The organism is Actinophytocola sp. (genome assembly GCF_049647105.1).
GTDB lineage: Bacteria > Actinomycetota > Actinomycetes > Mycobacteriales > Pseudonocardiaceae > Actinophytocola.
Genome location: NZ_JBARWZ010000286.1, coordinates 1 through 57,671, shown reverse-complemented (window position 1 = coordinate 57,671; position 57,671 = coordinate 1). Strand labels below are relative to the sequence as shown.

Here is a 57,671-nt window from a genome sequence, read left to right as displayed (position 1 = left end):
GGAGACGTTCCTGAGCAACGTGCGCAGGCTCAGGACCGAGGTGGAGCTGTGGCTCCAGGTGTCGCCGCAGCGGGACAACCTGTGGGACCTGCGAAACCTGCTCGAGTTCGCGCGTACCGAGGAACTGGACATCGACCTCGCCAACGTCGTGCAGTGGCCCGCGGAGATGTCGGTGGCCAACCTCCCGGAGGAGGAGAAGGTTCGCGGCACCGAGGAGCTGACCGAGCTCATCGCCTGGTGTGCCGAGCTGGGCTGGGACAAACCCGCGGCACACCTCACTTCCCTGCGTTCGTTCATGACCTCGCTGGACCCGCTCAACCTGGTCGAAGAAAGCACGTGATGAACGGCGGGGTCCGCCGGAACGCGGGCCAGGCGCCTGCGTGATCAGCGGTTCGACGGAGCGCGGTGCCCGCGGCCGTCCGGTGGTCTTCCCCGTGCCGGCACGCCGGACCAGAGGGGGACCGTTACAGAGGAGCGTCGATGCGCGAGTGCCCTGCCGCGGTCATCGGAGCCACCGGCTTCATCGGTTCCCGGCTCATGCCAGCACTCACCGGGGCAGGCCATCCGGTGGCGTGGTTCAACAGCGCACGTCCGCCCGTGGCGCACGGCCGGGCCGCACCTGGCCTGTGCGAGGCCGAAACCGTCTTCTTCCTCGCCGCGCGGCTGAACCCGCTGCTCGCCGAACGTCAGCCGGATCAGGTCGTCGCCGAGCGGCGGTTGCTCAACACGGTGCTGGCGGAGCTGGCCCGTTGCGGCCGCCGCCCGGTGTTCGTCCTGGCCAGTTCCGGCGGCACCGTTTACGGGCTCGACGCCGCGCCGCCGTTCGCCGAGTCGGCGCCCACCGGGCCGACGTCGGCCTACGGGCGCGCGAAGCTCCAGCTCGAGCGTGACCTCCTCGGCCACGCCGACGCCGTGCAGCCCGTCGTCATGCGGTTGAGCAACGTCTACGGCCCCAGCCAGCAACCGGAACCCGGCTACGGCGTACTGGCCCACTGGCTGACGGCCGCGGTCAGGAACGAGCCCATCCAGCTCTTCGGAGATCCCCGGGTGGTGCGGGACTACGTCTACGTGGACGATGTCGCCTCGGTTCTCGAAGCGGTGCACCGCAGGGTCGCGGCAGGAACCGCCGACGGGATTCCCGACGTCGCGAACGTCGGCTCCGGGGTGCCAACGTCCCTGGCCGAGCTGCTGGACACCGTCGCCGCCGTGGTCGGCCGCGAACTGGTGGTCACCCGGGAGGGTGGCAGGCAGTTCGACCAGCGGGGGAACTACCTGGACTCCTCATTGGCCCACGCGACGCTGGACTGGCGGGCGACGACCACGCTGACCGACGGGGTCCGCCAGTGCTGGGACCACATACTGGCCAGGCACGTGAACCCGACCCGGGTGTGACCGCGTGGACGCGGGCGCCGGACCGGCGCCTCAGCGCGAGGTGGACGCCTTCTCCTTTGCGGTCCGTGCCCGCCTGCGCCCGCGCAGCAGCAATTCGTGGATGACACCCGCGGCGGTGGCGCCGCCGTAGAGACAGGCCAGGACCGGCGCGAAGCGTGACTCCGGCGCGGTGCGATGGCGGTTCCACTCCTTGCGGAACCCGGCGACCGGCTGGCGGCGACGGGCTTCCGACCGCCCCTGCCAGTAGGCCCTGCGCAGCAGGTAACGCGCCGTCAGGCGGTCCGGGTCCACGTCATGGATCACCGAGCGGTCGGTCAGGAACACCTCCTGTGCGCCGCTCTCCCGCATCAGCCTGACGAAGGTGGTGTCCTCTCCGGACTGGAGGTTCTTGCCGGTGCGGCTGAGCTTCAGGTCGAAGCGCACCCCGTGCGCGTGGGCGTAGGCGGTGTCCACGCCCATGCAGCCTCCCCAGATCCTGGCCTCGCCCCGTTCGCGGTGCCAGCCGATCAGGTGGAACTGACCCGAGGTGACGTACCAGGGCGGCCCGCCAGGCAGCGGCGGCGGCCGGAGCCGCGCACCGACGACGTGCGCGCCGCCTCGGAAACTGTCCCGGACCGCCGTGACCGTGGCCGCCGTCAGCCGCACGTCGTCGTCGACGAACAGGACGTGATGGCCAGGCCAACGTTCGAGCACAGCGTTCCTGGACGCCGAAAGTCCGTTGGTGGCACCGAGAATGTGCATCGTCCCGCCCGCAGCGCGCACCTCGGCGGCCACGTCCTCTGCCTCGGCGCTCGTTGGCTTGTCCAACAGGACGAAGTAGACCTCGTCCGCCAGCTGCGCCAGGTTGTGTCTCAGGTGCTTGCGCACGTTCTCGACGCGGAAGGCGCAGATCGCCAGGACCATCGGATGGTCGCAAGGACGACTTCCCACGTCGGGTGTCGAGCGGTTCGCCACGATGAGCTGGGCTCCTTTCGTTGCCCTCGGGGAGCAGGGCACCCCCACCCACTGGTTATATCCCGAACCCGCCCGGAGGCACCCCACCCCGCACGAAAGACTAGCGATCCCACCAACCGTGCGGCCGCGAAGAACTAGCGGAATGCCATATATATCCGCGAATCAGCCAGTCGTGGTGGTGCGCGAAGTACCATGACCTGGTGCCGAAACACGGGAGGCGACGGTAAAGCATGAAGATCGAGGTGTTCCAACCTTCCTGCAATCTCGACACGGTTCGTGACGGGCGGGGTGGCATCTTCACCTGGGTGCCACCGGATCCACTGCTCGAGTTCAACCTGATCTACATGGACCCCGGCAAGGTCCGCGGGCTGCACTACCACCCGCATTTCGTGGAGTACCTGCTCTTCGTCGACGGCCAGGGGGTGCTGGTCACCAAGGACGACCCGGACGATCCCAACTGTCCCGAGGAGTTCGTGCACGTCTCGAAGGGGATCTGCACCCGTACCCCGATCGGCGTGATGCACGCGGTCTACTCCATCACCCCGCTGTCCTTCGTCGCCATGCTGACCAAGCCTTGGGACGAATGCGATCCTCCGATCGTGCAGGTCGAACCGCTGCCGCACACGCTGAAGACCTGAGCGGTTTCCCGGCCGTCCAACGTGATCGGCCCCGGCACGACTCGTGCCGGGGCCGATCACGTTGTTCATGACCAGGTGCGGCCCGCGATCACCTCGTGGTACAGCGCCTCCACCTGCTTGGCCACGACGACGTGGTCCCACCGTTCGAGCGCCGCGGCCCGGACCTGGCCCGGTGACGGCAGCTCGGCCACCGCGGCACGCGCCTGCTCTGGGGTGAACGACGAGCCCTCCGGCACGACCACCCCGACCGGCGGCACGATCTCCGCAAGGCAGCCGTTGGGCGTGCCGATGATCGGCGTGCCGCACGCGGCGGCCTCGGACACGACGGTCGAGCCCGGCTCGCACCACACGACACCCCATGGCCCCATCGTGCTCTGCGACAGCACCATGATCGCGGTCGCGCCGGCGAGCAGGTCGAGCCTGCGCTCGCCGCCCACCTCGCCGACGAGCTCGATGGCGTCGCCGAAGTCGCGCTCGATCCGCGCCAGGTAGTCCGGCTCCCAGGAGGGACCGGCCACCACGAGGCGGCGTCCTGCGGCGTGCGCGAAGGCGGCGGCCTCGTACGCGCCCTTGAACTCGGAGATGCGGGCCAGGTAGAGGAGATAGTCGTCCTTGTCGGCCCGGAACTCATAGCGCGCCTCGTTGACCGAGATGCGCACCACCGGCGCGGAGTCGTTCCCGGCCTGGGTGCGCTGGGCGTACGAGGCGTATGTGCAGTTGTACGGGTACTTCGGCCTGCCGGTCAGGTGGTGGGTCGACACGTACGCCATCCCGGCAGGCAGCCGGTCCGGATCGATCTGCCCGCAGGAGAAGTCGTGCACGATGTCCACAGTGGACGCGCCAGGCCCGTTCAGCCAGGCGTGCATGTCCTCGATCTCACCGGCGTCCACCACGGTGACCGAGGGCGAGGCAGGCGTGGTGCCCGGCGCGCCGAGCACGAACACCTCGTGGCCGAGCGCCAGCAGGCCGTCCATGTGGTTGGCCACGATCCAGTGGATCCCGGCGTAACCCTGCGGCGGTACGGTGATCCACTGGCTCGGGTCGGTCGGCACCCGCAGTGCCATGGTCACCAGTGCGACGCGCATCTGTCTTCACTCTCCATTAACCCGTTGTGGTGCCGGCATGTCACGCATCGGGTCGTACCTCGGCCGCCACGCGGCGTTCGCCTGCTCGGCGTTGAGGCCCTTCTCGACCAGCGCGAGATTGTGGTACAGGTGGATACCGGTGACATTCTGGTCCGTGTAGGACGGGCCGGGGGAGCCGGCGTGGCCTCGGTCGCGGTGGTGCAACCCGTCGGCGAGCGTCTTCAGGAAACCGACCGATGTCGTCGGGTCCGCCAGGTCGGTTCCGTTGCCACCCCACTCGGGCCAGTACGAGGTGTGCAGGTCCTCGACCACGTACGTGCCGCCGGGGCGCACGTGCGGGAAGAGTGCGGTGAACGCGGTGATGACATGGCTGCTGACATGGCTGCCGTCGTCGATCACGATGTCGAACGGGCCGTACCGCGCCGCGAGGTCGGCGAGGAACGCCGGATCGGCCTGGTCTCCCCGGATCGTGGTGAGCCGAGGCTCGTCCAGCGGCGACTTGTCGTACACGTCGAGCCCGTACACCATGCCGCGGTGGAAGTAGTGCTTCCACATGCGCAGCGAGGCGCCACCGGCGGCCGGGTCGTGGTAGCCGCCGATGCCGATCTCCAGCACGGTCACCGGCTGGTCGCGGTACCTGCCGAGATGCCGTTCGTAGTGGGGGGTGTACCAGTGCCCGCCCCACTTGTCCGAGCCGAAGTGCATGGCCAGCGTGGTCAGGTCCCCCTGGTACGGCCCGCACGCCCGCAGGACCTGGTACGCCGCCCTGGTCGCCTCGTCGCGCTGGACCAGCCACGGGTCGTCGGGGCGGTACTCGGCGGGCCCCGGCTCGTCCTTCATCACCACCTCGCGGTCGGCCCCCGTGCGCGGGCTCGCGGGCCCGAACACGTCACGGACCAGTGCGGGCAGGTCGGTCCTGACGCACACCCACGGGTCGTCGACCCGGCCGGGACGCGCCTGCTGTCCGTCTGGGCCGACGGTCAGCAGGTACCCGATCCGCCCCGCGCCCGGCACGTCCACGTCGAACTGGACGGTCACCGGCGAGCAGGGTCCCGGGTACAGGGCCGCGCGACCGGCCACCTCGGCGATGGTCACGGCGACGACCGACTCCGGGTCCTCCCGCGCGAGCCGGGCGCAGGCGTCCATCGTGTCCACTGTGGACAGAAGGCGCTGGATGAGTGTCGTCTGTGGCTGGTCGTTCATGAAGGTCCGCAACTCCCGGTTGGTGGTCGGCTCGCGGGGGAGCCGGTGACTGCCGTCAGCCGGGGATGCGCGAGTCCCCGGTGACCGCCCCGGCGCCCTCGGCGTCCCGCTCTCGCCTGGCGAACCAGGCGACGGTGGTCCGCAGGCCCTGCTCGGCGTCGATCGCAGGCTGCCAGCCGAGCAGCTTCTCGGCGAGCGCGGTGTCGGGCCTGCGGACCTTCGGGTCGTCGACGGGCAGGTCGACGAACTCGATGGGTGAGCCGGACCCGGTGATGTCGCGGATCCGTTCCGCCAGCCGCAGCATGCTGGTCTCGTCCGGGTTGCCGATGTTGACCGGGCCCGCGTGGTCGCTGAAGGCGAAGTCGAGGATGCCGCGCACCGTGTCGTCGATGTAGCAGATCGACCGGGTCTGACTGCCGTCCCCTGCGACGGTGATCGGCGACCCCTCGAGCGCCTGGCGGATGAAGGTCGGGATGGCCCGGCCGTCGTCCGCCCGCATCCGGGGGCCGTAGGTGTTGAAGAGCCGGACGATGCCGGTGTCGGTGGCCCTGCTCGTCCGGTACGCGGTGGTCAGCGCCTCGCTGAACCGCTTGGCCTCGTCGTAGACCCCGCGCGGGCCCACCGGGTTCACGTTGCCCCAGTAGTCCTCGCGCTGCGGGTGTTCCAGCGGGTCGCCGTAGACCTCAGAGGTCGAGGCGAGGACGTACCTGGCCACCTTGTCCCTCGCCAGGTTGAGCGTGTTGAACGTGCCGAGGCTGCCGACCCGCATGGTCTCGATCGGCATCCGGAGGTAGTCGACGGGAGAGGCGGGCGACGCGAAGTGCAGCACCAGGTCGACCGGGCCCGTGACGTGCACGAAGTCGCTGACATCGCACCGCACCAGGGAGAAGCCGGGATGGTCCATGAGGTGGTGGATGTTGTCCGGCAACCCCGTCAGGAAGTTGTCCATGCAGATGACTTCGACGGACTGGGCGAGCAGTTGCTCACAGAGGTGCGAGCCGAGAAAACCCCCGCCTCCGGTGACCACGGCTCGCCGGACCGACCGGCTCCTTGGCATAGTGATCCCTTCGTTGCGGAGTAGTCATCGGGGCGACCCGGGTTTCCTGGCGACGAGCAGGATGTCCAGGTAGAACGGCACGTCCGGCCTCGTGGTGTGGCCGAGATCGCGGAACGCGCGGTCGAGGTAGGTGTCCATCGCCGGGGGCAGGAGCCGGTCCACCAGCCACAGCGCCCGCAGCACCAGTCCGATCAGGCCACCGCCCGGCCAGCCGTGATCGCGCCCGTACCAGCGGAGCAGGAGCAGCAGCCCGCGCGGACCGCAGGTCAGCTTCACCGTCCGGTCGACGTCGAACCCGGCCCGCTCGGCCTGGAGGGCGAGGCCGTCGGCCGTCCAGCGCCACAGGTCCTGGCCGCCGTGTTCCTCCCACACGCCGTGGGTGGACAACACCAGCCGCCCGCCGGGCCGCACCAGCCGGTACGCCTCGCGCAGGTAGGCGTCCGCGTCGGTGACGTGCTCGAGGACCTGTGTGGACAGCACGCCGTCGAACGTGCCGTCTGGCACCGGGCAGCGGCCGTCGCGGTCGAGCGCGTGATCGGCGGGGTAGGACTCACCGCCGGGGATGTCGGCCGTCTGCAGTTCGGCGGTCGTGAACAGCTCCCGGTACGGCGACGTGCCCGCTCCATAGTCGAGCCAGACGCCGGACGCGTCGTGCAGCGCCTCGGCGAGCGCGTCGCGGAGGTCCACGAAGTGGGCGTAGGCCCAGTCTCCCCGGCGCGGGTCCGTTCGCTCGCGGAAGCGCTCTGCCATGACCTCGTCGAGGGGCGGTGGCGCGGTCGCGGCCCGCCCGCTCCCGGACACCATGCCCATCCAACCCAGCAGGCTCACCACTGGCAGCGCTCCTCGTCCGGTCGTGTGGCACTCGACTTCATGCGGTCCGGCCTTTCTTCCTCTGCGGTGAACGGGGCGCCTCGACGTCAGGGCTCGAGTGACACGGCGGGATCGGCGAACTCGATGACGATGGTCCTTCGCCACCGGTCGCTCGGGTTCGGCCCGGACCCGTGCACGAGCCGGACGTCGTGCACCACGAGATCCCCCTCCTCGGAGGGCACCGGTACTCGCGGACCCGCGTCCCGCACGGCATCGACGTCCGCGTCGACGGGCAGCAGGTGGGAGCCGGGCACCGCCTCAAGGCACCCGTTCGCCGGGCCCGCCTCGTCAAGGCAGATGCTGATGTTGCACACGAGGTGCGGCGGGAGGTGGGGGCGGTCGCGGTGCCACGGCACGCCGGCCGCGCGCAGGGGTTCCTTGAGCACGAGGGCGAACGCCGTCGGCACGACCGGTTCGCCGACGAACTCGGCGGCGAGCCGGGCGAGTTCCGGCCGGTGCAGCAACTCGGCCTCCGGCCAGTCCTGCTTCTCGAGGTTGTGGATCCGGTACAGCACCGGCGCGGCCCCGTCGACGTCGAAGTGCCAGTAGTCTTCGGAGACCCGGTCCTCCTCGCCGAAACGGGAGATCAATCTCGTGGCGCCCTCTTTGAGCCTGCGCACCACGTCCTCGTCGAGCACCGGTCCGACCCGGACGAAGCCGTCCGTGCGGAAACGGTCGATCCGCGTGGCGGGCTCCCGTACCACTGGGGTCATGGCGACGCCTGTCCTTTCGGTTCGTTCACCGGCACGCGCGGAGACGGACTCATCAATAAAAGAATGCGGAATGTGTGGGCGCGAGTGGTCCACAGGATTCGACCTTATCGAGCCACCCGCGATAATGAACTAGTGTTTTCACCACAGGCGGGCGGTGCTCGCCGCTGTTCGTTAGGGAAATCACGAAAGCATTCTCGGTAGTGTCGCTGAGAGCTCAGTCATCGACACCATTGGAGTCGGTCGTGAACCAGCCGGTCTACCCGGGTCTGCCCGGGAACTGCCCGTGAAGGCCCTCGTGCTGGCGGGCGGAGTCGGCTCACGTCTACGGCCCCTCACGCACACCTCGCCGAAACAGCTTCTTCCCATCGCCAACAAGCCGGTGCTGTTCTACGGCCTGGAGTCGGTCCGGGACGCGGGTATCCGCGAGGTCGGCATCGTGATCGGTGGCGCGAGCGCGCCCGCCATCCGGGCCGAGGTTGGTGACGGCTCGGCGTTCGGGCTCGCGGTGACCTACCTGCACCAGCACGAGCCGCGCGGGCTGGCCCACGCGGTCGGCATCGCGCGGGACTACCTCGGCGCCGACGACTTCCTCATGTACCTGGGCGACAACTTCCTCTTCGGTGGTATCGGCGAGCTCATCGAACGGTTCCGCACGGACCGCCCCTCGGCACAGGTCATGCTCACCAAGGTGCCCGACCCCCGGGCGTTCGGGGTCGCGGAGCTGGATGGGGACGGCCACATCGTCGGCGTGGTCGAGAAGCCCCGTGAGCCCAGGAGCGACCTGGCCGTGATCGGTGTCTACGTCTTCAGCCAGGCCGTGCACGGGGCGATCGCGCGGCTCACGCCGTCATGGCGCGGCGAGCTGGAGATCACCGACGCCATCGCGCGCCTGATCGCGGACGGGCAACCCGTCGGGGCGACCGTGACCTCGGAGTACTGGCGCGACACCGGCACCGTCGGCGACATCCTCGAGCTGAACCAGTTCGTGCTCGACAGCATCAGCACCTCGGTGGCGGGTGAGGTCGACGCGGCGAGTGACCTGTCCGGCGCGGTGATCGTGGCGCCCGGCGCGGTGGTCACCGGCTCCCAGATCATCGGCCCGGTCAGCCTCGGCCCCGGAGCGGTCGTCCGGAACTCCCGCCTGGGGCCGTACACCTCGGTCGGAGCGGGCTGCACGGTGATCGACAGCGAGATCGAGCGTTCGATCATGCTGCCCGGCGCCCAGATCGAGGGCGTCGTCCGCATCGACCACTCGCTGATCGGCAGGGACACCCGGGTCACCGCAGCAGACACCCCGAGGTTCCACCGGCTTGTCCTCGGCGACCACAGCACAGTCCAAGTGGGCTGAGCGCCATTCCCCTGTGCAGCACTGAGAAGGAGCTTGGATGACGCACTGTCTGGTGACCGGTGGAGCGGGTTTCATCGGATCGCACCTGGCCGAACGGCTTGTCGCGGACGGGCATACGGTCGTGGTTCTCGACGACCTCAGCGGAGGAGCGGCCAGCCGCGTGCCCGACGGCGCCGAACTGGTCGTCGGCTCGGTCACCGATGGCGCGCTGGTCGAGTCGCTGTTCGCCGAGCACCGGTTCGACCGGGTCTTCCACTTCGCCGCGTTCGCGGCGGAGGTGATCAGCCACTCGGTCAAGCAGCTGAACTACGACACGAACCTGATGGGCAGCGTCAACCTGATCAACGCCGCGCTGCGCACCGGGGTGTCGTTCTTCTGCTTCGCGTCGTCGGTGGCGGTCTACGGGCACGGCGAGACGCCCATGCGCGAGTCGTCGATCCCCGTGCCGTCCGACAGCTACGGCAACGCCAAGCTCGCGGTGGAGCGTGAGCTCGAGGTGACCATGCGCCTGCAGCACATGCCGTTCACCGCGTTCCGGATGCACAACGTGTACGGCGAATGGCAGAACATGCAGGACCCGTACCGCAACGCGGTGGCCATCTTCTTCAACCAGATCATGCGCGGCGAGCCCATCTCGGTCTACGGGGACGGCGGCCAGGTCCGGGCGTTCAGCTACGTCAAGGACGTCGTGGACGTGGTGTGCCAGGCCCCGGAGAACGAGGCGGCATGGGGCCGGGCGTTCAACGTCGGCTCCGCGACCACCAACACCGTGCTGGAACTGGCGGAAGCGGTGCGCGCGGCGGCCGGGGTGCCGGAGCACCCCATCGCCCACCTGCCCGCGCGGGACGAGGTGAAGGTGGTCTACACCGCCACCGACGAGGCGCGGTCGGTCTTCGGCGACTGGGTCGACACACCGCTGTCGGTCGGCATCGACAGGACCGCGAAGTGGGCGGCGCAGGCCGGTCCCACGGAGCTGAAGGCCTCGTTCGACATCGAGATCGGTGGTGCCCACATCCCGGAGTGGGCGCGGCACGTGGAGAAACGACTCGCCCCGGTCCGGCGCTGAATCCTCTTTCGCCTCAAGGGAGATCCGATGCGGATTCTGTTCACGGTGTCCAACTGGGCCGGGCACTACATGTGCATGGTCCCGCTGGCCTGGGCATTGCGTGCGGCTGGACACGAGGTCCGGGTCGCCTGCCCGCCCCAGCAGGTGCAGGGGGTGATGTCCGCCGGGCTGATGCCGGTGTCGGTGCTCGACTCGGCGGACATGATGGAGAGCGCCAGGCTGGCCTACTACGTCCAGGCGCTCAACACCCCGCCGCAGAGCGGCGAGATGCCGCTGCCGCTGCACCCGTTCACCGGTGACGCGCTGAGCTCCGTGCGTGACTTCGACACCGGCACGCTTCGCGACTTCTGGAAGAACACCATCGACGCGGTCCAGCGCAGCTACGACAACGCCGTCGACTTCGCCGCCGCGTGGCGCCCCGACCTCGTGGTGCACGACATCATGGCGTCCGAGGGCGCGCTGGTCGCGGAGCTGAACGAGGTGCCGGCGGTGTTCTACTCGCCAGGCTTCATCGGCACCGTGGAGACCGAGCCGGGCCTCGACCTGGTGGCCAGCGACCCGTTGACCTGCTTCGCGAAGTACGGGGTGAGCTGGACCCGTCACAAGATCAAGTACGTGGTCGACCCGTCGCCGGACGTCGCCGTTCCTCCGATGGGTGACGCGCTGCGCATCCCCATCAGGTACCAGCCCTACAACGGCGCCCAGGACGTCGACCCGTGGTTGCTCGGGCCGATCAAGGGCAGGCGCGTCTGCGTGGTGTGGGGCAACTCCGCGACCGGGGTGTTCGGCGAGCGGCTGCCCGCGCTGCGCCACGCCGTCGAGTCCGCCGCCCAGCACGCCACGGAGGTGGTGCTCACCGCCGCGGTGTCGGAAGTGGACGGTCTGGACTCGCTGCCGCCGAACGTCCGGGTACTGCGCAACTGCCCGCTGGAGCTGATCCTGCCCGGCTGCGACCTGCTCATCCACCACGGCAGCGCCAACTGCCTGATGAACGGCATCGCGATGGGCATCCCGCAGCTCTCCCTCGCACTGAACCACGACGGGCAGATCTACGGCAGGCGGCTCGACCCGCAGGGGGCGACCAGGACCCTGCCCGGCCTCACGGTCACCGACGAGGCGATCGACAAGGCCATCACCGAGATGCTGTTCGGCCACCAGTACCGGCGTCGCGCGATGGAGCTGAGCAAGTCCGTGGCCGCCGCGCCGACCGCCGCGCAGGTCGCGGACCTGCTCACCACCCTGGCCCGCACCGGCGAGCTCACCGCCGACGACGTCGCCGGACTGGTGGCCGGCCGTTGACCGTCATCGCCCGGTCGGGGCACCCCGGCCAGTCACACCGTCAGGACACCATGAGCGAGGTCGTATGAACAACACGCAAGGGACGCCGACCACTGCGGCGAAGCCGCTGATGCGGAAGATGGGCGAGCTCAACGCGGTGTGGGAATGGAACTCCGCGGCCGAGATGCAGATGGCGCTCGCCGGTGTCCAGCCCCGCGACGAGTACCTGCGCGACCGCGTGGACCGGGCGGACTGGATCGCGGGACGACTGCGGCTGAACCCGGACTCGGAGGTCTTCGAGATCGGCAGCGGCGAAGGGATCATGGCCGACGTCATCGCACCCCGGGTGCGGCGGCTGCTGTGCACCGACGTGAGCCAGTCCTTCCTGTCCAAGGCGGAACACACCTGCCGGGCACACGACAACGTCGACTACCACCACATCGAGAACGACTTCCTTGCGGCACTCCCGTCGGCGAGCTTCGACGCCGGGTACTCCCTCAACGTCTTCATCCACCTCAACGTCTTCGAGTTCTACCTCTACTTCCGGCAGATCGCCAGGATCCTGCGTGCCGGCGGCCACTTCGCGGTCAACTTCCTCGACCTCGGGGCATCGACCCGCGGCTTCTTCCACTTCTACGCGTCCCGCTATAAGGACGCGAACCCGTTCGAGTTCAAGGGTTTCCTGGCCTGGCACGGCGTCGACGTGATCGCCAAGATCGCGGTCGAGGCCGGGCTGACCCCGTTGCTCGACGAGTTCGTCGACGAGGACGGGGTCTGTTTCCTGATCCTGCGCCGCGACGAGGACCCCTCGGCATGAGCGGCTGGCCGCTCGGTGCGCAGGACCGCCCGGTCTCCAGGCTGTGCCTGGGCACCTGGGCACTCAGCGGCCTGTGGGGCGGACAGACCGAGCCCGGGGTGCGCGCGGTGCGCAGGGCGTTCGACCTCGGGGTGAACTTCTTCGACACCGCACGCGCCTACGGCAACGGCGCCGCAGAGGCCGGGCTCGCCAGAGGGCTCGGCGACCTGCTGCGCACCCACCGCTCGGAGCTGGTCATCGCCACCAAGGGCGGCCTGCAGGCGCGGAGGGACACCGTGGTCCGCAACAGTGACCCGGAGTTCCTCCGCGCCAGCCTCGTGTCCAGCCTCCGCTCGCTGCGGACGGACCACGTCGACCTCTACCTCCTGCACTATCCGGATCCGACGATCCCGCTCGCCGAGACCGCGGGAGTGCTCGCGGGCTTCGTGGCGGAAGGACTCGTCCGGCACACCGGCGTGTCCAACTTCTCGGCCGCGCAGATGAGCGAGTTCGGTTCGGCGTCGGTCGCGCAGGTCCCGTTCAACCTGCTGGCCCGCGAGGTCGAGCGCGATGTCCTGCCGCACTGCCAGGCGGCGGGGACCAGGGTCATGGGCTGGTCGGCACTGGCCCACGGGCTACTGACGGGCGCACTGCGGCCGGGCCACACCTTCCCCCAGGACGACTGGCGCGCCTACTCGCCCGTCTTCCAGGGGGAGCGCTTCGCCGCCGTTCTGGCGGTCGTTGACCGCCTCAAGGCCTTCGCCGCGGACCTCGGCATCAGCGTCGCGCAGCTCGCGCTCGCCTGGGTGCTGCACCACCCGGCCGGGATCGTGCCCGTCGTCGGCGCCCAGGTCCCCGAGCACATCGAGGACAGCGTGCCGGCACTGGAGGTCCGGCTCAGCGAGGCCGACCTCGCCGAGCTCGACCGGATCGTCGCGGCCGCGCCGCCGGTGCTCGCCGAGTCCGAGCCACCGAGCAGGAGGAAGACCACCGCCGATGCATCCTGAGGAAGGACGTGACATGTCCACGACGACGGCCGGGAACACGCCACCCGAGGTCCAGGAGAGAACGACCTGCCGTGTCTGTTCGGCCCCACTGCGCACCGTCCTGGATCTCGGCGCCCAGTACCTGCAGGGCAGCTTCGTCAAACCGGGCGTGTCCGACCCGCCGAAGGTGCGGCTGCCGCTGGAGCTGACCCGCTGCACCGGCGAGGGATGCGGTCTGGTGCAGCTGCGGCACACGGTGCCCGGCGAAATCCTCTACGACACGTACTGGTATCGCTCCCGGATCAACGACACCATGCGCACACACCTGCGTGCCATCACCGAGTCCTCGTCGCGGGTGCGCGGCGGACGGCCGAAGCGCGTACTCGACATCGGCTGCAACGACGGCACGTTGCTCGACAACTTCCGCGACGCCGAGCGCTGGGGCATCGACCCGTCGAACGCGGCCGACGACGCACCGGACGACTTCACCCTCATCCGGGACTTCTTCCCCAGCGACGAACTCGCCGACCAGGCCGGGAAGTTCGACATCATCACCTCGATCGCGATGTTCTACGACGTCGAGGACCCGGTCGCCTTCGCCCGCGAGGTGGAGCGACTGCTGGCGCCGGGCGGTGTCTGGACGCTCGAGGTCGCGTACCTGCCGACGATGCTGGAGTCGACCGCCTACGACTGCATCTGTCACGAACACCTGGGCTTCTACTCGTTGAGCAGCCTGAAGCGGGTGCTCGAGGCAGCGGGCCTCGAGGTCGTGCACGCCGAGCTCAACGACATGTACGGCGGGTCGATCTGCTGCCATGTCGCCCGCGCGGGCAGCGCCGCGGACAGCTCCGTGGCCGAGGTGCTCGAGCGGGAGCGCGCGCTGGGGCTGGACCAGGACGCGATCTACGACCGGTTCGCCGAGCAGGTGCGCACGCACCGCGACGAGGTCACCGCGCTGCTGCGCAAGCTCCGCGAGCAGGACAGCACCGTGCACGTGTACGGCGCGTCGACCAAGGGGAACACGCTTCTGCAGTACTGCGGCATCGACCGGACGGTCATCCCGTACGCGGCCGAGCGCAACCCCGACAAGGTCGGGGCACGCACGCTCGGCACGGACATCGAGATCATCAGCGAGGCGGACTCGCGGGCGCGCAAACCCGACTACTACCTGGTCCTCCCATGGCACTTCCGCACGGAGATCCTCGCAAGGGAGGCGGCGACGCTCGACGCGGGCTGTGAGCTGATCTTCCCGCTGCCGACGGTGGAGGTCGTGCGGAAGAGATCGTCGTGACCGCTGTCCACCCGCCAACCCGACCCGTGAAGGAACAAGGAACGTCGTGAGTGAACGTGCTGTCAAACAAAGGTCACCGGGCATGAGCGCCGGTGCCGAGGAGGCGGTTGCCGCCGCGCGAGCCGGGGCCGCCATCGCCATTTCCGGACTGCGCAAGAACTTCGGTGACACCGCCGCGCTGGACGGCGTCGACCTGGTGGTGCAGGAGGGCACCGTGTGCGGCCTGCTCGGCCCGAACGGCGCCGGGAAGACCACCGCCGTGCGGATTCTGAGCACGCTGTTGCGCCCGGACTCGGGCACCGCGATGATCGCCGGGTTCGACGTGGCGAAGGATACGGACGAGGTGCGCCGCCGTATCGGGGTGACCGGCCAGCGGACGGCCGTCGACGACATCCTCAGCGGCCAGGAGAACCTGGAGATGTGGGGCAGGCTGTACCACATCGGCGCGAAGACCGCCCGCCGTCGAGCCGGCGAGCTGCTGGAGCAGTTCGGGCTGGCCGAGGCCGGCGGGAAGCTGGTCAAGTTCTACTCCGGCGGCATGCGGCGCAGGCTCGACCTCGCGGTCGGTTTCTTCCTGCGCCCGCAGGTGCTGTTCCTGGACGAACCGACCACCGGCCTTGACCCGCGCGGTCGCAACGAGGTCTGGCAGGTGGTCCACTCGATGGCCGAGCAGGGCACCACCGTGCTGCTCACCACCCAGTACCTGGAGGAGGCCGACCGGCTCGCAGGCCAGATCACCGTGATCGAGGCTGGCAGGGTGATCGCCGAGGGCACGCCGGAACGGCTCAAGTCGATGATCGGCGGCGACCGGATCGACGTGGTCCTGCTCGACGGCGGCGCGGTGGCGGAGACCGCGGCGGCCATCGCACGCATCGTCGACGCCGAGCCGGAGGTCGACACCGACGCCCGCCGGATCACCGTGCCGGTGCGCGATCGGGTCAGCGCCCTGCACGACGTCATGCGCTGGCTGCACGACCACGGCATCGACATCGAGGACGTCGCCGTGCGCAAACCGAGTCTCGACGACGTCTTCCTCCGGTTGACCGGGCACGCGGCGACAGGGAATGGGAGGGTGGCATGACCACGGCGATGATCACGGTGCCACTCAGGCCGGTGCACCCGGTGGACCGGCTGAGGTGGGCGCTGGAGGACGGCTGGGTCGTCGGCCGCGCGAACCTGGTCAACTGGGTGCGCAACCCCGGGCTGATCGTGCACTGCCTGATGTTCCCGATCATGACGGTGGTGTTCGGGTTCGTCTTCGGCAGCGCCATGGTCGTGGCGGGCGGCGGCGCCTACCGCGAGTTCCTGATGCCCGGCCTGTTCGGCCAGACCATGATGTTCGGCCTCATCACCACGACGATGGTCACCAGCAGCTCCGCCGCGAAGGGGGTGACCGACCGGTTCCGCACGATGCCGATGTCGCAGGCGGGGGTGGCCGTCGGCCGTTGCCTCGCCGACCTGGTCACCTCGATCCTGGAACTGGCGATCCTCCTCGTGTGCGCACTGCTGGTCGGCTGGCGCTTCCATCTCGGCGTCGGCTCGGCCCTCGCCGCGGTGGGCCTGCTGCTGCTGTTCCGGTTCGCCCTGGTGTGGGTGGGCATCCTCCTCGGCCTGATCCTGCCGATGGAGGCGGTGGCCGCCGGTTACGTCCCGCTGCTACCGCTGACGATGATGGCCAACACCTTCGTCTCACCAACCCAGATGCCCGACTGGCTCGGCACGATCGCCGAGTGGAACCCGATCTCCTCGACGGTGGCGGCCGCCCGGCAGCTGTTCGGCAATCCCGGCGTCGTCGGCGACTCCTGGGCGGCGCAGCACTCGCTGCTGCTGGCCTTCGTGTGGCCCGTGCTGATCATGCTGATCTTCGCGCCACTGGCGATCCGCCGCTACCGCAACCTCGACGGCTAGTCTGAAGTGGACCCGCGCGCCAACGTGCGGGTCCACCAAGGACGTCCCGCTGGACCCTTGCTAGCTGGCGTCAGCGGTCTCGCCACGCGAGCGGTGAAAGCGTCAGCGCCGCATCGGCGACCTTCCGGCCCGTCGCGGTCCTGATGCTCTTGCGAGCGGAGTCGATCCATCCGTCGACTCGGCTGACGCCGACGTCCCGGTACTCGACCGCTTGCAAGAGCATCTCCAGCTTGTCGGCATCCTTGGCGCACAACGCTTCGGCGGACTGCTGTGACTCGTACTCGTCGACCGCCGCGCGGATCACGTCGCGCGACTGATCCGGCAGGTGAGCCGTCTGGTCGGCCGTGATCTGACGCGGCTCGGGCTTGGTCAGGTATCCGGCAACCGTGTGCGGCAAGTCTCCCGTTCGGGTCTCCTGCGTGTCGTGCCACAGCGCCAGGAACGAGGCACGGACCGGGTCCGCGCCTTCCTCGGCCGCGATGATCGCGGCCAACTGGGCAACCCTCATGCTGTGCTCGGCGACCGACTCGGGATCGCGCACACCGGCGTGCCACCACCCGGCGCGCCGGATGCGTTTGAGCACCCCAAGTTCGAAGCCAAAGGCGGCAAGCTCGGCGGCCTGATCCGGCACGTCGGTTTCCTCCCTCCCTGTGTCAGCCTGCGGATCGCCTCGCGAGCTTCAGTACGACCCGGACACGATCCCGCTGGAGCGCGAACACTGCCACGTGCCACCTGATCGTAGCGTCAGTTCGGACACCGGGGAGACCGCTGCTGAGCAGGCAAAACGATCACAGAGAAGTCCTGGACACGGGACTCGCTCTCTCGGCTCCGGTACCTCACCGGTACCCAGGAGCACGACTAGTGACCCGCAACGACGACAGGCGCCGGGGTCCGCACTCAGCCGTGAGCGGCCTCGGTGGTGGTTGCCGAGATCAGACCCACCACGTGATCGGCGATCGCGTTCACGGATGGCTGCTGCCAGAACACGTTGGCGGACAGGCCAAGCCCGATCCGCTTCTCTAGCCGCTTGCGGATCACCACCGTCATGACCGAGTCCAGCCCCTGCTCGGCGAGCGGCCGCCGCGGGTGCAGGTCGCCAACCTCCAACCGCATCTCCGCGGCGATCTGGCTGCTCACCTCGTCCAGCACCAGCGCACGCAGCCCCTCGCCGGACAACCCGTCGAACGACACCGCCGCCCCGGCCGACTCCACCTCCTCGTCGACGGAGGACACCGGCGCGTCGATGACCGGGTAGCGCAGGCCGGAAAGCGTCGCCAGCACCAGGCCGGCCTCGGTGGCGACCACGGCGTCGACCGTGTCGGCGCGGTCGAGATCCAGTGCGACCTCGACCAGCGCCGTCTCCGGCGGCGGGCCTTCCGCGACCAGCATCGCGTCGATGTGCACCACCATGCGCAGCACGGGCAGGCCGACGAACACGGCGGGCGCGATGGACATCACCGCGTCCAGCAGCGGCGCCCAGGTGTCCGCGCCGTCGCAGCGCACCCTGGCCCGGAGCACCCCGTCGCCGGACCGCAGTTCGGTGATCGTCCACGGGAACCCCGTCGACGGGACGCCGACCTCGGCCAGCCGCCGGTGCACCAGCCCCGGATCGGCGGGTTCCAGCCGGTACTCGTCCGCGTCCACGAGCGATCCGGCGGGACCGTCGTCGGCGACCGAGGCCTCCGCGTTGACGAGCCAGGCGGGGTCCGCCGTCTCGTCGTCGCCGGGGGTGCGGGACCCGAGCCGCAGGTCGGTCCCGTCCCGCACCACCTGGACCTCCAGGCGGTGGGCGGTCATCAGCGGATGCCGCATGGCGATGCCGGTCAGTACCGGCGGGACGCCATCGCGGGCGGCGGCGTCGAGGAAGCTCAGCACGAGCACCGCGGCCGGCACGATCTCGACGCCGTTGAGGGCGTGGCTGCCGGGGTAGGGCCTGCTGTCGTCGTCGAGGACGGTGCGCCACACCCGCATGTCGCGGCCGGCCACGCGCTCACCGGCGCCGAGCAGCGTGCACGCCGCGACGTCGTGCCCCCGCCCGCCGGGCCGGGCGCCACCGGAGTGCCAGTGCCCCCGGTGCCGCCACGGATACACCGGCAGCGTGGCGAGATCACCGGCCGGGTGCAACCCCGGCCAGTCCACGCCGATGCCTGCGCAGTGCGCGGCCCCCAGCGCGGTGCGGAACGTGCGTGCCTGGGGGCGGTCGCGTCGCAGGGTCGCGCCGACGAACCCGTCGTCGACGCCAAGCTCGGCCAGCGTCTCGTGCACGGAGTGCCCGACCACCGGGTGTGGCGAGACCTCCAGGAACGCGTGGTGGCCGTCCTCGACCGCGGCCGCGACGGCGGCGGCGAGGCGCACCGGCCTGCGCAGGTTCGCCCGCCAGTAGTCGCCGTCGCCCGTCATCGGTGCGCGCGGGTCGGGGAGAGCGGTGCTGTAGACGGGAACCCGTGGCGGGCGTGGGCGCAGTTCGGCCGCGGCACCGCCGAGGTCGTCGAGCAGCTCGTCCATGTGCGGGCTGTGGAAGGCCACGTCGGAGGCGACCGCACGGACCCCGGCGCCGCTCGCCGACCACTCGGCGACCAGCGCGGCGACCGCGTCCCGGTCACCGGAGACCACAGTGGACACCGGGGAGGAGGCGATCGCGGCGACCACGTCGGTACGGTCCGCCAGGCGGTCGGCCACCTCGGCGAAGGGGAGGGTGACCATGGCCATCGCGCCGCGGCCCGCGACCCGGCGCAGCAGCAGGGAGCGCCGGCAGATCAGCCGTGCGCCGTCGGACTCGGTGAGCACGCCCGCGGTCACCGCGGCGGCGATCTCGCCGACCGAGTGGCCGATCACCGCGCTCGGGGTGACGCCGTTGGCGCGCCACAGCGCGGCGAGCCCCAGCTGCATGGCGAAGATCATCGCCTGGACGCGGTCTACGTCGGTGAACGTGCCGTCGACCAGCGCCTGCCGTGGCGTGAACCCGATCTCCTCGGCGAACACCGGCGCAAGGGCGTCGATCGCCTCGGTGAACGCGGGCTCGGTGTCGAGCAACTCCGCGCCCATGCCAGCCCACTGCGACCCGTGCCCGGAGAACACCCACACCACGCCACCGCCCGGTACCGGGGAGCCGGTGACCACGCCGTCGGCCGGCCGGTTCTCGGCCAGCGCGCGCAGGCCGTTCGCCAGGCCCTCGCGGTCCTGCGCCACGACCACCGCGCGGTGCGCGAGGTGGGCGCGGCGCAGCGCCAGGGTGTGCCCGACGTCGGCCAGGTCGGCGCCGCGCTCGACGTGCTCGGCCAGGGCAAGTGCCCGGTCCCGCAGCGTCGAAGGGGACTGCGTGGACACCGGGTACAGCGTCTCGGTGCGTGCCGATGGCTCGTCGGTGGCCGTCCCGGCGCGCCGGGCGGGTGGCTCTTCCAGCAGCACGTGGGCGACGGTGCCGCCGTAGCCGAACCCGGAGACGCCCGCGCGCCTCGGGTGCTCGTCCCTTGGCCACGGCGTGTGCCCGGTGACCACGCGCAGCCCCAGCCCCTGCCAGTCGATGTCCGGGTTGACCTTCGTGGCCAGCAGGCTGGCGGGGATCTCGGCGCGGTCGAGGGCCAGCACCGCCTTGATGACCCCGGCGACGCCGGCGGCGCCCTCGAGGTGGCCGATGTTGGACTTCACCGACCCGATCAGCAGTGGTTCGCCGGGCCGCCCGTACACCGCGCCGGTCGCAGTGGCCTCCATCGGATCGCCGACCGGCGTGCCAGTGCCGTGCGCCTCGATGTATCCGACGGTGCCCGGCTCGATGCCCGCCGCCCGCAGCGCCGCCTTCATGACGTGTTCCTGCGCCTGCCCGCACGGCGCCATGATCCCGTTGGTCCTGCCGTCCTGGCGGACCGCGCTGCCACGCAGGACCGCGAGGACCCGGTCGCCGTCGCGCTCGGCGTCGGCCAGCAGCTTCAGGACCACGATCCCGCAGCCCTCGCCCCGGCCGTAGCCGTCCGCGGTGGCGTCGAAGGACTTGCTGCGCCCGTCGGGGGCGAGCGCCCCGGCCGCGTTCAGCGTCAGCGACTGCCCCGGCGAGACGACCAGGTTGACCCCGCCCGCCAGCGCGAGCGTGCTCTCCCCGAGGCGCAGCGACTGCGCGGCAAGGTGCAGCGCCACCAGGGACGCGGAGCACGCGGTGTCCACGGTCATGCTCGGCCCGCGCAGGTCGAGCGCGTGGGAGACCCGGTTGGACACCGCGCAGGTGGCCGCGCCGATGCCGGTGTACGCGTCGATGGTGGGCAGGTCCTCCAGTTGCCGCGCGCCGTAGTCGTAGGTGCAGACGCCCGCGAACACGCCGGTGTCGGTGCCCGCGAGGTCCTGGGGCGAGACACCCGCGTGCTCCAGTGCCTGCCACGCCACCTCGAGCAGGATCCGCTGCTGCGGGTCCATCAGCTCCGCCTCGCGGGGGGAGATCCCGAAGAACTCCGCGTCGAAGCCGTCGATGTCGCCGAGGAAGCTGCCGGCCACCGGGGCCCGGCGCAGCGCGGCGTCGAAGCCGGGGCCGAAGTCGCGGTAACCCGCCCAGCGCCGCGGGGGCACCGTGCCGGTCGTCTCGCGGCCATCGGCGAGCAGGTCCCAGAACTCCTCCGGCGAGTTGACGACGCCGGGGAAACGGCAGCCGATGCCGATCACGGCGACCGTCTCGCCGGGCTGCGACGGCGGTTGCACTGCCTTTGCTTCCACGAGAATCCTTCTGGTTGTCGGTCTCCGTCGGACCGGCCGGTCACCGCACCCAGGACGGCGATTCGAGAACCTCGACGACCACACAGGACAGGACGACGCCGGGCGCGGTGCCGAGCATCAGGATGTGGTCGCCCGGCCCGAGTTCCCCGGTGCGGACCAGGTGGTCGAACGACAGGATGGTGTCGCTGGCGCCGCAGTGCCCGAGGGTGCGGCCGTAGTCCCACGTCGAGCGCGACATGGGCAGCCCCCACGAGGCCATCACCCGCTGCTCGACCACTTCCCGGGAGTAGTTCATGAACGAGACCCGGGTGATGTCGCCGATCCCGATGCCGGCCTCGGCCAGCGCCTGGTCGACCAGTTTCGTGGTCTGTTCCCCGACCTCGGCCATCGCAAGGGATGCCGGGCTGCGGGTGGCGAACTGCTGCCCGATGCGGGCGCTGAAGTCGGTGGGGCGGCCGAGGGTGATGCTCGGCGGGAACAGCGGCTCCGCGCCGCGGTGCAGTGACTCGGCGGCCGTCATCGTGCGGGAGCACACCGAGCGCAGCCGGGCGAATCCCGGTTTCTTGGTCAGCACCACCGCCGAGGCGGCGTCCCCGCCGATGAAGCCGGGACCCATCCGCCAGCGGTCGATCAGCGGCGTGCCGTAGTTGTCCGCGGCGACGAGCAGGGCGCTGCCCCGTTCCTGGACGGCGGCCAGGTGACTCGAGGCGAGTTCCATCGCGCTGAACAGCCCGTTGCAGCCCTGCCGGATCTCCAGCGCGAGCAGGTCGCCGCCCACCAGGTGCCGCTGCAGGTAGGACTGCGGCGGCCAGCCGTCGGGACCCTGGTGCCAGGTGCTGGCGTACAGCAGCAGGTCGAACTCCGTCGGGGACCCGCCCCAGCGGGTGACCGCCTGCTGCGCGGCCCGCAGCGCCATCTCGGGGGCCGGCAGGTCACCAGCGATCGCGGTGCCGCCGAGTTCGTGTGCCTCGACGTCCTCGGCCGGGTAGAGACCGCGCTCGACCGCCCATTCGACACTCACGAGTGGTGGGAGGAACGTGCCGATGGCGCCGATGAACATGTCCGGAGTACGCACGGGGCCGCCTCCTCATCACCGATGTCGATGTGCCGCTGCCCGGAGGGCGTCGCCACCAGGGAGATGACCGGGTGACCGGGTCACCGACGTGTCCCGCGACGGCAGACCGCCACCAGGTCGCACACCTCGTCCGAGGTCCGCTCGCGCAGCACCTCGACCTCGTCGAACCCGGCGTCGGCGAGTGCCATCATGAGCGAGGGCCGGTCCAGCCAACGCACGTCGACGGCCAGCCCGCGTGCCTGCGGCTCGGGGTGGTCCTCGCGGACCGGCTTTACCGAGTAGCCGTCGACGTTCTCGAGCAGTTCCGACGAACCCCAGTAGTGCGTCGACAGGAACAGCCCGCCGGCAACCCGCGCGATGTCCCGCAGCACTGTCCACGGCTCACGCACGTGGTACAGCAGTCCCGCGCACAGCACGGCGTCGAACGTGCCGAGTTCGGCGACGTCGATCGCCTCGATATCCGCGGATCGGACCTCGGCGTTGTCCACACCGTGCAGCTCGAGCACGAACTCCGCGCGGCGCAGGTTGGACTCCCTGCCCTCCAGCGCCAGGATCGAGACTCCCGGATACCTGGACAACGCCAGTGTGTCCGCACCCTCCAGCGCGCCGATCTCGAGAATTCGCCGCGCATCGGGAAACGCCGCGAAGAAATCGCGGGCGCGGGCGTCCGAATGCTGACTCAGTACGTAGTCGACTCTTGATCCGTTCGCGTATCGATCACCTTCGAACGAGAATTCGTTGACCCAGGGCTCGAGTTCTTTGACTCTGCGTCGGATGTCTTCGCGCTCCACGTGAATGAGCCTAACGACCGCACGGCACGCGGGAACTAGCAGTTTTCTCATACTTGCCGATCGCACCGCCCGCCCACCTCCGATGGGCACGTCCGGCCGACGTTGTTAGCCTTGGGGCACCTGCCGGTCCCGTTCCCAAGAGAGATGAGCCATGTCCAACGTCAGGCGTGATCCGAGGGACCGTCGAGGAACCCGCGATCACCGCAAGCCAGCGCGCCAGCAGCGGCCATCGACCGACGCGTCAGCGCGGACCGGGACCGACGCCCGTGGCGGTGAGTCCCGGGTGGAGCGCCGCAACGCCCGGTTCCAGCAGTGGGAGGCGCTGCTCACCAACCGGAACACCAGGCATCGACGGGGTGAGTTCCTGGTGCAGGGGGTGCGGCCGATCAGCGAGGCGATCGCGCACCACTGGCGGATCCGGACGCTGCTGCACGCGGGGAACCTGAAGTCGCAGTGGGCTCGTGACCTGGTCGGCGGGGGAGTTGCCGACGAGGTGGTTCGCCTCAGCCCCGAACTGCTGCACGAACTCGGCGAGAAGGACGAGGACACCGCCGAGCTGATCGCGGTCGTGGCCATCCCGCCCGACGACCTCACGCGGATCCGGGTGCGCCAGAACGGGGTGGTCGTGGTGCTGGACCGCCCCGGCAGTCCCGGCAACGTCGGCTCGCTCCTGCGTTCGGCCGACGCGCTGGGTGCCGACGGCGTGGTCATGGCGGGCCGGGCCGCCGACCTCTACGACCCGAAGACGGTCCGGGCGAGTCGCGGCTCGATGTTCGCCGTGCCGGTCGTCCGCGCCGAGACACCCGCCTCGGTCGTCGAATGGTTGCGCACCATCGAGTCCGTCGTGCTGGTCGGGACCAGTGAGGACGCCACCACCGACCTCTGGGACCACGACTTCCGCACGCCGACCGCTCTCCTGGTCGGCAACGAGAGCGTGGGGATGAGCGCTTTCTGGGCGGAGAACTGCGACGCGGTGGTCCGGATTCCCATGGTTGGGTCGGCGAGTTCGCTGAACGCCGCGGTGGCGGGGTCCATCACGTTGTACGAGATCGCTCGCCAGCGGGGGATCGGGACCGTGAGCTGACCTCTGTGCCGAGTCGGCCAGGGGTGTTGGTGGGATCGCTAGTCTTTTGTGTGGAGTGGAGCGTTACCGGGCTGTTCGGGATATAACCGGAGGGTGGAGGCTCTGGTTGGGAGGCCCGGTTGCTGACAGTCGAGCAGATCGAGAGTTTCGTCGGTGATGGTTTTGTCCATGTGCCGAACGCTTTCTCCGCCGAACTCGCCGCCGAGTGCCGTGGCCTGTTGTGGAAGCAGCTTGGCATGGACGCCGACGATCGGTCGACCTGGAACAGGGAGGTCGTCAGGCTCGGGGTGCGTGGTGACGACGCGTTCGTGCGCAGCGCCAACACCACGGCACTGCACGAGGCCTATGACCAGCTCGTCGGGCCGGGACAGTGGCGGCCGCTGGAGCTGATCGGGACGTTCCCGGTGCGGTTCCCCGTCGACAAGGCCCGTGAGGGGGCCGAGGACTACGGCTGGCACATCGACGCCAGCTTCCTCACCCCGGAGGCCGAGGCCGGCGGCGGCCAGGACTGGGAGGGTGAGCTCCCGCTCGTGCCACCGGACTACGACAAGATCCTGCGCTGCAACGTGTTCTCCCGGGACCGGGCGTTGCTGGTGCTGATCCTCTACTCCGACACCGGGGCGCGGGACGCGCCCACCCTGCTCCGGGTGGGCTCGCACCTGGATGTGCCACGCCTGCTGGAGCCCTACGGCGCCGAGGGGACCTACCTCGAGTGCGGCCCGGTGGGGGCGGGGCGGCCCCAGGCCCTGGCCACCGGCCAGGCAGGCGACGCCTACCTGTGCCACCCGTTCCTGGTGCACACCCCGATCACCAACACCGGCACCGAACCCCGGTTCATGGCGCAGCCTTCTCTTCTGCCGGTCGGCGAGTTCGATCTCGACCGCGCCGACGGGCGGCACAACGCCGTCGAGCGGGCCATCAGGCGCGGGCTCGGTCGTGAGTAGCGCCACCGGAGCGGGCGCGAGCCCGCCATGGCCGACCGTGCTGCGGCTGGTGTTCGGCGGCATGGCCACCCACGTGTTCGCGCTCGCCGTCCGGCTGCGGCTGCCCGACGCGATCGGTGATGGCGAACGGGACGCGGCCGACCTCGCCGCCGAGTTCGGGGTCCAGGAAGGGCCGATGCTCCGGCTGCTGCGCGGGCTCGCCTCCCTTGACGTGCTCACAGAACCAGGCCCCGGCCGGTTCGCGCTCACCGCGGTGGGCGGGTTGCTGCGCCGTGACCAGCCAGGGTCGATGTACCCGCTCGCCCGCATGCTGACCGATCCGATGATGGCGACCGCATGGCAGAACCTGGAGTTCAGCCTGCGCACCGGCGGACCGGCCTTCGACAAGACCTTCGGCACCGACTTCTTCGGTTACCTGGCCGAGCATCCGGACCTGTCCCAGCTCTACAACTCGGCGATGAGCCATGGCACCCGCGGGATCGCCAGGACGATCGCCGACGAGTACGACTTCGGCCGCCACGACCTCATCGTCGACGTCGGTGGCGGCGACGGGACGACGCTCACCGAGATCCTGACCGCGCACCCCGGCCCACGCGGTGTCGTCTACGACACCCCTACGGGTGTCGCAGGCGCGGTGAACGCCCTGGCAGCGGCCGGGCTGACCGCACGCTGCCAGGTCCGGACGGGCGACTTCTTCTCCGAGGTCCCCCCGGCCGCCGACCTGTACCTGCTCAAGAGCGTCCTCCACGGGTGGGACGACGAACAGGCGGCCGTGATCCTGCGTAACTGTGCGCGCGACGCCGCGAAACACGGCCGCGTCCTCGTCGTCGAACACCTGCTGCCCGACACAGTGCCACCCCCCAACGTGCCACCCGGGGCCGTGCCATCCGAACAACACTTCATCACCTACCTCAACGATCTCAACCTCCTCGTCAACGGCCGGGGGCGAGAGCGAACCCACGCGGACTTCGCCGCCCTCTGTGCCGAAGCGGGCCTGCGGCTCGACCGGACCAGCCCGCTGACGACGACCAACTTCCACTGCATCGAAATCAGCCTCGACTGATTGATTGACCAGAGTGACCGACCCCAGGTCGACGAGATGGCCGCATTGGCGCGAATCAGGCCAATGCGGCCATCTCGTGCCGTCAAGTCGCGAGTACGACGACGTAAGCAACTCTAGTGGCCTCCCTATAATGCTTTCCTGACTGGTGATCGCGGTAAGAAAGTCGCGTATTGTCGACAGAGACAACGGGTGATACACCAAAACTTTGTCTTGGTGCGGATCGGTAGTTCACCGCCAGCCCTGGCCAAGCCCAAGGCCGGTGGTTTGATGGCGGGAGATTACCCTGACTAGGCGAGCATTGATCACCGGAATCACGGGCCAGGACGGTACCTATCTCGCGGAGCATCTCCTCGAAGCAGGCTATGAGGTATTCGGACTGGTACGCGGCCAGAGCACACTCTCCGCGCGGCGACAGCGGGCACCCGATCCTCGGGTTCGGCTGCTCAGCGGCGATCTGCTCGACCAGGCGAGCCTGGTCGACGCGGTCGACACGGCCAAGCCGGACGAGGTCTACAACCTCGGGGCGCTGTCCTACGTGCCCATCTCCTGGCGCCAGTCGACGGTGACCGCGGAGGTCACCGGCATGGGAGTGCTGCGCCTGCTGGAGGCCCTGAGAATAGTCGCGGGAATGGGTTCGTCGTCGCGGTCATGGGACGCTGGACAACCGCGTTTCTACCAGGCCTCGTCGTCGGAGATGTTCGGAAAGATCCGGGAGTCTCCGCAGAACGAGCTGACTCCGTTCCACCCGCGAAGTCCATATGGGGTGGCGAAGGCCTTCGGCCACTACACGGTGCAGAACTACCGCGAGTCGTACGGCATGTTCGCCGTTTCCGGCATTCTGTTCAACCACGAGTCGCCAATTCGCGGAACGGAGTTCGTGACCAGGAAGGTCTCACTCGGCGCGGCCGCGATCAAGCTGGGACTCCGCGACGAGCTGCGACTCGGCAACCTGGAAGCCGCGCGGGACTGGGGTTTCGTCGGGGACTACGTGCGCGGGATGACGATGATGCTGGCCCAGGACGAGCCGGAGGACTTCGTGCTCGGCACCGGCATCACGCACAGCGTCCGCGAGCTGGCCGACCTGGCCTTCTCGCACGTCGGCCTGAACTGGCGCGACTACGTCGTGGTCGACAACGGCCTGTTGCGCCCCGCCGAGGTCGACCTGCTGTGTGCCGACCCGGCGAAGGCCAGGACGAAGCTCGGCTGGAAGTCGGCGGTCTCGTTCGAGGAGATGATCGCCCAGATGGTCGACAGCGACCTGCGCCTGTTGTCGTCGGCTCAGCGGGACTCCGCTGACCCCGTGCGCGAACTCGGCGACGCAGTGGTGAACCGCCTTCCCGAGCCACTTAAGGACATGTGATGACCTCTGCCGAGCTGGCCGGGCAACGCGATACCGCGACCCATCCGAACGGGGTGAGCAAGGAGTTCCTGTCCTGGTTTGCCGAGCGGATGCGCGTCACGGCCTGCCAGGTGGAACGCACGCCGCTCAACGAGCTGCCAGGGTGGTCGTTCGACGAGGCCACCGGGAACCTGACGCACGACAGCGGGCGGTTCTTCGGCGTCGAGGGGCTGCACGTGCGCTCCTCGTACGGTCCGATCTCCGAGTGGAGCCAGCCGATCATCAACCAGCCCGAGATCGGCATCCTCGGTCTGCTGGTGAAGTCCGTCGACGGTGTCCCGTTCGCGCTGGTGCAGGCGAAGATGGAGCCGGGCAACTTCAACTCGATGCAGCTCTCGCCGACGGTTCAGGCGACCCGCAGCAACTACACCAGGGTGCACAGGGGAAGCCGGACGAAGTACCTGGACCACTTCACCGACCCGCGCGCGGGATCGGTGGTGGCCGACGTGCTCCAGTCCGAGCAGGGCTCGTGGTTCCTGCGCAAGCGCAACCGGAACATCATCGTCGAGGTCGACGACTCGGTGGTGGCCGAGGACGGCCACTACTGGATGCCGTTGGACGAGCTGCGCAGCCTGCTGCGGATCGACGGTCTGGTCAACATGGACACCCGCACCGTGCTGTCCTGCCTGCCCGCCTCCTTCTTCGCCGAGGACCGGGGCAGGCTCGCCGCCGACGGCATGGCTACGGCGCTGGCCAGGTCCATCAGTGGCGACGGCACCCCACTGCACAACGCCGAGTCGGTGCTGAGCTGGTTCACCGCCGCCAAGAGCAAGCATGAGCTGGCGGTCCGGCGTACGCCGCTGTCCGCGCTGCCCGGCTGGCAGCACACGCCAGAGGAGATCTTCCACGACGACGGGAAGTACTTCCGCATCGTCGGCGTCAGCGTGCGCACCGACGACCGCGAGGTCAGCGAGTGGCACCAGCCGCTGCTCTACCCGACCGGGCAGGGCATCGTGGCCTTCGTCGTGAAGGACATCGGCGGGGTCGCCCACCTGCTGGTGCACGCGCGATACCAGGCGGGCCTCCTGGACGCCATGGAGATGGGTCCCAGCGTCCAGTGCAACCCGGGCAACTACCCCGATCCCCAGCCCACGTTCCTGGACTACGTTCGGCACGCGCCTGCCAAACGCATCCTCTACGACACGATCCTGTCCGAGGAGGGCGGCCGGTTCTTCCAGTCGCAGAACCGCTACCTGCTGGTGGACGCGGGCGACGACGTGCCGATCGAGGTGCCGGACGAGTACTGCTGGGTCACCGCACACCAGCTCACCGGTCTGCTGCGGCACGGCTACTACGTCAACGTGGAAGCCCGCAGCCTGGTGGCCTGCCTACACAGTCTGTGGTGACCACCGTGCCGGATCGAGCCGCAGTTCCCCGTCCGGTCCGCATCGGCCTGCTCGGCTGCGCCGACATCGCCTGGCGCCGCACCCTCCCGGTGATCAGGGCCGAGCCCGCGGCCGAACTGGTCGCCGTCGCGGCCAGGGACACGGACAAGGCCAAGGTGTTCGCTGAAGAGTTCGGTGGCAAGGTCGTGTCCGGCTACCAGGCGCTGCTGGACTCGCCGGACGTCGACGCGGTATACGTCCCGCTGCCCGCCGGGCTGCACCGGGAGTGGATCGTGCGTGCCTTCGACGCGGGCAAGCACGCGCTCGTGGAGAAGCCGCTGACCACCCGGTCCGAGGACACCGCCGAGGTGTTCGCCCTCGCGAGGGCACGGGGCCTGACACTGATGGAGAACCTCACGTTCGTGCGGCACGGCCTGCACTCCGCCGTCGCGGACCTGGTGGACGCGGGCGAGATCGGTGACCTGCGCTCGGTGCACGGCGTGTTCGGCTTCCCGCCGTTGAACCCCAGGGACATCCGGTATCGGCCGGACCTCGGCGGCGGTGCGCTGCTCGACGCCGCGGTGTACCCGCTGAGCGCGGCGAGGATGTTCCTCGGGCCGGAGCTGGAAGTGGTCGCCGCGACTCTCACCGAGGACCCCGAGTGCGGGGTCGACGTGGCGGGCAGCGCGCTGCTGTGCTCGGCGGACGGGCGCACCGCCCAGGTCGAGTTCGGCTTCCAGCACGGCTACCGCTGCGAATACACGCTGTGGGGAAGCCGTGGGTCGATCTTCGTCGATCGCGCGTACACCCCGCCCCCGGCCTGGCGGCCGACGGTTCGGGTGCGGCGCCGCGACGAGACCCGTGAGCTGGTCCTGCCGCCGGAGGACCAGTTCGCCAACACCCTGCGCGAGTTCATCGCGGCGGTGCGCACCGGCAGGGAGGCGGTCGACCGCGCGGCGCAGATCGCCACCCTGGCCAGGTTGGTCGACGAGGTCCGGGACCGCGCGCGCCCGCTGCTGGCGGGACAGCGGCTCGCCGGCCGGAACGGCCAGCTGATCAGGAGGCACAGTTGAGTGACGGTCGAGGTCACGATCGCGTCGTCGTGTTCGGCGGCACCGGCTTCCTTGGTCGCTGGATCGCCGAGGGCCTCGCCGCCGAGGGACGTGACGTGCTCGTCGTGGCGAGGAACGCGCCCCGGCGGCTCGCCCCGGGGTGCCGCTTCCTGGCCATCGACGTCGCCGGAGTGCCGACCGGGGAACTGGCCGCCGTGCTGGCCGCCGAGCGCCCTGGCGTGGTGGTCAACGCCACCGGCGGCAAGTGGGGCCTGACCGGCCGAGACCTGGAGGCCAGCTGCGCCGGGGCGACCCGGCACATCCTGGCGGCGCTGGCCGGGACCCGGCTGGTGCCACGACTGGTGCACCTCGGCTCGGTGCTGGAGTCCCGGCCCGCCAACACCTACAACCGGAGCAAGCTGGCCGCGACCCTGGCGGTGCGGTCGGCCGAGGAAGCGGGGACGGTGGACGCGTTGGTACTCCGGATAGCCAACGTCACCGGCCCCGGCACACCGGCCGCCAGCCTGCTCGGCCTGGTGGCCGACCGGCTGGCCGCCGCGGCGGGCCGCGGCGAGGCGGCGACCATCGAGCTGACCGCGCTGCGCGACCACCGGGACTACGTGGACGTCCGGGACGTCGCCGACGCGGTCTGCTCCGCGACGCGGCTCACCGGCCGGCACGCGCCGATCAGCATTGGTAGCGGCGAAGCCGTCCCGGTACGCACACTGGTCGATCTGTTCATCAAGGCGAGCGGGGTGCCGGCCACCGTGGTGGAGCTGCCCGCCCCCGATCCGCCATCGGGCACTGACGACTGGACGCGGGTCGACCCCCGGCGCGCGCGGGACCTGCTCGGTTGGACACCACGCCGGACCCTGCACGACTCGGTCCACGCGCTGTGGCGCGAGGTGCTGGACCGGGTGCCGGACAGAAGGGAGCCCGTGCAGGGCACCCGGTGACCAATCAGGACAGCTGTGCGCGACATGTAACGGGGGAGCGGTGTCAGAACTGAACATGGCGATCTTCCTCGCGGACCTCGCGTTGATCGTCCTGCTGGCCAGAATGGTCGGGCGGCTCGCCAGAGCCTGCGGTCAGCCCGCGGTGCTCGGCGAGATCCTCCTCGGCATCCTTCTCGGGCCAACCCTGTTCCACGGCGCCATCTCCGGCGCGTTGTTCCCGATGGACGTGCGGCCGTACCTGTCCGCGCTGGCGAACCTGGGCCTGGTTCTGTTCATGTTCGTGGTGGGGCTGGAGTTCGACTTCAGCCGGCTGCGCGGGTGTACGCGGATCACCGGGGCGACCGTGGCGGGCGGCACCCTCGTGCCGTTCGCTCTCGGCGTGCTGCTGTCGTTCTACCTCGCGTCCCAGCACGCTCCGGCGGACCCGCTCGTCTTCACGTTGTTCATCGGCGTCGCGGTGTCGGTGACCGCGTTCCCGGTGCTGGCCCGCATCTTGACCGACCGGGGCATGAGCCAGAGCAGGATCGGTGTGATCGCGCTGAGTTCGGCCGCGGTGTGCGATCTGTTCGCGTGGACGATGCTCGCGATCCTGCAGATGATCGCCGGTCAGGACCGGCACAACAGCTGGCTGGTGCTCCTTGCCGTGCCGTACGCCGCGGTGTTGGTCAGCTTCGTACGCCCGTTGCTGGTGCGGTACCTGAGGACGAGCGCGGGTCAGCTGCGGGCGGGCAGTCTCGTCGTCGTGCTCGTCGGGGCGTTCGGCTCCGCCGCGATCACCCAGCTGCTCGGTCTGCACGCGGTCTTCGGCGCGTTCCTGTTCGGCCTGGTGGTACCCAGGTTCGACGGGCTCGAGTTCCGCGCGGAGGTGTTGCGGTCCACGAGTGTCATGTCGTCGTTGCTACTGCCGGTGTACTTCATCGTCGCGGGATTCAGCGTCAATCTGTCCACTGTGGACACGACGGGGTGGGTGGAGCTCGTACTGATCATGGTTGTCGCGACCGCCGGGAAGTTCGGCGGCACCTGGGTAGCCGCCAGGACACAAGGGATGGCGGCGCGACGTTCCGCCGTGCTGGCCACACTGATGAACACTCGCGGCCTCACCGAACTCATCGCACTCGGCGTCGGCCTGCAGATGGGTGTGCTGGATGCGAACCTGTACTCCCTGATGGTCGTGATGGCTGTCGTGACGACGGCCATGGCCGGCCCGCTGCTGCGGTGGCTCGCCGATCCGGAGGACGTCCGCGCCCCGCCCGAACGAGTTGCCAGGGGCGCCGACACCGAGGTCCGGGAACAGCCGTGACGCCGGTGGCCGGCGCGTGTCTCATGTTCGGTGCCGCTGGGCGTCACGGGCCCGGGTGATGGTGACCGACACGTCGTCGAAGCGGGCGTTGATGGGGGCCTTTGGTTTGTGCACGGTGACCTCGACCGACCTGACCATGGTGTTCTCGGTGCAGCGGTCTGCCAGGATTCCGGCCAGCTTTTCCAGCAGTTGGACGGGTTCTCCGTTGACGATCCTGACGAGGTCGAGTGCGAGGTCGTCGTAGTCGAGGGTGTCGTGGAGTTGGTCGGACCGTATCGCTTGGCTCGCGTCGACGCGGAGGGTGACGTCCACGACGAAGTCCTGACCGTCCCTCTTCTCGGCTTCCCGGACGCCGTGCCTGCCGAAGGCGCGGAGGCCGATGAGCCTGATGGTCGTCGTGTCCACCTGAACCACCTTTTGTTCGTAGTGGCGGGATGTCAGTGGGCGGCTTCGCCGTCGCAGGTGAGGTGCTCGCCGCTGTCGACCATGATCATCTGGCCGGTGACGGAGGGGGAGTCGATCAGGAAGTCGAGTGCCGACAGGATGTCCTCGAGTCGTGCGGGTCGTCGCAGTGGCGCGTTCCTCGCGAGGTCGGTGAGGTGTTTCTCGTCGGCGTGTGGTGGGGGCAGTACCAGACCCGGGCCGATGCCGTTGACCCTGATGTTCGGACCCAGCCGCACGGCGAGGCGGCGGGTCGCGTCGGCGAGCGCGGCCTTGGAGATGTCGTAGGCCAGGTGTCGTGAGCAGGTGAGGTCGACATGGCCGTCGCAGATGTTGACGACGTGGCCGTCCGTGTCGTCGACCAGGGCGGTCAGGAGGATCGGGACCGCGGTGTTGACGGTGAGAATGTCGATCATCGCCGCCAGCTCCACGGGCGCGGAGTAGTCGTACTGACCGAACACCGCCGCGTTGTTGACCAGCAGTCCCGGTCGCGGGCCCACCGTCGCGATCGTCGATGCCATGGCGTCGACGGCTGAGGGGTCGCGGAAGTCGGCCAGGTGGGTGCGGGTCGCCACGCCGTACCGGTCGGACAGGTCCGAGGCCAGCCGGTGCAGGCGGTCAGCTGAGGCGTTCGCGTGGAGGTGGAGGTGGAGGCCCCGCGCGGCCAGGTTCGTCGCGATCGCCGCGCCGATGCGCTGGGAGGAGCCGGTCACGAACGCCCACCGCGGTGACATGGGTTCCTCCTTCGTGTGGGGACTCACCCGCACAGGCGGAGGAATTCGAGGCGGTCGGGGCCGTGTTCGGCGAGCAGGCCGGTGAAGGACTGGGTCACGGTCTCCGCGCCGTTGGCCCGGACACCGCGCAGCGTCATGCAGCTGTGCTCCGCTCGCAGGACCACACCGACACCGCGCGCGTCGAGCCGTTCCTGCAACCAGTCGGCGGTGGCCTGGGTCAGCCGTTCCTGGACCTGAGGGCGACGGGCCAGGTATTGGACCGACCGCGCGAGCTTGGACAGCCCGGCGAGCCGCTCACCGGGCAGGTAGCCGATGTCCGCTGTCCCGACGAAGGGCAGCAGGTGGTGTTCGCAGATCGACTGCACCGGCACCCTGCGGACCAGGACCAGGCCCGTGTAGCCGGCGTCGTTGTCGAAGGTCGTGAGTGTGAACGGCTCCGGTGAGAAGAACTCGGAGAGCGCCTCCGCCATCCGCTGGGGCGTCCGGGAGAGGGCCTCACCGCTGGTATCCATGCCGAGGGTGTGCAACAGGTGCCGGGCGGCGTCGACGACCGCTGCCATGTCGATCACGGGAGGATCGCCGTCCGGCTCGCTCCCGTTTCGATTGATTAAGTGGGATTTCATCACGAACGAGAAAACCACCCTTGAAGGTCTCGGAATATGTCGGTAATTCCAGAATATCACGCAATCGGATGAAAAATGCCTCGGTCTTCCGTCAAAAGTTTTGTCCCGCCACGCGGCACGCGGTATATCCAGTTTCCGGCGCATGCCGGACAATCGGCAAATGATGTCCGCGGGCACGTCAACGGAATTGGATCGCGCGTTGGCTCTGGCCACGGAGCACTGCGTGACAACACAACGCGGCAACGGCTCGTGGGTGGTCGTGCCGGATCCGCGTGTCACCGAGACAGCGCTGACGTGTTTCGTCCTGTCGCGGTCGGCCGACGTCGCGGCCCATGCCGCCGTCCGCCGAGGAAGGGCATGGCTCCGGATGGCGGTGCCGCAGAGCCACCACCCGGTGGCTCTGGCGGTCGAGTCCTGGTTACGGGCGACCGCACTGCACGGCCGTGCCGACTCCGGCCACGGCACGGCCACCGAGGCGTGGTCGGCGCGAGTCCGCCTACTGCGGATCGTCGCTCTGCGCGCGGACGGCGGCGAAGGCGTCCCCGGTTCATGGCGCATCCTGCTGGCCGAAATCGAGCGGGCGTGCGGGGAGGCCAGGACGGCCAGGCTGAAACCGTGGAGCCATGTCGAGTTGCTGGCGGGCCGCGCCATGGTGAACTGGCGGCTCGCCGCACACGACAAGGCCCGTGAGAACGTGCTGGCCGTCGTCGAGCACCAGGCGCCGGACGGCTCGTGCTACGGCAACCCGATCAGCACGGCCCTGGCGTTCGCGGCGTTCGATGCCATCGCTCCAGGCACTGAGCCGTGGCGGCGGGCGCTGCGCTGGCTGCTCGACGGCCAGCACCAGGACGGGACGTGGCGGTTCTGCTCCAGCGACGTGTGGGACACCACGCTCACGATGCGGGCCTTCCGCGGCGTCCCGCTGTTCGACACGAAATGCGGGTCCAGCGCCGCCGGATTCCTGCTCGACGCACAGAACAGTGACGGTGGCTGGCCCTTCGCCTCGGCCGTGGAGTCGGACAACGACACGACCGCCGCGGCCGTCCTCGCGCTCACGGGTGGCGGTGCCGCGAACGGTGGGGTGCCGAGGGCGCTGGTCTACCTGGCGGAGCGCCAGACAAGCGACGGCCTGTGGCGTACGTGGCAGTTCCGTGACGACCCTCCGGCGGAGGATGTCGTCGCGCACGTGGTGACCGCCCTGCTCGACCACGGTGTCGGCCACGCGGTGTCCCTGACGGCCGCGGTGCGATGGCTCGTCGAGCGAAGGAACGACGGCGGGCGGTGGACGGCGAGCTGGTACCGGGGTCTTCCGTACGCGACGCTGGAGGTCGGCAGCGCCCTCCGCGACCTGCCGGTCGTGGTGGCCGCGGCGGCAGGCGATCTCGCCGCCACCCAGAACGACGACGGTGGCTGGCCAGCGGAGCGGGGGGAGGCCAGCACACCGAGCAACACCGGCCTCGCGCTCGCGATGATGCTGCGCGGCAAGGCCATGGACGAGCGGAGGTGGCAGTCCGCGTTGGGTTATCTGCTCGGCACCCACCGCGGCGACGGCACCTGGCCCGGCCGGCCGGAGATGTACGGTCCCCGACCGCTGCTGACCCACTTCCCGACCCACACTCAGGCCTTCACGGTTCTCGGACTGCGGGCGGCCCGGACCTACCGCGCGATGGTGGGCTGACCGGTGACGGATTCCCGGTCGGCAGCCTCGGTACGGACGGCACCGCACAGGATCCCGCTGCTCGGACATGCCATGAGCTTGCGGCGCGACCCGCTCGAGTTCATGCGGTCGCTGCGCGACCACGGTGACATGACGCGGATCTTCGTCGGGACGCGGCCCGTCCACGTCGTCAACAGCCCAGAACTGGTTCGCCGCGTGCTTGTCGTCGAGGCGCGGAAGTTCGACAAAGGAGCAATGTTCGACGAACTGCGTGCCCATATCGGCAACGGGTTGGTGACCTCGTCCGGCGACTTCCACCGCAGGCAGCGTCGCCTGGCGCAGCCCGCCTACCACCCGGAGAGAATCAGCAGGTACGCAGACCACATGTCCAGCCGCGCCGACCAGATGTCGAGGTCGTGGCGCCCGGGAAGCACCCTCGACATCGGGCGGGAGGTCGACCGGCTGGTGCGCGCCAACTTCTTCGACGCACTGTTCGAGCCTGCGCCCCCACCGGAGACGATGGCCGCCATCGAACAATGGCTGTCGGTCAAGCACCGGGCCATGCGGCGTGCGCTCTCGCCGCTTCCCCCCTCGGCAGCGCGGGTTCTCGCCAGACGGTCCGATGACGAGCCGCACGGCAGGCTGCGTCACCTGATCGCCCAACGCCGGGGGCTGGCCGACAGCGGTGACCTGATGTCGATGCTGCTGCTCGCGCGGGATCCGCGTACCGGCGAGCACATGAGCGACGCGGAGGTGTGCGACGAACTGCTCACGCTGTTCGTGGCCGGCATCGGCACCGTCAGCGCCGCGCTTTCCTGGACCTGCCACGAGTTGGCTCGCCACCCCACCGTCGACGAGCGACTGGGCACCGAGCTGCGCTCGGTGCTGGCGGGGCGGTTGCCAACCGCCGCCGACGTCGCGGAGCTGCACTACACCCGCCGTGTGCTCCAGGAGGTACTGCGGCTGCATCCGGTGTGGTTGCTCATGCGGCGTGTCGTGGCGCCGGTCGAGGTCGGCGGCGTCGAGCTGGCGCCGGGGGACGAGGTCTTCTTCAGCCCGCACGCGCTGCATCGCGATCCCGTGCTGTACCCCGAGCCGGACCGTTTCGATCCCGACCGCTGGCGCGAGGAGCGGCGTGCGGGCCTGCCCAGGGGCGCCTTCCTCCCGTTCGGCGCTGGCAACCGGCTGTGCGTCGGCGAGGGGTTCGCGTGGACGGAGATGACGATGGTGGTGGCCACCATCATGGCAAGGTGGCAGCTCGTGCCCGCACGCCGGCACAAGGTGCGCGCCCGGGTCGGCACGGTGGTGCGACCCACCACCCTGGTGATGTATCCGGTCCCGCGGCCACGCGGTGCGGCCCGGTGAACGGCAAGGTCGCGCTGATCACCGGCGGCGGCTCCGGGATCGGCGCGGCCTGTGCACGGCGACTCGGCGACGACGGGTTCGGGGTCGTCGTCGCCGACATCGACGTGGACGCCGCGCATCGGGTCGCGGATGCCGTGACCGCGGCGGGCGGTGCGGGGCGCGCGCACCGGGTGGACGTCTCGGATCCGTTGTCGGTGCGGGAGTTGCTCGGGGTCGTCCTTGACCGGTGCGGACGTCTGGACGTCGTCGTCAACTGTGCCGGCATCGCAGGCCCCCTCGTGCCGGTGGTGGACTACCCGATCGATGCCTTCGACGCCGTGATGCGCACCAACGTGAACGGTGTCTTCTATGTGATGCGGGCGGCCCTGCCCACCATGCTGGGCAGCGGCGGGGTGATCGTCAACATCGCCTCGGTCGCCGGTAGTGCGGCGCTTCGCACCCATTGCGCGTACGTCGCGGCCAAACACGCGGTGATCGGACTGACGAAGGCCGCCGCACGGGAGTACGCCGGGAACGGAGTCAGGGTCGTGTCCGTGTCGCCCGGTGTCATCGACAGTCCGATGACCGAGGCCCTTCCGCGCGACAGGCTGGCGAGGGTGCTCCAGTCCGTACCGCTCGGGAAGCCAGGACGCCCCGAGGACGTCGCTGATCTGGTGGCCTACCTGACGTCCGACTCCGCCTGGTACATCACGGGAAGTGACCACCCGGTCGACGGCGGTTTCCTGACCCGGTAGCCCCGTGACGGCACCCAGCCACCAACCACCTCGATGTCCGGCGCCTGCGCTGGGTCGGAACCAGCACTTTCTGCCGGGGAGGCGGACTGGTCAGGTTCTGTCGGGCTGGGCGGCAATGTCGATGAGTCCACTGTGGATGCGCACCGTCTGCGACGCGCTGCTGGCGATGCGGCGGACGGAAGCGGCGACCTGGTCGAGGTTCATCCTGCTGGCCGTCCCGGAGACCGAGATGGCGGCGACCGGAATCCGGCCGATGTCCAGCACGGGTGCCGCGACACACAGGACGCCTGGCGCGTATTCCTGACGATCGAAGGCAAGCCCGAGCTCCTGGATCGCCACCAGTTCCGTCCGCAGCGCGGCGGTGCTCGCGATGGCGGCCGGTGTCCTGGCGACGAATCGCTCGTCGGTGACCTCGGCGGGGTTGTCGAGCGTGGTGAAGGCGAGCAGGACCCTTCCCACGGCCGTGCGGTACGCCTGCGATGGCAGGGCGTCCTGCGAGGGTGTGCGGACGTGGTGGTGCCCGTGCAGCCTGGTCAGGTAGGTGATCTCGGTGCCGGTGAGCACGGCGAGTTCCACCACGCCGTGGGTCTCCTCGTAGAGGTCGAGCAGGTGGGGGAGGAGGGTCCGGTGCAGCCGTTGGCGGGAGAGGGTCGTGTTGTGCGCCAGCGAGCCCAGCCGGTAGCCGAGGCAGTAGTGCCGGTCGCGGTGGTCCACCACCCGCAGCTCGACCAGTGTGGCCAGTATCCGAAACGTCGTCGACTTGGGGATCTGTGTCGTTCTGGCGATCTCTGAGACGCCGAGTGGATTCACCTGTCCGGCGAGCGCGGACAACACCCTCATCGTCTTGCCGATCGCGTTGATTATCCGGCGGTCGGACTGGCGGACCTCCGGGTTGCCCACCGCGGCCACGTGCGGATCGATTTTCATCCTTGTCGTCATGTTACCCAGCGACTCTCGAAAAATCTTTGCGATGTGGGTCAGGTCGTAATTATGTCATCAATGTCAAAACATACCGCGCCGCGAACGGGTTTTAATCGCGAACCATCTGGTCGATCCGGTGGGAAATCAGCGAAATCCCCGGTATGTCCGGGCAGCTCGGGGACGTGGCCGGCCGCTCCCGTGATCGTCACGGGAAATACTGTGCCGTGACGTGGCACGCGGGTTCTCAACGAGGAAATATCCGCCCATCATGGGGTCACCCGAGAGGAACGGACCCATGAACGAGGTAGCTCCGCCCGGAATGGCCCGGCAGGATATCGAAGATGTCACGGGCCGGCTGCTGTCGCACCACAGGGAGAGGTCAACCGACCTGGCCGCGAACCAGTGGCGGGAACCGGTGGACAACTATCGCGGCCAGGGGGTGTTCGAGCAGGAACGTGACCTGGTCTTCGGCGCGGTCCCACTCCCGATCGCCCTGTCGTGCCAACTCGCCGAACCCGGGCGGTACCTGGCGCTCGAGGTGGCCGGCACCCCGGTCCTGTTGACGAGGGACCGGGACGGGAAGGTACGCGCGATGGTCAACCGCTGCCGGCACCGAGGCGCGGAACTGGTCGCCGGTGGTGACGGCTCCGCCCGGCGCCTGACCTGTCCGTACCATTCCTGGAGTTACGACCTGTCGGGATGCCTGCTGGGTGTGTACGGCGAGCACACCTTCGGTGCGGTCGATCGGTCGCAGCGGTCGCTGATCCGGCTGCCGGCACAGGAGCGGTGTGGTGTCGTGTTCGTCGGGCTTCGGCCCGGCATGGCATGGGACCTCGATGCCTGGCTCGCCGAGGTCGCCCCCGTCCTCGAACCGCTGCGGCTGGACCAGTGGTATGCGTACGGCACCAGGACGCTGGCCGGGCCGAACTGGAAGATCGCGGCCGACGGCTATCTGGAGAGCTACCATTTCCGGTCGTTGCACCCGACCACTGTCTTCCAGAACAACTTCGCCAACCTCGCGGCCTTCGACAGGTTCGGTCCACACCAGCGCAACGTGTTCGCGCACCGTGCGATCGCCGACGCGGCGGACGAGGCGCCGTCCGAGTGGGACCCTGTGCGGCTGCTCAATCCGGTGCTCTGGCTGTTCCCCTGCGTCGGGATCGCAGGCGGGCTGGGCGACTACGCTCTGATGTCGCTCGTGCTGCCCGGTCGCCGCGTCACCGAGTCGATCACGTACCAGACGTTGTTGTGGCGGCACCGGCCGTCCGAGAAAGAGCTGCCCGCCGTCCGCCGGGTCAGCGACTACTTCTACTATCTGGTGTCCAAAGAGGACTATCCGGCGTGCGGGCGTGTCCAGGAAGGACTCGACGCACTCGCCGGCACGGATTTCGTCTTCGGCCGGAACGAACCCGGAGTGCAGCATTTTCATCGCCACCTCGACCGGCTCCGGTTGGCGGGCGTGCCCCCGGCTCGGGGCAGGGGTTCGCGCCCGGCCGTGCTGATGTCACCTGGTGAGTAGGGCACCAGATGACCTGGCGCGCCGGAAGGTGAGGTTTCGGGCGCGGATATCAGCCCGACGGCATCCCGTTCGGCTCGCCGTGGGCCTCACCTGTTGCTGGTACGGGATCGTCGTGCTCGGACCGCGGATGGCGGGCATGCCACCGCTGCTCGCCTGCCTGGCCGCCGCCGCGTTGGCGGCGGCCATCGTCACGATGCTTGGGTGGCAGCGGGAATGCGGCCTGCGCTTGCGGGCCCCGAACCGACGGTGGGCCTACGTTCCGGTGGTGGCGGGAGGCGTGGTGCTGCTCGCCGTTCCCCTCGGGACACCGGCCCCTGGTTCGATGACGCTCAACCTGGCCGTGGCGCTCGCCGCCGCGGTGGCCGTCGAGTTGATGGCACGCGGACTCTGTCAGCACGCGGTGCACCGATGGGGCCCGGCCGTCTCCTCGCTGGCGGTCGCCGCCGCCTTCGCCCCCGTGGACGTGCTCGGTCTGCCCGGCCAAGGCCGGGACGTCACGACGACGGTCGTACTGACCGATGTCGCGTTCGGCTTCGCGCTGTCGGCACTGCGGTGGCGGGTGAACACCATCTGGGTGCAGATCGTGCTGCACGCGGGGCGAAACGTGCTCGTCGTGACCGGCTCGACCGGTGCCGCCGGATGGCCGCCCGTCCTGGCGGCCATCGTTTTCGCCGCGGTGGGAGCACGGCTCGTCGGTGGTTACCGAAAGGTCGACATCAGTATCCGCCCGACCGCCCGGGTACTGTGCGTCGACGACCGGGGCCGCGTGTTCCTGCTGTGCTGGCGAGACCCGTTCGACGACACCCGGGTGTGGGACCTGCCGGGCGGCGGCATCAACGCGGGCGAGACGGCGCTGGAGGCCGCCCGCCGGGAGCTGTACGAGGAGACCGGCTACCCGGGAGACCATGTACTGGACCGGCACGTACTGTCCACTCGGGACTCATACTGGAACGCGACGAGGTATGTGGGTCGAGAACCCGTTTACCTGGCACGGATATCGGCGCCAGGGCGGCCGAGCAGCTCCGGCCAGGACCCGAGGGAGCGCGCGATGATCCTCGACGGCCGCTGGGTGTCGCCGTCGGCCGCGGCCGGCCTGCCTGGACGGATCCAGGCAGCTGACCTGAACAGGTTGACCCACGCCGAGTGTTCTGACGGCAATCGGGCGTAGCGCGCGGACCAATGCACTGAAGGACGCTTTCGCGACGATCGACGACACGAAAGCGTCCTTCAGTGCACAAGGCCTATGGTGTCAGCGCCTGCGCCGGGTGAGTCGGCGGCTGAAGACGAGCAGCCCTACGCCGGCCAGGAGGAACCCGGATGCCGCGATGGCTGCCGTGCCCAGTCCCAGAGGTACTCCGGTGGCAGCGAGCAGTACTGCGTTCTCGTAGCGGTTGGTCGCGGTGATCGAGGCGGTGACGGCGTCGGCAATGACCACGGTGCTTGGCTCGATGGTCACCTGGTCCCGGAGCACGGCGTCGTCGTTGCCGCCGTCGGCGGTTTCGGTGACGGCACAGGTGGTTCCGGCGGGAATGTTGTCGACGGTCTGCTGGTAGTCCCCGGAAGACACCCAACCGGGAATCGTGAAGTCGCTGTCGAAGGCGTTTTCAGGGTCGTCGCAGTCGAGATGCAGGGTGACCGGGCCCTGTAGGCCGGCGGCGGGGCCCTGTATGGACTTGACGATGGTGAGCCCTCCGTAGGCCCGGTCGTAGGTGTTGGTGACGGCGACCTCCGCTGGGGGTCCTTCGGCGATGACCGTCTCCGCAGGCTCGATGGTTACCGGTGTGGTGATGTTGACCAGCCCGTTGTCACCATCCGCGGTCTCTGTGACGGTGCACGTGGTATCGATGGGTATGCCCGAGATCAGCGGTAGTGCGGTGGTGCCGGCCGGAGTCGAGGCGTCGACGGTGAACGTGCGGTCGAAGGCGTCGTCCTCACTGTCGCAGTCGACGGCGAGCGTGACGATGCCCTGGAACCCCGCGCCGGTGCCGCCGATCGTCTTGTTCACCTGCAACTGCCCGGCCTGGAAGATATCGGCGACGACGGCTGCGTTGACCGACAACGGGCGCTCCAGCGCCAGCACAAGCTTCTGTGCCTCGGTAACGCCCGGGTTGGTCCCGTCGTAAACCAGCACGTGGCCGAGTTTGGTGAGCACCTGCGCGGAGATCTGGAGCACCGGATCTGGCGGTGGTTCGGCTCCGGACGGCGTGCTGCGCAACCACAGTTGGTCCCCGGGACCGACCGGGTCGCCAACCGCTACCGGCTGGGTGCCCGCCGCGTCCCGGAACACCTCCAGTTCCTCGATGGCGGTGACGGCGCCTTCGACGTTCCCGCCGACAGTGATCGGACCCACGATGTCGCCCGTGCTCGGCGCGGCGATGGTGGTCGGTGTCAGGGTCAGCTCTGGTGAGGGATGCTCGCCCGTCGGGCCGTTGAGCAGCGCGTCGGCCACGATGGCCTGGGTGTACGCGCGGATGCCAGAGGCGGCGGTGAGGACGAACCGGTCGGTGAAGAACCAGATCGCGGCCTGTACCGCGGCCGCCCGAGCGGTGTCGGTCGGTGCGGCGGCGGGTTCACCCGGAATGAACGGGTGGTAGCGGGTCAGAATGTAGTGCACCCATCCCAGGTTGGGCACGTTCGCCTCGGTCCAGTCGCCGACGTCGTAGTTGATGCCTGCTCGGGTGCTCGTCCCCAGGTCGATGCAGTAGACCGAGGCCGTTCGAAACGGCGCGACGGTCTCTCCCACGGTCATCGTGCCGGCCCAGAGGGTTTCCGACGAGGCCGCCGGCGTCGGTGCGGCCGGATAGCCGGCGAACGGGTTGAATCCCACCGGCTCGATACCGCCGTTGATGTTCTGCCCCACGTCCGGTTCTTCGAGCAGTCGCAGGTCTGTGGCCGGATCGTAGACTTCGCCGACCGACTCATCGGGGTCCGGCCTGGCGCTGGCCTGTGGTGCCCCCATGGTGATGATCCCGAGCAGCACCACCATCGTAGCGGCAGTCACCCCTACGATTCGTCGAGCGACCTGCGCATGTGTGGAATTGGCCATGTGGCTCTGACCCTCCTCTTGAGACGCGTCACAGTAAACACACGCGTAACGCGTTCGCGATTCAGACGCATCTCATGTACCTATTCAGGTGAATGGGAGAGTGCTGGTGATAGTGAGGGCGCTGAGGCCTGGGGCCGGAGCGGGTGGATCACCTACGCCGTTATCCGTGCCGCTTGACGGAACACGGTCTTGCGTCGGTCCTCCCGGGCGGCGAAGCCTGAGCGGTGACCGCTCGCCGCGCGAGCAATCCTAGGGAGTCCCATTGTCGCCGAAACGATCTATCCGCGTCGCAATCCTGGCCGTCATGCTCGCCATCGGGGCTACCACCCTTGTCGGCACTTCCGCTCAGGCCGCGGTCGGAATCGACTTGCTGTGCCCGATCGGACAGGCAACGTCGAACTTCAACCCCGGGATCACAAACACGCCGCAGACCACCACCCTCACCCACTCCGTCAACTACACCGGCTGCCTGTTCGGCGGTTCGGTGACGGGGGCGACCTACGGCTTCGGGCCGTTCAGCGCGCCTGGACTGAGTTGCACCAACGTCCTCCAGCAGAATGCGGGCACCTCGGTCTACCACTGGAACGACGGAACAACGTCCACCATCGCCGCCTCGCTTACCAGCACCAGCGTGAGTGGCCTCCTGACCACGAGCGTGGCAACAGGCACCGTCGCCGCGGGCAAATTCCTGGGCGACACCATGGTGGTCGAGTCGGTGTACCTCACGCCTGGCGGACTCGCCTGCCTTTTCGGCGGCCTCACCAGCATTTCGAGTCTGGAAGTCACGCTCACCCTCCTGTCGATCTGATGGACTGGTGAGTTGACTCCGGTAGCCCTGCTGCTGCTGGAAAGCGGGCCCTCCGTGAAGACGGAGGGCCCGGCTGATCGGCGTGCGTCCCTACGGCTCGCAGGTGACGGTGACCTGGGCGCGGAAGATGTGCCCGAAATGGGGATCGTCGAATGTTTCGAAGACTTGCGGCTCCCCGGACAGTGTGCAAGCGCCGTAGAAGCCTTCGGACTGTGCGGAGTTCTGTGCGTCGTCGAGTGCGCCCTGGACCGCGTTCTCCACGGTCAGGCCGCGACCGGCGCCACAGAACAATGGGCTGGCCGCAGCGGGTGAGGCGACCAGCATGACCACTGTCATCGCACCGGCCGCCACGAGGAGTCCGCTGCCGGTGCGGCGGCCCCAGCGTCGGTTCATTTCGGTATTCCTTTCTTCGGGGTTGGGCAGTGCCATCCTGGATTACGCCCCGGTGCCCGGAACTGTTCAGCGTCCCACCGGTCCGATGTGACAGGGAACGCTAGGATTCCCTGCCACGAGGCTCAGTCGACGACAGGGCACGGCATCCCGCCGCAAAGGTCGAGAATGGAGAACCCCGTGCGCTACCTGATGACGACGTTCGGTGACGGCAGCACCCCCACCGAGCAGCAGTTCAAGGAGATGGACAAGTTCATCGCGGAGCTGTCCGCTTCTGGCGTCCTGCTGGCCGCAGGCGGTCTGGAGTCGGGAGGCGTCCACGTCACGAGCGTGGCCAGCGAGTTCACCGTCACCGACGGGCCGTTCGCCGAGGCCAAGGAGGCCGCGGGCGGGTTCGCGCTCGTCGAGGTGAACTCGCGGGAGGAGGCCATCGAACTGGCCCGGCGGGCGGCCGCGATCGGCGGCGACGGGAGGACCATCATCCAGCAGGTGTTCGGCTGAGGCATGGACGTCGCACGGACCGTCGAGGCGGTCTGGAAGCTCGAGTCGGCCCGGATCATCGCCGGGCTGACTCGGCTCGTGCACGACGTCGGGCTCGCCGAGGAACTGGCCCAGGACGCGTTGGTCGCGGCTTTGTCCCAGTGGCCCGCCGGCGGTGTTCCGGACAATCCCGGCGCGTGGCTGACCTCCGTGGCGAAACACCGCGCGATCGACCACCTGCGACGGGTGCGGCGCGTCGGCGACCTCGGCGACGAACCGGTCGCCGAGCAGGCAGGCGAGCGGGACGACGTATTGCGGCTGATGTTCCTGTCCTGCCACCCGGTCCTGCCTGCCCCGGCCAGGGTCGCGCTCACCCTGCGCCTGCTCGGCGGGCTGACCTCGGCGGAGATCGGCAGGGCGTTCCTGGTCACCGAGCAGGAGATCCGGGGGCGGATCGCGGCGGCCAAGCGCGTCCTCGCCGAGCAACGCGTCGCGTTCGACCTGCCGGCGGGAGCCGACCTGGCCGAGCGGCTGTCCGCCGTCCTCGAGGTCGTCTACCTGATCTTCAACGAGGGTTACACGGCGACCGGGGGCGAGGGCCTGCTCCGGCCAGAGCTCAGCACCGAGGCACTGCGGCTTGGCAGGCTGCTGGCCGCGCTGGCACCTGGTGAGAGCGAGGTCCACGGCCTGGTCGCGCTGATGGAGATCCAGGCCTCTCGCGCCGCCGCGCGGACCGGCCCGACCGGTGAACCGATCCCCCTCGATGAGCAGGACCGCGGCGGCTGGGACCACCTGCTCATCCAGCGTGGCTTCGCCGCGCTGCTGCGTGCCCGCGACCTCGGCGGGCCGCCGGGACCGTACGTGCTCCAGGCCGCGATCGCTGCCTGCCACGCCCAGGCTCGCACCGCGCAGGACACCGACTGGGCGCGGATCACCGGGCTCTACGACGCGCTGGTGCGCGTGCTGCCGACGCCGGTCGTCCGTCTCAACCGGGCGGTCGCGATCGGCCGTTCGGACGGACCGGCCGCCGGGCTCGCCGCCGTCGACGCGCTCACCGACGACGTCGTGCTGCGCGACTACCACCTGCTGCCCGGAGTCCGAGGCGACCTGCTGGCCAGGGCGGGGCGCGGGGAAGAGGCCCGACGCGAGTTCCAGCGAGCCGCGGCACTCACCCGCAACCGAGCCGAACGCGACTACCTGCTCCGCAGGGCGGACACCGTGCCCGCACCGACCGCACCCACCCTGGCGGGGGCGGCACGCGAGTTCCTGGGCCGCGCCGACCTCGGCCCGGCGACGGTCCGCTCGTACGGGCAGACGATGCGGCGACTGCGCCGTTCCCTCGGTGACGAGCTGCCGTTGTCCGCGTTGACCGCCGACCGGGTCGAGCAGGTGTTCACGACCGCGTGGTCGGGTGCGGCGGCACGGACCTGGAACCGGCACCGGGCGGCGATCCGGTCGTTCGGTGCCTGGGCCGCGCTACCCGGCCTGGATGCGGCCCTCACCCGGCGCGACGACGACGCTCCGCCCATCCCCGCGATCCCGCCCCCGCTCGTCGACCGGATCTGGCGTGCACCGGAGGTTCGGTTGCGCGAGCGGGTGTTGTGGCTGCTGCTGCACGAGTCCGGTGCCCCGGTCGGCGCCGTCCTCGCACTCGACGTCGAGCACCTCGACCTGAACGACCGACGGGCGCGCAGAGACGGCGCCTGGGTGAGCTGGCGCGCCCGCACCGCGCAACTGCTGCCAGACCTTGTCGCCGACCGCATCCGCGGTCCACTGTTCCTCACCGACCGGCGTCCCGGTCCTTCCCGGACGGTCGCGCCCGCCGACCTCTGCCCGAGGACCGGCCGCAGCCGGCTCTCCTACGAGCGCGCCGAGTACCTGTTCAAGCAGCACACGCGAACCCTCGACCCGTCCGGTACCGGCTACACGCTCCGACAACTCCGCGAAAACGTGAAGGTGAAATCATCACGGCGGTAGGGCTCAGACAGGGGCTCTCCTGCAACTGCATCGCTTCCCCGAGCAGCCGGTTCGATTCACGGGTCAGGCGCTTAAACCTGTCGCCAACTTGTGTCGGTAACTCGCGCGAGTTGACCTTGCCGTGAACGAGTTCCTGAAACGTGTAGCGAATAATGGGACAACCATCGCCAGACGTCGGAAGCATCAACTCCATCCACGATGGTTGCCCATCTCGAACGCCCACCGAGTGCTGGAGGGGCGCTGAAAGAACGCGTCCTTGTAGCGCGGGCTGCGACGTTGCCACGGCTCATATCCGCCCATCCAGTACTCCAGTGCGAGGCCATAGTGGAGGGTGGCCGACACCTCTTCGTCGGACAGGCCAAGCGAGATACACAGATCCGGTATGCCATTTCGCAACTCGGTGAACCTGCGCGTCCGGGTTTTGATCTCGTCGCAGGCGAAGGCAATCGCTTCGTCGAGCGTGCACTGGCGCTGGTGCTGGATTGTCAATACGATGTTGTCGTTGTCGCCACGTGACAGCTCCTTGCCAAGGGACAGGATGTCGTTCATGAAGTTCACGACGTCCATTGTGATCACACGCATGATCCTTATCGAGGGCGAGGCAATCATGAGGCGTGGGCACTCGACGCCGCCGGCGAGTTCTATCAGATCGAGGAACAACGGCATGTAGGACGTGCCCCTGCGCAGTTCGAGGTACTGGTCCGGCGCTAGGGGTTGCCGCGTCTGCAACGACACCCGCTCGTGGGCCATTGCGGTCAGGCAGTACACCCAGTTGTTCCGCGCTCGAGCCTGCCACTCGGGCGACATCCCAGACGCTGTCCAGTCCTGCCAGATCTCGGCAAACACCGTGCCAAGCGGCGAGAGGAGACCAGCCCCTGGTCGACCGTCGATGATCTCCAGATAGGACCGGACAGTGGCGGTGGCTGTGGCCGCCCCGTCGCCCGGTAGACCCTCGAACTGATCATCGAAGACGGTCATGAAAGCCGTCCCCTGGTTGCAGATGTCCAGGCCGGCATCATCCACGTACGGGTAGACTACGCCGACCAGTCCTTCCAGATCCCACGAACGGTACCAGTCCTCATCCGCCGCCGAGGCGAAGAAGTTGTGACCGCGAAGCCAGGACAGGTTTCGCTCACGGGCATCATCATGCTGTGGATGAGCTGAGGATTGCAGTCCCAGATCGCCCCAAAGGGGGGCGTCGAAGAGGTGTGACCATGCGGCGGCATCATTCGTTGCAGGCATATTGAGGTCCCAACATCTGCTCGACATGGCAGCGCCCTGGCTATCCTGCGGGCGTCAGTTCCCTGTTTCCAAGTAACGCAAACGCTCGATGCCATGGCCCCTTGTGAACTTCGAGCTACCTGCGGTCGGGTCAAGATTTGACGGTTACGTCGGGCGTCCGGAAGTCCGTCAGCCATTCGTCAGGCACGGCGTCGGGGTCGTCGAGCAGACAGGCCCTGGGCACGCTGCTGCGAGGGCCACCTCGACGAGGCGTACCGAGTTGGAGGAATTCGGGACAATCTAGTGCCCCGTCAAGGCGAGGAGGGCACGTTTCTCCTCGGCCCAGGCGGCCGCTGGCGGCGTTGCGGGAAAGCCCAAGTACAACCCGGTACGAGCGGCTTTTCCCGCGCCTTGCCGGCGACCACCTGGATCCGCGGACAAACGACCCACTTCACCTTGACGGGGCACTAGTTGCGCACGTGTGCATATGGGTTCGCCGTGATGGCGCCGTGTCGCTTCGACGGTGTTGATCGCACGGTCCACGCCCGCGCGGCAGCCACGTGAGCTGGCGAGTACAACGCGACGGAGGATTCCGGCGATCACGGGTTTCTTGACCTGTCATACGCACCGACCGTACGGGCTCGGCCAATGGCTCTGTGCGGCCAGCGCCGTGCAGCGGCGCCATGGCTTCAAATCCGCGGGCAGGCGGACCGGTCCGCGGCTCAGTTTGTGCCGGCGGGGGAGTCGTGGGCGGCTGGTTGCGTCAACAGATGTGATGACGAACCCGGCGGAGGTGGCGCCTCTCGAACGTGGTGTTCCGGCATACGGGACGACACGGTGCGAGCGCCGCGCTGTGGGGTGCACTGTGGGGGCTGGTTCCGATCTGTTGGGTGGGTCAAATGATCGCTGGTGTTGTGGATCGGGCGCTGCTCTTGTTGCGCCTGTTGGGGCGGGAGGACTCGTTGACCGCGGCGGAGTTGAGCCGCCGCAGCGGCTTGCCCGCCACGACCGTGCGTCGACTCATGTCGGATCTTCTGGGCGCGAAGGCGGTCACCCGGTTGGACGGGGCCTATCGGATCACGGACTCCATTGTGGATGATCTTGTGCATGCCGGTCGTGAGTGCCACGCGACCATTGCGGCCGGTTTAGGACCGTTCGTCCTGGAGCTGCACCTGCGCACGAATCTTGTCGTATACGCGGCCGTGCTGGATCGGGGACAGATCGACGTCGTGGGTTCGGCGTTCGACCATCACCATCAGCCGTCGGTGCGGCGCCTGGCCGGTGCGGTCACGGGTGAGGATCCGATCGTGCTGGCGCTGCTTTCGGGTGTACCGAGCGGCGTGACTCAACTCCCCGGTGTGCGGCTGCGCCAGCAGGTGGACGGACCGGGCGGCAACCACGTCGCCATCGCCCCCGGGCCGACATTCGTAGCGGCTGCCCCGGTGCGGATGCCGCAGCCCGTCGAGGCCGGCGCGCTGTGCGTGGAAGGCGGCTATGGCCTGGGCCGGGCTGAACGCGAACGATACGCGGCAGTGTTGCGGCAGGTTGCACTTGCCGCTTCGCGCCACCTACGGCACCTCGATCTAAGCGGCCGCGGAAGGAGTGAGGAGGTCCGTCATGGCCATCGCGAAACTGGTTCGGATTCCGTTCCGGCAGCAGGACATCAATCCTGAGGCCACCTCGGTGCGACCGGCAACCATGGCATGGTTGACCGACGTGGGCTCGTTGGCCGCCAACGGCGGTCGTCGAGGAGTACGACGCCATGCGGCTCGATCTCCTTTCGGGGATTGCCGATCCGCACCAATGCGGGAGCCGGGCTTCGTCTGGACAGTGACTTCATAGGCTGGTTCGCGGTTTCCGCTGACCAGTTCGATGGCGACCTTAAGCGAGGTAGCGGACACTAGGGTCCGCGTCACCTGTGGCGGGGAGAACTCGTACCCCGCCGGACCGCCGGGAAAGATCATCTTCAGGACGCCGTCCGTGTCCAGCGTGCGCACCACGTCGTCGGTGAGCACCCGAGCGACTCGCTCCGCTCGGCCTCGGCTGCTCACCAGATAACCGGCGCATACACGCACGCATGTGTGCAGCGCATCTCACGCGCGGCCGTTGCCTGATCGTCCTTTGAGGCGGTTGTCGATGTGCCAAGAACTGCCCTTTGGTGCCTGGATTTCGTGAATATCGGAAGTCGATCTGTCGAGCAATATCAAGATGGACGTACTCAGAGTATTTCTTCGGTGGATCCCTTGCGTTTGCCGGGGCCGGAGGTGAACATTGAGGACGTTTCTGACGCGGGTTGGGGATTCGTTGATCAGAATGGTGGGGCAGCTGGATGGCAAGCAGCAAACTCGACGGATCTCTTGCCGCCCGTGTGCACGCGTTGGGGAACGTCGCGGCGGCGGTTGAGGGAGTGGACCGCGAGCGGTCCACGCGGGTCAGGGTGCTCGTGCATGTCGCCGGTGACCTGGCGGCGGTCGAGCGGGCCGGGCTGTGGGTCGAGTTCCAGGCGCCGCCGATCGTGGTCGGCACGATCGCGGCCGGTGATCTCGAGGCGGTCGCCGAACTCGACGACGTCGTCTCGATCGGGAGTGGTCAGCTGACCCGGCCGACCCTGGACAAGAGCGGGCCGGAGATCCGTGCCCCGCAGGCCAGGGCGCTCCCGCCGGGGTTCAACGGCGCGGGTGTGGTGGTCGGCGTCGTCGACAGCGGGATCGACATCTTCCACCACGCGTTTCGCAAGGCCGACGGGAAGACGCGGATCGTCTCGCTGCTTGACCTGACGCTGCGGCAGACGATCACGACGACGGGCAGTCCCACGGCAGGCACCATCACGCTGACCTGGCAGCCGCCCCGCCCGCCGACCCCGCCCGGCGGCGTGCCACCCGCGTTGCCTCCGGCCGAGACCACCACGGCGCTGGCCCTTCCCCTGACCGTCGCCCAGGTGAAGACCGCGCTGGAGGTGTTCAACTCCATCAACCCGGGTGACGTCGTCGTCACGGAAGGACCGCCGCCCGCGAAGCCGATCATGATTGATTTCGCGGGCCAGTACGGCACCCCGGCCTTCGACAGCAAGAAGGTCAACACCTTCACCCTCACCACGACCGGCCTGACCCCGCCGACCGCCCAGGTGCAGATCACCCGTGGCCGCGAGTTCCTGCCCGCCGAGATCAACGCGGCGCTGCAGACGCCGAACACACCGTTCGCCTCACGCGACATGGACGGCCACGGCACGCACGTCGCGGGCATCGCGGCGGGAGATGGCTCGCAGTCGGGCACCGCGCAGGAGGACTGCACCGGCTCGAACACCTACGTCGGCATCGCGCCGGAGGCGGACCTCGCCATCGTCCGCACGACGTTCTTTGAGCCGGACAACATCCGAGGGGTCCAGCACATCTTCGACCAGGGCTGGCTCCCGGCGGCCGGCCCGAAGCGGCCCGCCGTGGTGAACCTGAGCCTCGGCAGCCTGATCGGTGCGCACGACGGCACTCGGGGCGACGAGATCGCCTACGACGGCATGCTCGCCGGGAGCACCCAGCGGATGATCGTCATCTCCGCGGGCAACGACGGCAACCTCTACGACCCCGCCACCCCCGCCACCCAGCCGAAGTCCGGCGGCGGACTGCACGCCCGCAAGACCGTGGCCGCGGCCACCGGTACCCCGCCGACGCCCGGCGCGCCGGTCACGCTCGAGGTGATGATCCAGCCCAACGATCGCAGCGAAGACACCCTCGACATCTGGTACTCCGGCGCGGGGCGGCTCAGCTTCACCCTCACCACGCCGAATCCCGGTGGTGTGCCACTGCCCGCCCCGATCGTCGCGGGGTCGGGCTTCTCGACGCCGACATTGGCGGGTCACCCGCTGGAGATCTTCTCGCTCACGAATGTCGCGCCGTCCGGCAAGCACCGCATCCGGGTAGCGCTCAATCCGCCTGCCGGCGGGCAGATCACGCCGGGGCCCTGGACCATCACGCTGCGCGAGACGGCGGGGACGGCCACCGACTTCGACTGCTGGATCGCCAAGGACACCGACGATCCACACCCCAGGATCGCCAAGCCGGCGGACCAGGACCGCACCCGCACCGTCGGCATGCCGGGCACCGCGAACCTGCCGATCACCATCGGCTCCTACAACCCGGCCGACGAGCACCTCAGTGCCCTCGCGGACTCCTCGGCCCGAGGGCCGACCGCCGACGGGCGGAACAAGCCGGAACTGTGCGCGCCGGGGGTCGGCATCACCGCCGCGCTCACCGGGGCACGCAACACCGGCAGCTGCTGCGACTCGTGCGCGACCTTCTACGTGGACAAGGAAGGGACGTCCATGGCGGCGCCGCACGTGACGGGGGTCGTCGCGCTGATGTTGCAGGCGAACCCGGCCATCGACCACGCCCGGATCAAGGCGGAGCTCATCGCGAGCCACCGACCGCCGGAACCCGGCGCCGGGCAGCAGCCGAACACCAGCGGCTGGGGTGCCGGCCGGGTGAACGCCGAGGAAGCGGTCAAGAAGGTGAAGCCCGCCACGGCGATGGTCAGCACCGACGACGAGCCGCTGATGCTGTCCGCGTCGGCCTACCCGGCCAACTACCTGCCCGCCCGCGCCCGGCTTCGGCGGCTGGAGCGCCGGGTGACCGGCAGCCCGGCGGGTCAGCTCGCGGCCGCGTTGATCTCCGAGCACGTCGACGAGGTGGTGCGGCTGGTCAACACCGAGCGGCGGGTCATCGTCGCCTGGCACCGGATGCACGGCCCGGTCCTGTTGCGGCTGCTGCTCGGCGACGTCGACCGGGAGGTGCTGGTGCCCCGCACGCTCGACGGCGTGCCGGTGGCCGACGGCCTCGCGCGGTTGCTCGACGAGCTGGCCCGCGCGGGCAGCGCGGCCCTGCGCGCCGCGATCGTCCGGTACCGGACCTTCGTGCTCACGCTCCCCGGCGCGCGGCTCGCCGACCTCGACCGCGTGCTGCGGGTGAGCTGACATGGCTGGCAACGCGGGCACACTGGAGCTACTGGCTCGTGAGCTGGCCACCGCACTGCGACCACTCGAGCAGCGCCTCGCCGCGAACAACCGTGATGCGTTCCTCGCCGAGCTGGGGTTCCGCCTGCCTGGCGGCCTCGGCGGCGCTGGCGGTGCCATCGGCACCGCGGGCGTGCAGGTCGCCGGGCTGGCGCCGGTCGTCGCCCGGCTCACCGCCGCGATCGATGGCGACGTGGCCGCGCAGATCATCCAGGAGGGCGTGGCCCTGCTCGGCAGGCTGACCGAGGTCTTCGGCGCGCTCGACGCGATCGGCCCGGCACTCGCCTCGGCCGTCGGCGCGGCGGCCGGTCTGACCGCGGCGCAGCGGGCAAGGTTGCAGGCGGAAGCGGCGCAGCTGCCAGGGCGGCTGCTCGAGTTCTCGTTGCTCTCCTACCTCGAGGGTCGCAACCGCGGTGCCTTCGAACTGCTCACGCTGACCGGGATCGTCGACGACGTCCCTCGGCCGGTCGACCCCGCCGACCCGACCACGCTGCCGGGGCGGCGGCGGGAGCTGCACCTCGGCCGGCTGCTCACCGTGCTCACCGATCCCGGCGGCTGGTTGCGCGACACGTTCGACTTCGGCGCTCCCGGGTTCGACGGCATGAAGATGTGGACCAGGGTCGCCGCGTTCCTGGAGGGACGCGACCTGCCGTTCACGCTCCTGCGACCACCCGGCGGCCCACCGGTGCTCGAGGCGTACATCCTGCGCCTGTCCGTCGACCAGTCCTCGGTGACCGCGCGGCTGCGGATGCCCGCGACGAGGGATGTCCACCAGTCGATTCCGCTCGGGGAGCTGTGGGCGCTGACCCTCGACGTCACGTCCCGTTTCGATTCGGGGCTGGAAGCACGGATCCAGCCGCCACTCAACGTCGAGCTGACGCCGCCGACCGGGTCGCTGGAGCTGACCGCAACGGCGGGCGCGAAGGCGGAACGCGGTGGCGACCCCATCGTGCTGCTGGGCCAGGCGGGTTCCTCCCGGCTGGAGGTCACCCGGTTCGCGCTCGAACTCGGGCTGCGCGGGTCCGCCGCACTCGGCGGCAGCGTCGACGTGGAGCCGTCCGCCAGGGTGGAGCTGGCAGGCGGCCACATCCTGATCGACCTGTCCGCAGGTGACGGCTTCATCGGCACGATCGCGGGTGACGCGCGGATCGAGTCGGACTTCGAGATCACCGGCAGCTGGTCGCCGTCGACCGGGCTGCGGCTGGAAGGCAGTGGTGGGCTCGACCTAGAGCTGCCGGTGCACGTGGAGCTGGGGCCGATCGAGGTCACCGCGCTGCATCTTGGCGTCGGGCTCGATGCGGACGGCTCGATCCCCATCGAGATCGCCGGGAGCTTCAACGCGAACCTCGGCCCGATCAGCGCGGCCATCGAGCGGGTCGGTCTGGTCGCCGACCTGTCCTTCCCCGACGGCGGCGGCAACCTCGGCGTGGCCGACCTCGCGTTCCGGTTCAAACCGCCGACCGGGGCCGGGCTGACGCTGGACGCCGGGATCGTCGCGGGCGGCGGGTTCCTGTCCTTCGACGAGGCACGCGGCGAGTACGCGGGCGCGCTGGAGCTCGAGTTCGCCGGGCTCGTCGAGGTCAAGGCGATCGGGCTGATCACCACCCGGATGCCGGACGGCAGCGAGGGGTTCTCGCTGCTGATCGTGCTCACCGCCGAGTTCGGCCAGGCAGGCATCCAGCTCGGGTTCGGGTTCAAGCTCATCGCGGTCGGCGGGATCCTCGGGCTCAACCGCAGGATGGACCTCGACGCGCTGGTCGAAGGCGTGGTGACCGGCGGCATCCAGTCGGTGATGTTCCCGAAGGACGTGGTGGCCAACGCGCCGCGGATCATCAGCGACCTGCGGAAGTTCTTCCCGCCGGACGATGGCACGTTCCTCGTCGGACCGATGGCGAAGATCGGCTGGGGTACACCGACGCTCGTCAGTGTCTCATTGGGACTGATCGTCGAGATCCCGCCGGGCAACGTCGCGATCCTCGGCCTGCTCGAGTGCGTCCTGCCGAGCGAGGACGTCGCACTGCTCGCGCTGCGGGTCAGCTTCGTCGGCGCGATCGAGGTCGACAAGTCCAGGCTGTGGTTCTTCGCGCAGCTCTTCGACTCCCGCATCCTCACCATGACCATCGAGGGCGGGATGGGTTTGCTCGTCGCCTGGGGCGACAATCCGGACTTCGTGCTGTCGGTCGGCGGGTTCCATCCCTCCTTCACCCCGCCACCGCTGCCTTTCCCCGTGCCGCCACGGATTTCCGTCGACATCCTCAACTCGCCAGGACAGCTGATCCGGGTGTCCGGCTACTTCGCCGTCACCAGCAACACCGTCCAGTTCGGCGCGAAGGCCGAGCTGCGGCTGGGTTTCGGCGGCTTCGGCGTCGAGGGCCACCTCAGCTTCGACGCCCTGTTCCGGTTCTCCCCGTTCTCGTTCATCATCCGGATCTCCGCGGGTGTGTCGCTGAAGGCGTTCGGCGTCGGCGTGTTCAGCATCGACCTGGACTTCACCCTCGAAGGGCCCGCGCCGTGGCGGGCGCACGGCCGAGGCTCGATCTCGTTGCTGTTCTTCGAGATCTCCGCCGACTTCGACATCACGTGGGGCGAGGAACGCACCACCACGCTACCGCCGGTCGCGGTGCTCGCACTGCTCGAGGCCGAGGTCCGCAAGGTCGAGGGCTGGCAGACCCGGCTGCCCGCGGGTGGGTTCAACCCGATGGTCACGCTCCGGCAGCTGCCCCCCGGCGACGACCTGGTGCTGCACCCGCTCGGCTCGCTGTTCATCGCGCAGCGAGCCATCCCGCTCGGCGTCCGGATCGACCGGGTCGGCGCGCAACGCCCGAGTGACGGCAAGCGGTTCACGGTCAGTCCCGCGCAGAACAGCGGCCTGGTGCGGCGCTCGGTGACCGGCGACAAGTTCGCGATGGCCCAGTTCCAGGACATGGACGACGCGGCGAAGCTGTCCCGTCCCGCCTACGAGACCCAGGACGCCGGCTTGGAGCTGGTCGCCGAGGGCGGCGCGATCGCGACCCCCCGGGTCGTGCGCCGCAGTGCACGCTACGAACTGCACATCATCGACAACGAGGCGCCGTCGGAAGTCCCCGCGGTGCAGGCGGTCGCCGTGCGTGTCGCGCGGCCGCGGCGCGGCCGCCTGTACACCCCGCCGCCCTCGGTGTTCTGGCAGCTCCTCGCGGGCAGCAGCACGGCCCGTTCGCCACTGTCGCGACAGGTTGCCCAGCAGCGCCAGCCGTTCTCCGCCGAGGAGACCGTGCGGGTCCCCGGTGGCCGGTTCGTCGTCGCCTACCTCCGCAACAACCAGCAGGCGTTCCCGCCCGCCACCGCGAGCGCCACGACGTCGAGCTTCCGCGGCGCGGCCACGGCCGAGGACGCCATGGCCGACTGGATCGTCGCGGACCCGGCCCTGGCAGGGCAGCTGCACGTCCTTCGTCAGGCCGAGGTGCTGGGCGGCGTGGTCGCCGAGCAGGGTGTCTGGTCGGCGGCAGGCTCGCCACCGGCGGCCGTCGCGGCGGCGGACGCGGTGCTGTTGAAGTCCGGCCAGGTCCTCGTCGCGGGTGGCGCCGACGCCTCGGGGACCTCGGTCGCCACGGCGGCCGTGTTCGATCCGGTCGCGGGAATCTGGGCAGCCCAGACCGCATCGCTCGCGACCCCCCGGCGCGACCACACCACGACGAGGCTCGGCGACGGCCGGGTCGTCGCGGCAGGCGGGCTCGGCACGGACGACGCGCCGCTCGGCGCGGTCGAGGTGTTCGACCCGGCGGCAGGCACGTGGTCGACTCCGGCGACCGGGCTCGCGACCGCCAGGTCCGGGCACTGCGCCACGATCGCGGGTAACCGGCTTCTGGTCGCGGGCGGCACCAGCGCACGGGGTGCCGCGCTCGCCTCCACCGAGCTGCTCGACGCGGCCACCATGACCTGGACCGCGGCCGGGTCGATGGCCGACGCACGCACCGGGCACGCGGCCGTGGCGCTCGGCACGGGCCGGATCCTCGTCGTCGGCGGCGCCGTGCCGACCGGTGATGGGGAGCGGGCCCTCGCGTCCTGCGAGCTGTACGACCCGGAGACGGGGACGTGGACCCCGACCGGCGAGCTCGCCGTCGCACGCAAGGGCCACCAGGCAACGCTCCTGCCAGACGGCCGCGTGCTGGTGACCGGCGGCGACGCCGTCCCGGCCATCCCGTACCGCGTCGACAGTGTTGCCGCGGCCGAGGTGTACGACCCGGACACCAGCGCGTGGACCCGGATCGCCGACCTGCCAGGCGGCGGCCGCAGCGGACATCGGTGCGTCCGCACCCCCGGCGGCGCCGTCGTGATCGGTGGCGTCGGCAGACCCCGTGCCACGGCCGGGTTCCGGGACGTCGTCGTCCTCGACGCGGCCACCGGTTCCTGGTCGGCGACCGGCGCGCTCGCGACCGGCCGGTGGGACTTCCCCGCCGTGGGCCTCGCCGACGGCCGCGTGCTCGTCGTCGGCGGCCGGACGC

47 protein-coding genes (1 of these 47 running past the window's edge) are annotated in these 57,671 nt (G+C 69.4%); 30 read left to right on the top strand and 17 right to left on the bottom strand.

Annotated features, from left to right (window positions below):
* Positions 1-340, top strand: the end of a protein-coding gene (locus tag WBA97_RS34145) for a twitch domain-containing radical SAM protein (RefSeq protein ID WP_424235122.1). The gene continues 863 nt to the left of window position 1, outside the view; the window shows 340 of its 1,203 coding nt (coding positions 864-1,203); its start codon lies off the left edge, out of view; it ends in the stop codon at positions 338-340.
* Positions 341-480: 140 nt separating this feature from the next.
* Positions 481-1,392: an NAD-dependent epimerase/dehydratase family protein gene (locus WBA97_RS34140; protein ID WP_424235121.1), complete on the top strand. Its 912-nt coding sequence runs from the start codon at positions 481-483 to the stop codon at positions 1,390-1,392.
* Between the two features lie 30 nt (positions 1,393-1,422).
* Here the strand turns inward: WBA97_RS34140 and WBA97_RS34135 are convergent, their stop codons facing one another.
* Positions 1,423-2,295 (bottom strand): hypothetical protein, encoded by an 873-nt coding sequence (locus WBA97_RS34135; RefSeq protein WP_424235120.1) that lies wholly within the window; start codon positions 2,293-2,295, stop codon positions 1,423-1,425.
* Between the two features lie 281 nt (positions 2,296-2,576).
* Between WBA97_RS34135 and WBA97_RS34130 the strand changes: the two genes are divergently transcribed.
* Positions 2,577-2,984, top strand: a complete 408-nt coding sequence (locus tag WBA97_RS34130; RefSeq protein WP_424235119.1) for a cupin domain-containing protein — start codon at positions 2,577-2,579, stop codon at positions 2,982-2,984.
* A 65-nt stretch (positions 2,985-3,049) separates the two neighbouring features.
* Here WBA97_RS34130 and WBA97_RS34125 read toward each other — a convergent pair whose 3' ends face one another.
* The 5 genes from WBA97_RS34125 to WBA97_RS34105 form a co-directional block, all read right to left on the bottom strand.
* The gene (locus tag WBA97_RS34125) at positions 3,050-4,069 is read right to left on the bottom strand and encodes a glycosyltransferase (RefSeq protein WP_424235118.1); all 1,020 of its coding nucleotides are present in this window, start codon (positions 4,067-4,069) and stop codon (positions 3,050-3,052) included.
* A gap of 6 nt (positions 4,070-4,075) precedes the next feature.
* Positions 4,076-5,272: a class I SAM-dependent methyltransferase gene (locus tag WBA97_RS34120; RefSeq protein WP_424235117.1), complete on the bottom strand. Its 1,197-nt coding sequence runs from the start codon at positions 5,270-5,272 to the stop codon at positions 4,076-4,078.
* Positions 5,273-5,327: 55 nt separating this feature from the next.
* Positions 5,328-6,329, bottom strand: a complete 1,002-nt coding sequence (locus WBA97_RS34115) for an NAD-dependent epimerase/dehydratase family protein (RefSeq protein ID WP_424235116.1) — start codon at positions 6,327-6,329, stop codon at positions 5,328-5,330.
* Positions 6,330-6,353: 24 nt separating this feature from the next.
* Positions 6,354-7,157, bottom strand: a complete 804-nt coding sequence (locus WBA97_RS34110; RefSeq protein WP_424235115.1) for a class I SAM-dependent methyltransferase — start codon at positions 7,155-7,157, stop codon at positions 6,354-6,356.
* An 89-nt stretch (positions 7,158-7,246) separates the two neighbouring features.
* Positions 7,247-7,912: a phytanoyl-CoA dioxygenase family protein gene (locus tag WBA97_RS34105; RefSeq protein ID WP_424235114.1), complete on the bottom strand. Its 666-nt coding sequence runs from the start codon at positions 7,910-7,912 to the stop codon at positions 7,247-7,249.
* A gap of 283 nt (positions 7,913-8,195) precedes the next feature.
* Between WBA97_RS34105 and WBA97_RS34100 the strand changes: the two genes are divergently transcribed.
* The 8 genes from WBA97_RS34100 (at position 8,196) to WBA97_RS34065 (ending at position 16,585) form a co-directional block, all read left to right on the top strand.
* Positions 8,196-9,260, top strand: a complete 1,065-nt coding sequence (locus WBA97_RS34100) for a glucose-1-phosphate thymidylyltransferase (protein WP_424235113.1) — start codon at positions 8,196-8,198, stop codon at positions 9,258-9,260.
* A 37-nt stretch (positions 9,261-9,297) separates the two neighbouring features.
* Positions 9,298-10,326: an NAD-dependent epimerase/dehydratase family protein gene (locus WBA97_RS34095; protein WP_424235112.1), complete on the top strand. Its 1,029-nt coding sequence runs from the start codon at positions 9,298-9,300 to the stop codon at positions 10,324-10,326.
* A 27-nt stretch (positions 10,327-10,353) separates the two neighbouring features.
* Positions 10,354-11,625 (top strand): nucleotide disphospho-sugar-binding domain-containing protein, encoded by a 1,272-nt coding sequence (locus WBA97_RS34090; RefSeq protein ID WP_424235111.1) that lies wholly within the window; start codon positions 10,354-10,356, stop codon positions 11,623-11,625.
* Between the two features lie 64 nt (positions 11,626-11,689).
* Positions 11,690-12,421, top strand: a complete 732-nt coding sequence (locus WBA97_RS34085) for a class I SAM-dependent methyltransferase (RefSeq protein WP_424235110.1) — start codon at positions 11,690-11,692, stop codon at positions 12,419-12,421.
* Positions 12,418-13,407 carry an aldo/keto reductase gene (locus WBA97_RS34080; RefSeq protein WP_424235109.1) on the top strand — a complete coding sequence of 330 codons (990 nt, stop codon included), beginning with the start codon at positions 12,418-12,420 and terminating at the stop codon, positions 13,405-13,407. Before WBA97_RS34085 ends, WBA97_RS34080 begins: the two co-directional genes overlap by 4 nt.
* Before the next feature lie 13 nt (positions 13,408-13,420).
* Entirely contained in the window at positions 13,421-14,677 is a 1,257-nt protein-coding gene (locus WBA97_RS34075) for a class I SAM-dependent methyltransferase (RefSeq protein WP_424235108.1), read from the top strand.
* 82 nt (positions 14,678-14,759) lie between these two features.
* On the top strand, positions 14,760-15,758 hold the full coding sequence (locus WBA97_RS34070; protein ID WP_424235107.1) for an ATP-binding cassette domain-containing protein: 999 nt from the start codon (positions 14,760-14,762) through the stop codon (positions 15,756-15,758).
* Positions 15,755-16,585: an ABC transporter permease gene (locus WBA97_RS34065; protein ID WP_424235106.1), complete on the top strand. Its 831-nt coding sequence runs from the start codon at positions 15,755-15,757 to the stop codon at positions 16,583-16,585. Before WBA97_RS34070 ends, WBA97_RS34065 begins: the two co-directional genes overlap by 4 nt.
* A 70-nt stretch (positions 16,586-16,655) precedes the next feature.
* Here WBA97_RS34065 and WBA97_RS34060 read toward each other — a convergent pair whose 3' ends face one another.
* From WBA97_RS34060 to WBA97_RS34045, 4 genes are all read right to left on the bottom strand, one after another.
* On the bottom strand, positions 16,656-17,216 hold the full coding sequence (locus WBA97_RS34060; protein ID WP_424235105.1) for an HD domain-containing protein: 561 nt from the start codon (positions 17,214-17,216) through the stop codon (positions 16,656-16,658).
* Between the two features lie 266 nt (positions 17,217-17,482).
* Positions 17,483-21,283, bottom strand: coding sequence for a type I polyketide synthase (locus WBA97_RS34055; protein ID WP_424235104.1), 3,801 nt, complete (start codon positions 21,281-21,283; stop codon positions 17,483-17,485).
* A gap of 40 nt (positions 21,284-21,323) precedes the next feature.
* Positions 21,324-22,358 carry a ketoacyl-ACP synthase III family protein gene (locus WBA97_RS34050; RefSeq protein ID WP_424235103.1) on the bottom strand — a complete coding sequence of 345 codons (1,035 nt, stop codon included), beginning with the start codon at positions 22,356-22,358 and terminating at the stop codon, positions 21,324-21,326.
* Between the two features lie 80 nt (positions 22,359-22,438).
* On the bottom strand, positions 22,439-23,149 hold the full coding sequence (locus tag WBA97_RS34045) for a class I SAM-dependent methyltransferase (protein ID WP_424235102.1): 711 nt from the start codon (positions 23,147-23,149) through the stop codon (positions 22,439-22,441).
* 151 nt (positions 23,150-23,300) lie between these two features.
* Between WBA97_RS34045 and WBA97_RS34040 the strand changes: the two genes are divergently transcribed.
* The 8 genes from WBA97_RS34040 to WBA97_RS34005 all read left to right on the top strand — a co-directional run bounded on the left by WBA97_RS34040 (position 23,301) and on the right by WBA97_RS34005 (position 32,272).
* Positions 23,301-24,233: a TrmH family RNA methyltransferase gene (locus WBA97_RS34040; RefSeq protein ID WP_424235101.1), complete on the top strand. Its 933-nt coding sequence runs from the start codon at positions 23,301-23,303 to the stop codon at positions 24,231-24,233.
* Between the two features lie 170 nt (positions 24,234-24,403).
* A complete protein-coding gene (locus WBA97_RS34035; RefSeq protein ID WP_424235100.1) occupies positions 24,404-25,177 on the top strand; it encodes a phytanoyl-CoA dioxygenase in 774 nt (257 codons plus the stop codon).
* Positions 25,170-26,240 carry a methyltransferase gene (locus WBA97_RS34030; RefSeq protein WP_424235099.1) on the top strand — a complete coding sequence of 357 codons (1,071 nt, stop codon included), beginning with the start codon at positions 25,170-25,172 and terminating at the stop codon, positions 26,238-26,240. Before WBA97_RS34035 ends, WBA97_RS34030 begins: the two co-directional genes overlap by 8 nt.
* A 298-nt stretch (positions 26,241-26,538) precedes the next feature.
* Positions 26,539-27,600 (top strand): GDP-mannose 4,6-dehydratase, encoded by a 1,062-nt coding sequence (locus WBA97_RS34025; protein ID WP_424235098.1) that lies wholly within the window; start codon positions 26,539-26,541, stop codon positions 27,598-27,600.
* Positions 27,600-28,985 (top strand): NDP-hexose 2,3-dehydratase family protein, encoded by a 1,386-nt coding sequence (locus WBA97_RS34020; protein WP_424235097.1) that lies wholly within the window; start codon positions 27,600-27,602, stop codon positions 28,983-28,985. Before WBA97_RS34025 ends, WBA97_RS34020 begins: the two co-directional genes overlap by 1 nt.
* Entirely contained in the window at positions 28,982-30,037 is a 1,056-nt protein-coding gene (locus WBA97_RS34015; protein WP_424235096.1) for a Gfo/Idh/MocA family protein, read from the top strand. Before WBA97_RS34020 ends, WBA97_RS34015 begins: the two co-directional genes overlap by 4 nt.
* Positions 30,034-30,972 (top strand): NAD-dependent epimerase/dehydratase family protein, encoded by a 939-nt coding sequence (locus WBA97_RS34010; RefSeq protein ID WP_424235095.1) that lies wholly within the window; start codon positions 30,034-30,036, stop codon positions 30,970-30,972. The genes WBA97_RS34015 and WBA97_RS34010 overlap by 4 nt, the downstream gene beginning before the upstream one ends.
* A 40-nt stretch (positions 30,973-31,012) precedes the next feature.
* Entirely contained in the window at positions 31,013-32,272 is a 1,260-nt protein-coding gene (locus WBA97_RS34005) for a cation:proton antiporter (protein ID WP_424235094.1), read from the top strand.
* A 21-nt stretch (positions 32,273-32,293) separates the two neighbouring features.
* On the opposite strand, the gene folB is transcribed toward WBA97_RS34005, so the two are convergent.
* Genes folB through folE form a run of 3 tightly spaced genes read right to left on the bottom strand, consistent with a single transcriptional unit; the run spans position 32,294 to position 34,007 of the window.
* On the bottom strand, positions 32,294-32,677 hold the full coding sequence (folB, locus tag WBA97_RS34000) for a dihydroneopterin aldolase (protein WP_424235093.1): 384 nt from the start codon (positions 32,675-32,677) through the stop codon (positions 32,294-32,296).
* Positions 32,678-32,709: 32 nt separating this feature from the next.
* Positions 32,710-33,447: an SDR family oxidoreductase gene (locus tag WBA97_RS33995; RefSeq protein WP_424235092.1), complete on the bottom strand. Its 738-nt coding sequence runs from the start codon at positions 33,445-33,447 to the stop codon at positions 32,710-32,712.
* Positions 33,448-33,470: 23 nt separating this feature from the next.
* A complete protein-coding gene (folE, locus tag WBA97_RS33990) occupies positions 33,471-34,007 on the bottom strand; it encodes a GTP cyclohydrolase I (RefSeq protein ID WP_424235091.1) in 537 nt (178 codons plus the stop codon).
* 286 nt (positions 34,008-34,293) lie between these two features.
* Here folE and WBA97_RS33985 point away from each other — a divergent pair, with 286 nt between their 5' ends.
* The 3 genes from WBA97_RS33985 to WBA97_RS33975 are packed head-to-tail and all read left to right on the top strand — an operon-like array spanning position 34,294 to position 37,826.
* Positions 34,294-35,748 carry a hypothetical protein gene (locus WBA97_RS33985; RefSeq protein WP_424235090.1) on the top strand — a complete coding sequence of 485 codons (1,455 nt, stop codon included), beginning with the start codon at positions 34,294-34,296 and terminating at the stop codon, positions 35,746-35,748.
* Positions 35,749-35,751: 3 nt separating this feature from the next.
* Positions 35,752-37,092 (top strand): cytochrome P450, encoded by a 1,341-nt coding sequence (locus WBA97_RS33980; RefSeq protein WP_424235089.1) that lies wholly within the window; start codon positions 35,752-35,754, stop codon positions 37,090-37,092.
* A complete protein-coding gene (locus tag WBA97_RS33975) occupies positions 37,089-37,826 on the top strand; it encodes an SDR family NAD(P)-dependent oxidoreductase (RefSeq protein ID WP_424235088.1) in 738 nt (245 codons plus the stop codon). Before WBA97_RS33980 ends, WBA97_RS33975 begins: the two co-directional genes overlap by 4 nt.
* Positions 37,827-37,916: 90 nt before the next feature.
* Here the strand turns inward: WBA97_RS33975 and WBA97_RS33970 are convergent, their stop codons facing one another.
* Entirely contained in the window at positions 37,917-38,753 is an 837-nt protein-coding gene (locus tag WBA97_RS33970; RefSeq protein ID WP_424235087.1) for an IclR family transcriptional regulator, read from the bottom strand.
* 289 nt (positions 38,754-39,042) lie between these two features.
* Here WBA97_RS33970 and WBA97_RS33965 point away from each other — a divergent pair, with 289 nt between their 5' ends.
* Together WBA97_RS33965 and WBA97_RS33960 are read left to right on the top strand one after the other, a co-directional pair.
* Positions 39,043-40,266, top strand: coding sequence for an aromatic ring-hydroxylating oxygenase subunit alpha (locus WBA97_RS33965; protein ID WP_424235086.1), 1,224 nt, complete (start codon positions 39,043-39,045; stop codon positions 40,264-40,266).
* Between the two features lie 112 nt (positions 40,267-40,378).
* The gene (locus WBA97_RS33960; RefSeq protein ID WP_424235085.1) at positions 40,379-41,434 is read left to right on the top strand and encodes an NUDIX domain-containing protein; all 1,056 of its coding nucleotides are present in this window, start codon (positions 40,379-40,381) and stop codon (positions 41,432-41,434) included.
* Between the two features lie 81 nt (positions 41,435-41,515).
* Here WBA97_RS33960 and WBA97_RS33955 read toward each other — a convergent pair whose 3' ends face one another.
* Entirely contained in the window at positions 41,516-43,252 is a 1,737-nt protein-coding gene (locus tag WBA97_RS33955) for a DUF5979 domain-containing protein (protein WP_424235084.1), read from the bottom strand.
* Between the two features lie 364 nt (positions 43,253-43,616).
* On the opposite strand from WBA97_RS33955, the gene WBA97_RS33950 reads away from it, so the two are divergent.
* The gene (locus WBA97_RS33950; protein ID WP_424235083.1) at positions 43,617-44,120 is read left to right on the top strand and encodes a hypothetical protein; all 504 of its coding nucleotides are present in this window, start codon (positions 43,617-43,619) and stop codon (positions 44,118-44,120) included.
* A 90-nt stretch (positions 44,121-44,210) separates the two neighbouring features.
* Here the strand turns inward: WBA97_RS33950 and WBA97_RS33945 are convergent, their stop codons facing one another.
* Positions 44,211-44,513 carry a hypothetical protein gene (locus tag WBA97_RS33945; protein WP_424235082.1) on the bottom strand — a complete coding sequence of 101 codons (303 nt, stop codon included), beginning with the start codon at positions 44,511-44,513 and terminating at the stop codon, positions 44,211-44,213.
* 165 nt (positions 44,514-44,678) lie between these two features.
* Here WBA97_RS33945 and WBA97_RS33940 point away from each other — a divergent pair, with 165 nt between their 5' ends.
* Together WBA97_RS33940 and WBA97_RS33935 are read left to right on the top strand one after the other, a co-directional pair.
* A complete protein-coding gene (locus WBA97_RS33940; protein ID WP_424235081.1) occupies positions 44,679-45,011 on the top strand; it encodes a YciI family protein in 333 nt (110 codons plus the stop codon).
* A gap of 3 nt (positions 45,012-45,014) precedes the next feature.
* Positions 45,015-46,967 (top strand): DUF6596 domain-containing protein, encoded by a 1,953-nt coding sequence (locus tag WBA97_RS33935; protein ID WP_424235080.1) that lies wholly within the window; start codon positions 45,015-45,017, stop codon positions 46,965-46,967.
* A gap of 183 nt (positions 46,968-47,150) precedes the next feature.
* On the opposite strand, the gene WBA97_RS33930 is transcribed toward WBA97_RS33935, so the two are convergent.
* Positions 47,151-48,209 carry a terpene synthase family protein gene (locus WBA97_RS33930; RefSeq protein WP_424235079.1) on the bottom strand — a complete coding sequence of 353 codons (1,059 nt, stop codon included), beginning with the start codon at positions 48,207-48,209 and terminating at the stop codon, positions 47,151-47,153.
* A gap of 878 nt (positions 48,210-49,087) precedes the next feature.
* Here WBA97_RS33930 and WBA97_RS33925 point away from each other — a divergent pair.
* From WBA97_RS33925 to WBA97_RS33915, 3 genes are all read left to right on the top strand, one after another.
* On the top strand, positions 49,088-49,861 hold the full coding sequence (locus WBA97_RS33925) for a helix-turn-helix domain-containing protein (protein WP_424235078.1): 774 nt from the start codon (positions 49,088-49,090) through the stop codon (positions 49,859-49,861).
* Positions 49,862-50,517: 656 nt separating this feature from the next.
* The gene (locus WBA97_RS33920; protein WP_424235077.1) at positions 50,518-53,151 is read left to right on the top strand and encodes a S8 family serine peptidase; all 2,634 of its coding nucleotides are present in this window, start codon (positions 50,518-50,520) and stop codon (positions 53,149-53,151) included.
* 1 nt (position 53,152) lies between these two features.
* A partial coding sequence (locus tag WBA97_RS33915; protein WP_424235076.1) for a DUF6603 domain-containing protein occupies positions 53,153-57,671 on the top strand: 4,519 nt, incomplete at its 3' end.

Coding starts and splice junctions, on each gene's coding strand:
- WBA97_RS34140 (WP_424235121.1), top strand. CDS start 481: ATGCGCGAGTGCCCTGCCGCGGTCATCGGAGCCACCGGCTTCATCGGT.
- WBA97_RS34135 (WP_424235120.1), bottom strand. CDS start 2,295: ATGGTCCTGGCGATCTGCGCCTTCCGCGTCGAGAACGTGCGCAAGCAC.
- WBA97_RS34130 (WP_424235119.1), top strand. CDS start 2,577: ATGAAGATCGAGGTGTTCCAACCTTCCTGCAATCTCGACACGGTTCGT.
- WBA97_RS34125 (WP_424235118.1), bottom strand. CDS start 4,069: ATGCGCGTCGCACTGGTGACCATGGCACTGCGGGTGCCGACCGACCCG.
- WBA97_RS34120 (WP_424235117.1), bottom strand. CDS start 5,272: ATGAACGACCAGCCACAGACGACACTCATCCAGCGCCTTCTGTCCACA.
- WBA97_RS34115 (WP_424235116.1), bottom strand. CDS start 6,329: ATGCCAAGGAGCCGGTCGGTCCGGCGAGCCGTGGTCACCGGAGGCGGG.
- WBA97_RS34105 (WP_424235114.1), bottom strand. CDS start 7,912: ATGACCCCAGTGGTACGGGAGCCCGCCACGCGGATCGACCGTTTCCGC.
- WBA97_RS34095 (WP_424235112.1), top strand. CDS start 9,298: ATGACGCACTGTCTGGTGACCGGTGGAGCGGGTTTCATCGGATCGCAC.
- WBA97_RS34090 (WP_424235111.1), top strand. CDS start 10,354: ATGCGGATTCTGTTCACGGTGTCCAACTGGGCCGGGCACTACATGTGC.
- WBA97_RS34085 (WP_424235110.1), top strand. CDS start 11,690: ATGAACAACACGCAAGGGACGCCGACCACTGCGGCGAAGCCGCTGATG.
- WBA97_RS34080 (WP_424235109.1), top strand. CDS start 12,418: ATGAGCGGCTGGCCGCTCGGTGCGCAGGACCGCCCGGTCTCCAGGCTG.
- WBA97_RS34075 (WP_424235108.1), top strand. CDS start 13,421: ATGTCCACGACGACGGCCGGGAACACGCCACCCGAGGTCCAGGAGAGA.
- WBA97_RS34070 (WP_424235107.1), top strand. CDS start 14,760: ATGAGCGCCGGTGCCGAGGAGGCGGTTGCCGCCGCGCGAGCCGGGGCC.
- WBA97_RS34065 (WP_424235106.1), top strand. CDS start 15,755: ATGACCACGGCGATGATCACGGTGCCACTCAGGCCGGTGCACCCGGTG.
- WBA97_RS34040 (WP_424235101.1), top strand. CDS start 23,301: ATGTCCAACGTCAGGCGTGATCCGAGGGACCGTCGAGGAACCCGCGAT.
- WBA97_RS34020 (WP_424235097.1), top strand. CDS start 27,600: ATGACCTCTGCCGAGCTGGCCGGGCAACGCGATACCGCGACCCATCCG.
- WBA97_RS33995 (WP_424235092.1), bottom strand. CDS start 33,447: ATGTCACCGCGGTGGGCGTTCGTGACCGGCTCCTCCCAGCGCATCGGC.
- folE (WP_424235091.1), bottom strand. CDS start 34,007: ATGGCAGCGGTCGTCGACGCCGCCCGGCACCTGTTGCACACCCTCGGC.
- WBA97_RS33970 (WP_424235087.1), bottom strand. CDS start 38,753: ATGAAAATCGATCCGCACGTGGCCGCGGTGGGCAACCCGGAGGTCCGC.
- WBA97_RS33965 (WP_424235086.1), top strand. CDS start 39,043: ATGAACGAGGTAGCTCCGCCCGGAATGGCCCGGCAGGATATCGAAGAT.
- WBA97_RS33955 (WP_424235084.1), bottom strand. CDS start 43,252: ATGGTGGTGCTGCTCGGGATCATCACCATGGGGGCACCACAGGCCAGC.
- WBA97_RS33950 (WP_424235083.1), top strand. CDS start 43,617: ATGCTCGCCATCGGGGCTACCACCCTTGTCGGCACTTCCGCTCAGGCC.
- WBA97_RS33945 (WP_424235082.1), bottom strand. CDS start 44,513: ATGAACCGACGCTGGGGCCGCCGCACCGGCAGCGGACTCCTCGTGGCG.
- WBA97_RS33940 (WP_424235081.1), top strand. CDS start 44,679: ATGGAGAACCCCGTGCGCTACCTGATGACGACGTTCGGTGACGGCAGC.
- WBA97_RS33935 (WP_424235080.1), top strand. CDS start 45,015: ATGGACGTCGCACGGACCGTCGAGGCGGTCTGGAAGCTCGAGTCGGCC.
- WBA97_RS33930 (WP_424235079.1), bottom strand. CDS start 48,209: ATGCCTGCAACGAATGATGCCGCCGCATGGTCACACCTCTTCGACGCC.
- WBA97_RS33925 (WP_424235078.1), top strand. CDS start 49,088: ATGATCGCTGGTGTTGTGGATCGGGCGCTGCTCTTGTTGCGCCTGTTG.
- WBA97_RS33920 (WP_424235077.1), top strand. CDS start 50,518: ATGGCAAGCAGCAAACTCGACGGATCTCTTGCCGCCCGTGTGCACGCG.